Annotated in this window: 56 protein-coding genes and 1 tRNA gene (2 of these 57 only partly in view); 28 read left to right on the top strand and 29 right to left on the bottom strand. The window is 67.2% G+C overall.

What is annotated here, in order from left to right; all coding sequences use genetic code 11:
* Nucleotides 1-759 carry the 3' portion of an SPOR domain-containing protein gene (locus tag O0K41_RS01435; protein WP_088436379.1) on the top strand. It extends 141 nt beyond the left edge of the window, so the window shows 759 of its 900 coding nt (coding positions 142-900); its start codon lies beyond the left edge, outside the window; its stop codon occupies nucleotides 757-759.
* 129 nt (nucleotides 760-888) lie between these two features.
* Here the strand turns inward: O0K41_RS01435 and O0K41_RS01430 are convergent, their stop codons facing one another.
* Both O0K41_RS01430 and O0K41_RS01425 read right to left on the bottom strand, forming a co-directional pair.
* Nucleotides 889-1641 (bottom strand): SDR family NAD(P)-dependent oxidoreductase, encoded by a 753-nt coding sequence (locus O0K41_RS01430; RefSeq protein WP_164222225.1) that lies wholly within the window; start codon nucleotides 1639-1641, stop codon nucleotides 889-891.
* 99 nt (nucleotides 1642-1740) lie between these two features.
* Nucleotides 1741-2229: a hypothetical protein gene (locus O0K41_RS01425; RefSeq protein ID WP_005407755.1), complete on the bottom strand. Its 489-nt coding sequence runs from the start codon at nucleotides 2227-2229 to the stop codon at nucleotides 1741-1743.
* An 83-nt stretch (nucleotides 2230-2312) separates the two neighbouring features.
* On the opposite strand from O0K41_RS01425, the gene O0K41_RS01420 reads away from it, so the two are divergent.
* The gene (locus O0K41_RS01420) at nucleotides 2313-2780 is read left to right on the top strand and encodes a DUF1456 family protein (protein ID WP_005411992.1); all 468 of its coding nucleotides are present in this window, start codon (nucleotides 2313-2315) and stop codon (nucleotides 2778-2780) included.
* Here O0K41_RS01420 and O0K41_RS01415 read toward each other — a convergent pair.
* Nucleotides 2749-3636, bottom strand: a complete 888-nt coding sequence (locus O0K41_RS01415; protein ID WP_005407753.1) for a LysR family transcriptional regulator — start codon at nucleotides 3634-3636, stop codon at nucleotides 2749-2751. The two genes, O0K41_RS01420 and O0K41_RS01415, sit on opposite strands and share 32 nt — an antisense overlap.
* Before the next feature lie 143 nt (nucleotides 3637-3779).
* Here O0K41_RS01415 and O0K41_RS01410 point away from each other — a divergent pair, with 143 nt between their 5' ends.
* Complete coding sequence (locus O0K41_RS01410) at nucleotides 3780-4928, top strand: MFS transporter (RefSeq protein ID WP_329752979.1); 1149 nt, start codon at nucleotides 3780-3782, stop codon at nucleotides 4926-4928.
* On the opposite strand, the gene O0K41_RS01405 is transcribed toward O0K41_RS01410, so the two are convergent.
* Nucleotides 4925-5623, bottom strand: a complete 699-nt coding sequence (locus O0K41_RS01405; RefSeq protein WP_049459886.1) for a TorF family putative porin — start codon at nucleotides 5621-5623, stop codon at nucleotides 4925-4927. The two genes, O0K41_RS01410 and O0K41_RS01405, sit on opposite strands and share 4 nt — an antisense overlap.
* 177 nt (nucleotides 5624-5800) lie before the next feature.
* Here O0K41_RS01405 and O0K41_RS01400 point away from each other — a divergent pair, with 177 nt between their 5' ends.
* Nucleotides 5801-6190 carry a DUF6165 family protein gene (locus O0K41_RS01400; protein WP_080353073.1) on the top strand — a complete coding sequence of 130 codons (390 nt, stop codon included), beginning with the start codon at nucleotides 5801-5803 and terminating at the stop codon, nucleotides 6188-6190.
* Between the two features lie 6 nt (nucleotides 6191-6196).
* Here the strand turns inward: O0K41_RS01400 and O0K41_RS01395 are convergent, their stop codons facing one another.
* Nucleotides 6197-6874, bottom strand: a complete 678-nt coding sequence (locus O0K41_RS01395) for a response regulator transcription factor (protein ID WP_049449526.1) — start codon at nucleotides 6872-6874, stop codon at nucleotides 6197-6199.
* A 190-nt stretch (nucleotides 6875-7064) separates the two neighbouring features.
* A complete protein-coding gene (locus O0K41_RS01390) occupies nucleotides 7065-7649 on the bottom strand; it encodes an Ax21 family protein (protein WP_308304420.1) in 585 nt (194 codons plus the stop codon).
* 210 nt (nucleotides 7650-7859) lie between these two features.
* On the opposite strand from O0K41_RS01390, the gene O0K41_RS01385 reads away from it, so the two are divergent.
* On the top strand, nucleotides 7860-10262 hold the full coding sequence (locus O0K41_RS01385) for a DPP IV N-terminal domain-containing protein (RefSeq protein ID WP_164222227.1): 2403 nt from the start codon (nucleotides 7860-7862) through the stop codon (nucleotides 10260-10262).
* A 91-nt stretch (nucleotides 10263-10353) separates the two neighbouring features.
* Nucleotides 10354-10713, top strand: coding sequence for a DUF1428 domain-containing protein (locus tag O0K41_RS01380; RefSeq protein WP_005407745.1), 360 nt, complete (start codon nucleotides 10354-10356; stop codon nucleotides 10711-10713).
* A 15-nt stretch (nucleotides 10714-10728) separates the two neighbouring features.
* On the opposite strand, the gene O0K41_RS01375 is transcribed toward O0K41_RS01380, so the two are convergent.
* Both O0K41_RS01375 and O0K41_RS01370 read right to left on the bottom strand, forming a co-directional pair.
* Nucleotides 10729-11412 carry a hypothetical protein gene (locus O0K41_RS01375; RefSeq protein WP_043035179.1) on the bottom strand — a complete coding sequence of 228 codons (684 nt, stop codon included), beginning with the start codon at nucleotides 11410-11412 and terminating at the stop codon, nucleotides 10729-10731.
* A gap of 107 nt (nucleotides 11413-11519) precedes the next feature.
* Complete coding sequence (locus O0K41_RS01370) at nucleotides 11520-12413, bottom strand: histone (protein ID WP_149500634.1); 894 nt, start codon at nucleotides 12411-12413, stop codon at nucleotides 11520-11522.
* A 491-nt stretch (nucleotides 12414-12904) separates the two neighbouring features.
* On the opposite strand from O0K41_RS01370, the gene O0K41_RS01365 reads away from it, so the two are divergent.
* From O0K41_RS01365 to O0K41_RS01320, 10 genes are all read left to right on the top strand, one after another.
* Nucleotides 12905-14338, top strand: a complete 1434-nt coding sequence (locus O0K41_RS01365; RefSeq protein ID WP_012478904.1) for a Do family serine endopeptidase — start codon at nucleotides 12905-12907, stop codon at nucleotides 14336-14338.
* A 101-nt stretch (nucleotides 14339-14439) separates the two neighbouring features.
* The gene (locus tag O0K41_RS01360; protein WP_004153835.1) at nucleotides 14440-14805 is read left to right on the top strand and encodes a hypothetical protein; all 366 of its coding nucleotides are present in this window, start codon (nucleotides 14440-14442) and stop codon (nucleotides 14803-14805) included.
* A gap of 8 nt (nucleotides 14806-14813) precedes the next feature.
* The gene (locus tag O0K41_RS01355) at nucleotides 14814-15284 is read left to right on the top strand and encodes a phage holin family protein (RefSeq protein ID WP_005407741.1); all 471 of its coding nucleotides are present in this window, start codon (nucleotides 14814-14816) and stop codon (nucleotides 15282-15284) included.
* On the top strand, nucleotides 15281-15742 hold the full coding sequence (locus O0K41_RS01350; RefSeq protein ID WP_005411983.1) for a hypothetical protein: 462 nt from the start codon (nucleotides 15281-15283) through the stop codon (nucleotides 15740-15742). Before O0K41_RS01355 ends, O0K41_RS01350 begins: the two co-directional genes overlap by 4 nt.
* A 67-nt stretch (nucleotides 15743-15809) precedes the next feature.
* Entirely contained in the window at nucleotides 15810-16919 is a 1110-nt protein-coding gene (locus O0K41_RS01345; protein ID WP_005411982.1) for an AI-2E family transporter, read from the top strand.
* 91 nt (nucleotides 16920-17010) lie between these two features.
* A complete protein-coding gene (locus O0K41_RS01340; RefSeq protein WP_005407738.1) occupies nucleotides 17011-17478 on the top strand; it encodes a hypothetical protein in 468 nt (155 codons plus the stop codon).
* Between the two features lie 74 nt (nucleotides 17479-17552).
* Nucleotides 17553-18272 (top strand): HAD-IA family hydrolase, encoded by a 720-nt coding sequence (locus O0K41_RS01335; RefSeq protein WP_024956412.1) that lies wholly within the window; start codon nucleotides 17553-17555, stop codon nucleotides 18270-18272.
* A 3-nt stretch (nucleotides 18273-18275) separates the two neighbouring features.
* Nucleotides 18276-19643, top strand: coding sequence for a leucyl aminopeptidase family protein (locus O0K41_RS01330; protein WP_164222229.1), 1368 nt, complete (start codon nucleotides 18276-18278; stop codon nucleotides 19641-19643).
* Nucleotides 19644-19779: 136 nt separating this feature from the next.
* On the top strand, nucleotides 19780-20883 hold the full coding sequence (locus O0K41_RS01325) for a catalase family peroxidase (protein ID WP_088436372.1): 1104 nt from the start codon (nucleotides 19780-19782) through the stop codon (nucleotides 20881-20883).
* On the top strand, nucleotides 20880-21416 hold the full coding sequence (locus tag O0K41_RS01320) for a cytochrome b (RefSeq protein ID WP_088436371.1): 537 nt from the start codon (nucleotides 20880-20882) through the stop codon (nucleotides 21414-21416). Before O0K41_RS01325 ends, O0K41_RS01320 begins: the two co-directional genes overlap by 4 nt.
* A gap of 644 nt (nucleotides 21417-22060) precedes the next feature.
* On the opposite strand, the gene O0K41_RS01315 is transcribed toward O0K41_RS01320, so the two are convergent.
* From O0K41_RS01315 to O0K41_RS01300, 4 genes are read right to left on the bottom strand one after another with little or no spacing between them, the layout of a single operon-like run.
* Nucleotides 22061-22663 (bottom strand): response regulator transcription factor, encoded by a 603-nt coding sequence (locus tag O0K41_RS01315; protein WP_005407733.1) that lies wholly within the window; start codon nucleotides 22661-22663, stop codon nucleotides 22061-22063.
* On the bottom strand, nucleotides 22660-23874 hold the full coding sequence (locus O0K41_RS01310) for a sensor histidine kinase (RefSeq protein WP_049403472.1): 1215 nt from the start codon (nucleotides 23872-23874) through the stop codon (nucleotides 22660-22662). The genes O0K41_RS01315 and O0K41_RS01310 overlap by 4 nt, the downstream gene beginning before the upstream one ends.
* 6 nt (nucleotides 23875-23880) lie before the next feature.
* Complete coding sequence (locus tag O0K41_RS01305) at nucleotides 23881-24663, bottom strand: ABC transporter permease (protein WP_049449513.1); 783 nt, start codon at nucleotides 24661-24663, stop codon at nucleotides 23881-23883.
* Nucleotides 24660-25556: an ABC transporter ATP-binding protein gene (locus O0K41_RS01300; protein WP_088436369.1), complete on the bottom strand. Its 897-nt coding sequence runs from the start codon at nucleotides 25554-25556 to the stop codon at nucleotides 24660-24662. The genes O0K41_RS01305 and O0K41_RS01300 overlap by 4 nt, the downstream gene beginning before the upstream one ends.
* Before the next feature lie 202 nt (nucleotides 25557-25758).
* Between O0K41_RS01300 and O0K41_RS01295 the strand changes: the two genes are divergently transcribed.
* The 5 genes from O0K41_RS01295 to O0K41_RS01275 all read left to right on the top strand — a co-directional run bounded on the left by O0K41_RS01295 (nucleotide 25759) and on the right by O0K41_RS01275 (nucleotide 33563).
* Complete coding sequence (locus O0K41_RS01295; protein WP_024956150.1) at nucleotides 25759-27012, top strand: efflux RND transporter periplasmic adaptor subunit; 1254 nt, start codon at nucleotides 25759-25761, stop codon at nucleotides 27010-27012.
* Nucleotides 27013-27114: 102 nt separating this feature from the next.
* Nucleotides 27115-27804: an ABC transporter ATP-binding protein gene (locus O0K41_RS01290; protein WP_004137569.1), complete on the top strand. Its 690-nt coding sequence runs from the start codon at nucleotides 27115-27117 to the stop codon at nucleotides 27802-27804.
* 14 nt (nucleotides 27805-27818) lie between these two features.
* Entirely contained in the window at nucleotides 27819-28976 is a 1158-nt protein-coding gene (locus tag O0K41_RS01285; RefSeq protein ID WP_019338655.1) for an ABC transporter permease, read from the top strand.
* A 13-nt stretch (nucleotides 28977-28989) separates the two neighbouring features.
* On the top strand, nucleotides 28990-30312 hold the full coding sequence (locus O0K41_RS01280) for an ABC transporter permease (RefSeq protein ID WP_088436368.1): 1323 nt from the start codon (nucleotides 28990-28992) through the stop codon (nucleotides 30310-30312).
* A gap of 392 nt (nucleotides 30313-30704) precedes the next feature.
* Nucleotides 30705-33563, top strand: a complete 2859-nt coding sequence (locus O0K41_RS01275; protein WP_005407725.1) for a TonB-dependent receptor — start codon at nucleotides 30705-30707, stop codon at nucleotides 33561-33563.
* 207 nt (nucleotides 33564-33770) lie between these two features.
* Here the strand turns inward: O0K41_RS01275 and rarD are convergent, their stop codons facing one another.
* Complete coding sequence (rarD, locus tag O0K41_RS01270) at nucleotides 33771-34667, bottom strand: EamA family transporter RarD (RefSeq protein WP_032965507.1); 897 nt, start codon at nucleotides 34665-34667, stop codon at nucleotides 33771-33773.
* On the bottom strand, nucleotides 34664-35569 hold the full coding sequence (gene yedA / locus O0K41_RS01265) for a drug/metabolite exporter YedA (protein WP_043035189.1): 906 nt from the start codon (nucleotides 35567-35569) through the stop codon (nucleotides 34664-34666). Before yedA ends, rarD begins: the two co-directional genes overlap by 4 nt.
* Nucleotides 35570-35792: 223 nt before the next feature.
* Between yedA and O0K41_RS01260 the strand changes: the two genes are divergently transcribed.
* Together O0K41_RS01260 and O0K41_RS01255 are read left to right on the top strand one after the other, a co-directional pair.
* The gene (locus tag O0K41_RS01260) at nucleotides 35793-37127 is read left to right on the top strand and encodes an MFS transporter (RefSeq protein WP_043035190.1); all 1335 of its coding nucleotides are present in this window, start codon (nucleotides 35793-35795) and stop codon (nucleotides 37125-37127) included.
* Nucleotides 37128-37194: 67 nt separating this feature from the next.
* A complete protein-coding gene (locus O0K41_RS01255; protein WP_005407716.1) occupies nucleotides 37195-37494 on the top strand; it encodes a hypothetical protein in 300 nt (99 codons plus the stop codon).
* A gap of 163 nt (nucleotides 37495-37657) precedes the next feature.
* On the opposite strand, the gene O0K41_RS01250 is transcribed toward O0K41_RS01255, so the two are convergent.
* From O0K41_RS01250 to O0K41_RS01235, 4 genes are all read right to left on the bottom strand, one after another.
* Nucleotides 37658-39310, bottom strand: coding sequence for a M28 family metallopeptidase (locus O0K41_RS01250; RefSeq protein WP_099604912.1), 1653 nt, complete (start codon nucleotides 39308-39310; stop codon nucleotides 37658-37660).
* Nucleotides 39311-39415: 105 nt separating this feature from the next.
* The gene (locus O0K41_RS01245) at nucleotides 39416-40348 is read right to left on the bottom strand and encodes an MBL fold metallo-hydrolase (protein WP_099527610.1); all 933 of its coding nucleotides are present in this window, start codon (nucleotides 40346-40348) and stop codon (nucleotides 39416-39418) included.
* A gap of 249 nt (nucleotides 40349-40597) precedes the next feature.
* Nucleotides 40598-40894: a hypothetical protein gene (locus O0K41_RS01240; protein ID WP_043035191.1), complete on the bottom strand. Its 297-nt coding sequence runs from the start codon at nucleotides 40892-40894 to the stop codon at nucleotides 40598-40600.
* Nucleotides 40895-41061: 167 nt separating this feature from the next.
* Nucleotides 41062-42354, bottom strand: coding sequence for a tryptophan--tRNA ligase (locus tag O0K41_RS01235; protein WP_012478877.1), 1293 nt, complete (start codon nucleotides 42352-42354; stop codon nucleotides 41062-41064).
* 108 nt (nucleotides 42355-42462) lie between these two features.
* On the opposite strand from O0K41_RS01235, the gene O0K41_RS01230 reads away from it, so the two are divergent.
* Nucleotides 42463-43272 (top strand): hypothetical protein, encoded by an 810-nt coding sequence (locus tag O0K41_RS01230; protein WP_059034869.1) that lies wholly within the window; start codon nucleotides 42463-42465, stop codon nucleotides 43270-43272.
* Nucleotides 43273-43345: 73 nt separating this feature from the next.
* Here the strand turns inward: O0K41_RS01230 and O0K41_RS01225 are convergent, their stop codons facing one another.
* From O0K41_RS01225 to rocF, 3 genes are all read right to left on the bottom strand, one after another.
* Complete coding sequence (locus tag O0K41_RS01225; protein WP_004153772.1) at nucleotides 43346-43567, bottom strand: CsbD family protein; 222 nt, start codon at nucleotides 43565-43567, stop codon at nucleotides 43346-43348.
* Between the two features lie 209 nt (nucleotides 43568-43776).
* Entirely contained in the window at nucleotides 43777-43914 is a 138-nt protein-coding gene (locus O0K41_RS01220; RefSeq protein ID WP_005407710.1) for an entericidin A/B family lipoprotein, read from the bottom strand.
* Between the two features lie 160 nt (nucleotides 43915-44074).
* On the bottom strand, nucleotides 44075-44995 hold the full coding sequence (gene rocF, locus O0K41_RS01215) for an arginase (RefSeq protein ID WP_123959397.1): 921 nt from the start codon (nucleotides 44993-44995) through the stop codon (nucleotides 44075-44077).
* 130 nt (nucleotides 44996-45125) lie between these two features.
* On the opposite strand from rocF, the gene O0K41_RS01210 reads away from it, so the two are divergent.
* On the top strand, nucleotides 45126-45473 hold the full coding sequence (locus O0K41_RS01210) for a hypothetical protein (protein ID WP_123959395.1): 348 nt from the start codon (nucleotides 45126-45128) through the stop codon (nucleotides 45471-45473).
* Nucleotides 45474-45494: 21 nt separating this feature from the next.
* Here the strand turns inward: O0K41_RS01210 and O0K41_RS01205 are convergent, their stop codons facing one another.
* Nucleotides 45495-46265, bottom strand: a complete 771-nt coding sequence (locus O0K41_RS01205; RefSeq protein WP_164222231.1) for a DUF3011 domain-containing protein — start codon at nucleotides 46263-46265, stop codon at nucleotides 45495-45497.
* Between the two features lie 596 nt (nucleotides 46266-46861).
* Between O0K41_RS01205 and O0K41_RS01200 the strand changes: the two genes are divergently transcribed.
* A complete protein-coding gene (locus tag O0K41_RS01200; RefSeq protein ID WP_088436816.1) occupies nucleotides 46862-47269 on the top strand; it encodes a hypothetical protein in 408 nt (135 codons plus the stop codon).
* Nucleotides 47270-47761: 492 nt separating this feature from the next.
* On the opposite strand, the gene O0K41_RS01195 is transcribed toward O0K41_RS01200, so the two are convergent.
* From O0K41_RS01195 to birA, 6 genes are all read right to left on the bottom strand, one after another.
* Nucleotides 47762-48514: a hypothetical protein gene (locus O0K41_RS01195; protein WP_049449487.1), complete on the bottom strand. Its 753-nt coding sequence runs from the start codon at nucleotides 48512-48514 to the stop codon at nucleotides 47762-47764.
* On the bottom strand, nucleotides 48514-49443 hold the full coding sequence (locus O0K41_RS01190) for a transglutaminase family protein (RefSeq protein WP_164222233.1): 930 nt from the start codon (nucleotides 49441-49443) through the stop codon (nucleotides 48514-48516). The genes O0K41_RS01195 and O0K41_RS01190 overlap by 1 nt, the downstream gene beginning before the upstream one ends.
* Nucleotides 49444-50014: 571 nt before the next feature.
* Nucleotides 50015-50090 (bottom strand) — tRNA-Thr (locus O0K41_RS01185).
* Nucleotides 50091-50130: 40 nt separating this feature from the next.
* Nucleotides 50131-50985 carry an SPOR domain-containing protein gene (locus O0K41_RS01180; protein WP_049449482.1) on the bottom strand — a complete coding sequence of 285 codons (855 nt, stop codon included), beginning with the start codon at nucleotides 50983-50985 and terminating at the stop codon, nucleotides 50131-50133.
* 9 nt (nucleotides 50986-50994) lie between these two features.
* Nucleotides 50995-51726, bottom strand: coding sequence for a type III pantothenate kinase (locus O0K41_RS01175; protein WP_049449480.1), 732 nt, complete (start codon nucleotides 51724-51726; stop codon nucleotides 50995-50997).
* Nucleotides 51723-52691 carry a bifunctional biotin--[acetyl-CoA-carboxylase] ligase/biotin operon repressor BirA gene (gene birA / locus O0K41_RS01170; protein ID WP_049449478.1) on the bottom strand — a complete coding sequence of 323 codons (969 nt, stop codon included), beginning with the start codon at nucleotides 52689-52691 and terminating at the stop codon, nucleotides 51723-51725. Before birA ends, O0K41_RS01175 begins: the two co-directional genes overlap by 4 nt.
* 144 nt (nucleotides 52692-52835) lie before the next feature.
* On the opposite strand from birA, the gene O0K41_RS01165 reads away from it, so the two are divergent.
* Nucleotides 52836-53114, top strand: a complete 279-nt coding sequence (locus O0K41_RS01165) for a hypothetical protein (protein ID WP_005407696.1) — start codon at nucleotides 52836-52838, stop codon at nucleotides 53112-53114.
* Entirely contained in the window at nucleotides 53081-53872 is a 792-nt protein-coding gene (locus O0K41_RS01160) for a M90 family metallopeptidase (RefSeq protein WP_237398787.1), read from the top strand. Before O0K41_RS01165 ends, O0K41_RS01160 begins: the two co-directional genes overlap by 34 nt.
* 85 nt (nucleotides 53873-53957) lie before the next feature.
* Here the strand turns inward: O0K41_RS01160 and O0K41_RS01155 are convergent, their stop codons facing one another.
* A protein-coding gene (locus O0K41_RS01155) for a sensor histidine kinase (protein WP_032953760.1) crosses the window boundary here: on the bottom strand, nucleotides 53958-54985 show its 3' portion. 397 nt of this gene lie beyond the right edge of the window; the window shows 1028 of its 1425 coding nt (coding positions 398-1425); the start codon falls outside the window, past its right edge; the stop codon is at nucleotides 53958-53960.

Below are 54985 nucleotides of genomic sequence, written 5' to 3'. Positions count from 1 at the left end.
GATGGCTTCCTGCGCGCCGGTCCGCAGCCGAACCCGAACGCGCAGCCGGCCCCGGTCGCCGATGCCGACAGCGATGTCGGTACCCAGCCGGCCGCGCAGCCGGCTGCGCCGAAGCAGGCCGAACCGGAAAAGCCGGCCGCCACCCAGTACGATTTCTACACCCTGCTGCCGGGCAAGGAAGTCGAGATGTCCGACGCCGAACTGGCCGCCAGCGCGCGTGCCGAAGACCAGCGCCGGGCCAAGGCCGAAGCGCAGCGCGCGCAGGCGGCACTGGAAGGCAAGCCGGTTCCGCCGGCGACCACGACCGCACCGGCACCGGCGGCCACCGCCAGCGTGTCCAGCACCGCGCAGGTGACCGCCACCAGCCGTCCGCTGCCGGCACCGCTGAGTGAACGTCCGGCTGCGGCAACGCCGCCGGCCAGCACGGCCTCGACCAGCACCGCCGCCGCCACGCCGGCAGCGCGCGCGGAAACCGCAACGGCAACGGCGGGTACCCCGGCCACTGCCGCACCGGCGGCCGCCGACAACGCCCGCTATATCCTGCAGGCAGGCGCCTTCGGCGCCTCCGGCGATGCCGAAGCAACCAAGGCCAAGCTGGCGATGATGGGACTTGCGGCGCGCGTGGAGTCAGCACAGATCAACGGCAAGACCGTGTACCGCGTGCGCATGGGGCCGTATGGCAGCGCCGGTGAACTGTCCGAAGCCAAGCAGAAGCTGGATGGCACCGGCCTGCAGGCGATGGCGATCAAGGCGCAGTGAACCATCGGGTCTGAATGGAAAAAAGCCGGGCAATGCCCGGCTTTTTTGTTTCTGTAGAGCCGAGCCATGCTCAGCTGAATCCAGACGAAGCCGAGCGTGGGCTCGGCTCTACAGGACGCACGGCACTGGTCAGCCTTCGCGGGCGACCTGGAAACCGGCGAAGGACTGGCTGACCGGCATCAGTTCCAGGCGATTGATGTTCAGGTGCGGCGGCAGGCTGGCCACCCAGAAGATCTGTTCGGCGATGTCTTCGGCGGTCATCGGGTTGGCGCCGTTGTAGAGCTTGTCCGACGCCGCCTGGTCGCCGTGGGTACGCACCACGGTGAACTCGGTTTCGGCCATGCCTGGCTCGATCGTGGTCACGCGCACGCCGGTGCCGTGCAGGTCCGAACGCAGGCCCAGCGAGAACTGGCTGACGAAAGCCTTGGTGCCACCGTAGGCGTTGCCACCCGGGTACGGGTAGACGCCGGCCACCGACGAGATGTTGATGATCGCGCCCTTGCGCTCCACCAGCTGCGGCAGCAGGCGGTGGGTCAGGGTCACCAGCGCGGTGATGTTGGTGTCGATCATCGTGGTCCAGTCCGACAACTTGGCGGTCTGTGCCGGCGCGGTGCCCTGCGCCAGACCGGCGTTGTTGACCAGCAGATCGATGTCGCCAAAGGCGGGCGGCAGTGCCAGCAGCGCCGCTTCCATCGCAACCGGATCGCGGATGTCGAAGGCGGCGGCATGCACCACGTCCTTGCCGTAGCGATCGACCAGCGGCTGCAGGCGTTCGCCACGGCGGCCGGTGGCGATCACTTTCCAGCCGGCCTGGGCGAAGCGGTGGACGGCGGCGGCGCCGAAGCCGGACGTGGCGCCGGTAATCAGGACAGTGCGGGTCATCAGGCAACTCCAGGGGGAAAAACCGGACGCCCATTCTGGCACCGTCGGCCCGCCCTTGCGTTGTCGATGCCGGCTGACCACGCCCGAGGCGTGCGCGGCTCAGCGCACGCGGAATACCCGGGCCTTGGGCAGGTCTTCGTCGACCTGCAGGAACCAGCGCCCGGCAATTCCTGGAACAACGGCGATCTGCGGCGACTGCAGCACCTTGCGCAGCTTCATCTGCCCCTTCATCACCTGCCATTGCTGGCCGTTATCAAGGGTGAACAGCGTGCCGGGCTGCCAGCCTGCGACCTCTCCGACCACGCGTGCATTGACCGGTCCTTCTTCCAGGCCCAGATGCATTGCTGCCGGTGCCGGCACATTGGCAGGCAGCGGCGCAGCGGCGGGGGCCACCGCTGCCGTCGGCCCGGTGGCCGCGCGCTCTGCCTCGCGCAGTACCCGGTTCAGCGCCTGCAACTGCGCTGGACTGAGCCCGACCTCGGCCAGTTGGGATGCACTCAGGCGCCGCTCGACGGGTACGAAACGGTCCTGGGCGAAGGCAGCGAAGCTGCTGGCGAGCAGCAGTGCGGAAAACAGATACCGGCGCATGCAAGGGTCTCAGCGAACGAGTGCCCACGATGCTGCAGTTCGATGACACTCCGGTGACACACCAGGGGCCGGTACAATGGGCCATGATCAACAACGATGTCCTGCGCAGCGTGCGCTATTCCCTGGACCTGGGCGACCACCACGTGGTGACCCTGTGCCAGATGGCCGACCCGGCCTTCGCCGTGGATCCCGAACAGGTGAAGGCCTGGCTGCGCCGCGAGGACGAAGCCGGCTTCGAAGCGATGAGCGACAGCGCGCTGGCGCACTTCCTCGATGGCCTGATCGTGCACCTGCGCGGTCGCGACGAGAGCCAGCCGCAGCGCGCGGTGGAAACCCGCATCGACAACAACCTGGTGCTGAAGAAGCTGCGCGTGGCGTTCCAGCTGCGCGACGTCGATCTGATGGAGATCTTCGCCAGCGCCGGTTTCAACGTCTCCAAGTCGGAAGTCGGTGCGCTGTTCCGCCAGCCCGGGCACACCAACTACCGGCGTTGCCTGGACCAGATGCTGCGCAACTTCCTCAAGGGCCTGAGCCTGCGCCTGCGCGGCTGAGCACGGCCTCGACGAACGCCCGCGCCGCCGGTGTCGGCAGCCGCTGCCAGACCAGGTGCACGCGGCGGGTCGGGGTTGGCTGCAGCGGAATCCGCACCACGCCCTGGAAGCCTTCGGCGATCAGCGCCGGCACGATGCCAACCGCCAGACCATGGCGGACGAAGCGCTCCACCAGTTCCATCAGGTTGACCTCGAAACGCACCGTGTGCGGCAGGCCAGCGGCGACGAAAGCATCGTCGGTCTGCCGCCGCGCACCGGTGCCGCGCGGGAAGTCGACCAGCGCCTCGTCCTGCAATTCGGTCAATGGCAGCCGCTTGCGCCTAGCCAGCCGATGCGAGGGGGCCAGCACCGCCACCAGGTCTTCTTCCTGCAGCATCTGGTGGCAGACCCCGTCCAGGCCGGCCGAGGGCGCCAACCCCACCAGTGCAACATCCAGGTCACGCGACTGCACCTGCGCGATCAGGTCCTCGCTCTTGTCCACCCGCAACTGGAATTCCACCTGCGGGTGCGCCTGCTGGAACGCGGCCAGCATCGCCACCACATCGATATCGGTCAGCGAGGAGATCTGCCCGATCGCCAGCAGCCCGCGCACCTCGCCACTGACCGCGGCCACGTCGGCGCGCAGGTGGCGCAGGCTGACCAGCACCTGGCGTGCGTGCACCAGCAGCGCCTCACCCGCTGCCGTCGCCCGCACCTGCCGCGGCAGGCGCTCGAACAGCGGCGTGCCCAGTTCCTGCTCCAGGTAGGCAATCTGGTGGCTCAACGCGGACTGCACCACATGGCAGCGTTCGGCTGCGCGGGTGAAATTGCCCTCCTCGGCCAGGGCAACGGCAAATTCGAGCTGCTTGAGATTCATCCGACTATCTCGTTTACAGATGGCAAGGATGATGATGATTCATTTCCATCATGGCCGCAGCAGGTGGACACTGTGCCCCCCGCTTCCTGGAACACCGCGTGAGCCCGTCCCTCCCCCCTTTGCACCGCTGGCAGGTGCTGCTGATGTCGGTGGCTACCGGCGTGGCCGTGGCCAGCAACTACTATGCGCAGCCACTGCTGCACACCATCGCCGACGCCTTCGGTGTGCCGTTCGGCCAGGTCGGCATGGTCGTTACCGCCGCGCAGCTGAGCTATGCCGCCGGCTTGATCCTGCTGGTGCCGCTGGGTGACCTGTTCGAACGCCGCCGCCTGATCGTGGTGATGAGCCTGCTGTCGGCCGGCGGACTGGTGATCAGTGCCTGCGCACCGTCACTGACCTGGTTGCTGGTGGGCACCGCCATCACCGGCCTGTTCTCGGTGGTCGCCCAGGTGCTGGTGCCGTTCGCCGCTACGCTGGCCGCGCCGGAACATCGCGGTCGCGTGGTCGGCACGCTGATGAGTGGCCTGCTGCTGGGCATCCTGCTGGCGCGCACCGTGGCCGGCCTGCTTTCCAGCCTGGGCGACTGGCGCCTGGTGTATGCGATCGCCGCTGCCACCCTGGTGCTGACCGCACTGGCATTGCAGCGCGGTCTGCCGCGATTCCACCACAGCGCCGGCTTGGGCTATTTCGCATTGCTGCGCTCGATCGGCGTGCTGTTCGTGCAGGAACCGGTGCTGCGCCAGCGCACGCTGCTGGGCGCCTGCAGCTTCGCCATGTTCGCGATCTTCTGGACCCCGCTCGCGTTCCTGCTGGCACAGCCGCCGTATGCCTACAGCGACGCCACCATCGGCCTGTTCGGGCTGGTCGGCGCGGCCGGCACGCTGGCGGCCGGCCTGGCTGGCCGCATGTCCGACCGTGGCCAGACCGGGCGTGCCACCACCATTGCACTGTTGCTGTTGCTGCTGTCGTGGCTGCCGCTGGGGCTGTCCGCACACTCGCTGCTGGCATTGCTGGTGGGCGTGGTGGTACTGGACCTGGCCGCACAGCTGTTGCACGTCAGCAACCAGAACCTGATCTACGCACTGCAACCGGCGGCACGCAACCGCCTCAATGCCGGCTACATGACCGGCTATTTCATCGGTGGTTCGCTGGGTTCGCTGCTGTCTGCGCAGGTCTACCAGCGCTTCGGCTGGACCGGCGTCTGCGTGGCCGGCGCTGCCGTGGCTGCGCTGGCCCTGCTGCTGTGGCTGCCCGGCGCGCTGCGCGCGCGCCAGGCGTCGCTGCCCGACTAGAAGCTGCCCTGCAGCGCCAGCTCCCATCGCCCACCGGCGTTGCCGGGGAACAGGCGCTTGGCTGCGCTGTCCGTGTCATGCACGGTGGCGCGCAGTTCCCATGCGGGGGTCAGCGAGGCGATGGCACTGAGCTGCCCATGCAGGTAGTCCGGGCCCTGGGCGGTGGCCAGCCAGTACTGGCCCACCGCTGCTTCCAGGCGGAGGCGTTCGTGCAACGGCACACGCACACCCAGCTGGGCATAGGTACCGCGATGGCCACCGGCCAACGCATCGTTGGAATGGGCGACCTGCAGCCAGGCGCGCTGCTTCCAGGTCACCGTGGTGTTGAGCTCGGTCCAGTCCAGCGCGCGGCCGGTGCCCGGGTACACGTAACGGGTCAGGTTGGCATCCAGGCTCCAGTCCGGTGCCAGTGCGCCGGACCAGCCCGCCACCAGGTCGAACTCGCTGCGCGCGCCATTGTCCGGCTTGAACGAAACGTTGGACCCCCACACGCTGGCGTACCAGCCCGCTGGGATCGAGACCTTCGCGCCGGCCTGCACCGCCGGGTCGCCGTCGCTCTGCGAGCTGCCGCGCCATACGTAGTCACTGGTCAACGCCGCACTGCCACTGACCTGCACCTGTGCCTGCGCGCTGCCGATCCCGAGCAGCCCTGCCAGGGCGGCCACCAGCGCCGCCATCATCCCCTTGCTGTTCACTGCACTGTGTTCCTCGTCGAAGGCGGTCACGCCGCCGGGAACGCAGTGTCGAGGCGGGGGCCGTAACGAATCGAGGGTGCTGCCGGGCCCGTGGCGCAAATTCGGCGTAAATCCCGTGGACTGCGGCCAATGCCAGCAGCGCGGTATCATGGCGCCCTGTTTCCAGGAACCAACCGCGTGGACGCCATCCTGACTCCGGTATCGATCGGCGAGCTGATCGACAAGATCGCCATTCTCGAGATCAAGGCCGAGCGCATCGACGATGCCGCCAAGCTGGCCAACGTCCGCACCGAGCTGGACGGCCTGCTGCCGTTGCTGCAGCAGCTGCTGCACGCACAACCGGCACTGGCCGCGCTGAAGCAGCAGCTGAAGGTGATCAACGAGCGCATGTGGGACATCCAGGACCAGCTGCGCGACAAGGAAGCGGCCCAGGTGTTCGACGATGCCTTCATCCAGCTGGCACGCGGTGTCTATGGCACCAATGGCGAGCGCGTGCAGGTGAAGAACGAGATCAACCGCGTGGCCGGTTCGGCCCTGGTCGAAGAAAAGCAGTACCAGGGCGAGTAAGCCCGCTCATCCGCATTCGAGCAGGTGCCGGATGCGGAACAGCTCACCATCGCTGTGGATGCCCAGCTTCTCGTAGGCGGTCCGCTTCTGCGTGCTGACCGTACTGGCCGTGCGCCCGAAGCGCCGCGCCACCTCCCCGGTGGTGCAGCCCTGCAGGACCAGCCGCAGCACCTCGCGCTCGCGTCGGCTCAAGGGCGTGAGCACCGGCGCCGGTGTGCGCCGCATGCGCGATCGGCTCAACTGCGTGCGCAACTCCGGGGGCACGAAGCGACCGCCACGCGCCAGTACGTCAACTGCGCGCCGCAGCATCTCCGGCGTGGTCCCCTTGGACAGAAAGCCGCGCGCGCCGGCCTGCATCGCCATGGTCACCGTGCTGGCATTGCAGTGCGCAGACAGCACCAGCACCGGCAGCAGCGGCCAGCGCCGCGACAACAGCCGCAACAGGGCCAGGCCCTGTTCGGGTCCGCACGGCGCCAACAGGTCGATCAGCAACAGGTCGATGCCATCCGGCTGGCGCTGCAGCAGATCGAGCAGATCATCTTCGCGGGTGAAGCTGCCACAGACCTGCACGCCACCGTGCTGGCAAAGCACCACCTCCACCCCCAGGCGCAGCACGGGATGCGGCGCCAGCATTGCCAGGCGGCGGGGCCGATCGAGGGGCAGAGCGGGAACGGCAGGCGGCATCACATGGATCCGACGATACGAAGTGCCCACCGTAGGGCCGCCCCGGGAGCAGCGGAATCCAATTTATTGCAACGCAGCAGCGGCCCCGGAACATGCTCAGCTGCGGTTTCGGGTCGTCACAACGCAACAGGCCCGGCATGAGCCGGGCCTGTCGAGGCATCTTCAGCGCGCAGGCGCGCCGAGGAAGCTATTACCAGCTGAAACGCGGGCCGACGGTGTATTCCTTGTCGCCGTGGCGGTTCATCTTCAGCTCGCCATTCAGGCCCCAGTTCTGGTTCAGCTTGACCTGACCACCCAGGCGGCCGTACCACTGGCCGTCGATGTCGACGCCGTGCTTCTTGGCGTAGTCTTCGTAGCCGACCATGCCGTAGACCTCGGCGTGGGCACCGAAGGCGGTGCGGATACCGGCTTCAGCGCTGTAGCCGTTGAAGTCCAGGCCGTGCTTGCGATCGAACTTCTGGTAGGCAACGCGGGCAACGAAGTCGGTCGACGGAGCGATTTCGACGTTGTAGCCGGCACCGACCTTCCACTGGTCAACCTTGATGTTGGTGTGGTCGACTTCCTGACGGCTGTATTCACCGAACGCGTGGAAGTTCGGCAGGAAGCCGTAGGAACCCTTGACGCCCCAGCCGTCAGCCTTGATGCCATCGACGTCGGTCTTGGCGTAGTCGGCCTCAGCGTAGTTGTACGACAGGTTCTCAGCAGCCGAAGCGGTGAACGGCAGGGCAGCGGCCAGGGCAGCGGCCAGGGCCAGAGCAATCAGCGAATTCTTCATGGGGGTACACCTTTACTTTCTTATGGTGTGCAGCAGCGCCAGGGCGCCATCGCATCGGGAATGTAAATTCTCCGTTATTCGCCACAACGCTCCCTGAAAACAGTGGTCTTCGCATTGCTGAATTTTTGGGCTTGATTCAGGCTCCGTCTGGCATACGCGCGCGGCGCGCGTCCATCTGTAATCCTTCGACGATTGCAACAGGAGGTTGCCTTGCTCGTTTCCGATCCGCTGCGGACGTGTGTCCGCGCCGCTGTCTTTGCATGCGTTGCCCTCTTGTCGCCACACACCGCACATGCGCTGCAGGCGATCGAATACCAGCGCGCCGAACGCGTGCATGACAGTCATCTGCGCGGTGCGCTGCGCAATGCTTCGGTCCTGCCCCACTGGTTGGCCGATGGACGATTCTGGTATGAGCGCGAAGACACTCAGGGCCGGCGCCAGGCGGTACTGGTCGATCCGGTCCAGGCGACACGCCAGACCCTGTTCGAACCCACTGCGCTGGACGCTGCGGTTGCACCGCTCGGTGCCAGCGGGCCACGCCTGCGCCTGGCCAGCGTGCAGCAGGCGGACGATGGCCTGCGCCTGCGGTTCAGCGGAGAAGTGCCCGTCGATTGCCAATGGCCGCGCTGGCAATGCACACGTTCACCGGATGCGCGGCCGCCGGCCGATGCACTGCCTTCGCCCGTAGGCGATGCGTGGCTGCAGGTGCGCGACAACAACCTGTGGCTGCAGTCGCCTGGCACGGCGCCACGGGCACTGACCCACGGCGGAGAAGCCGGTAATGGCTATGGCGTGCTGCCGGACTTCGCCCTGCGCGGTATTCCACGCCGTCAGGGCCGGATGCCGGTGCGGCCGTTCGCGGTTGGCTGGTCTGCGGACGGGCGCTACGTGGCCGGCATCCGCTACGACGAACGCGCGCTGCAGGACTACCCCTATCTGGAAAGCAGCCCGACCCACAGCGCGCGGCCGCGCGTGCATACCGTGAAGCTGGGGGTGCTGGGCGATGCACAGCAGGTGCGCGACACCCTGTTTGTGGTGGATACCCGCAGCGGCAGGCAGCATGACATCGCGCTGCCCGAGGGCTGGAACACGCTCAGTGAGGCCGGCATCCTGGCTTGGGACGGCGATCGGTTGTATGCCGTGATCGCGCACTTCGGCACACCGCGCAGGCTGCGCCTGGTGGAGATCGATGCCAACAGCGGTGCACTGCGCACGGTTCTGGAAGAAGCCAGCGACACTCGCCTGCAGCTCAACGTGTATTCCTACAACCGGCCAGCGGTGGCCATCCTGCCCGGGCAGGACACCGCCGTGTGGTTCTCGCAGCGCGATGGTTGGGGCCATCTGTACCGGGTGCGCCTGTCCGATGGCAAAGTGGTGCGCCAGCTCACCCGCGGCCACTGGGCGGTGCGCGACCTGCTGGGTGTGGACGCTGTCGGTGGCTGGGCGTACTTCAGCGCCGGTGGCGTCGACGATGGCGACCCCTACGTGCGCGGCCTGTACCGGGTATCGCTGCAGGGAGGGCCGATCCAACGCTTGGCCGCCGATGGCTACGACCACATGGCCGATGCCGGTACCGGCGCGCTGTTCGGCGGGCGCGCACCCCAGGCGCTGTCGCCCAGCGGTGGCTATCTGGTGGACACCATTTCCCGTCTCGACCAGCCACCACGCACCGTGCTGCGGGCCAGCGATGACGGTCGCGAGCTGCTGGTGCTGGAAGCGGCGGACAACCGGGCAGTGCTTGCTGCGGGGTGGCGCCCACCGCGGCGCGAACGTCTGCTGGCCGCCGACGGGCGCACGCCGATCTTCGCCACCGTCTACCTGCCCCGCGACTATCGCGATGACGGCAGCTTCCCGGTGATCGATGCGATGTACGGCGGCGCCTTCATCAGCAATGCCCCGGTGACCTACGCCGAGGCGGTGTCCGCGCTGAATCCGGTGTCACGCGCCAGCCTGGCCGAGCTTGGCTTCGTGGTGGTCAGCATCGATGCGCGCGGCACCGGCGGCCGCGACAAGGCCTTCCATGACAGCAGCTTCCTGCACGGCGCCGATGTGCAGCTGGATGACCATGTGGCCGCGCTGCGCCAGCTGGGCGAACGCTACCCGGGCATCGACCTGCAGCGGGTCGGCATCTACGGGCATTCGTTCGGCGGTTACAGCGCGGCGCGGGCATTGCTGCGCTACCCGGCGTTCTACAAGGTTGGCGTGGCCTCGGCCGGCAGTCACAATTTCCAGGGCATGTACGGCGGCGCCCTGCACGGCATGGACCGGCTGTTCGGTGGCGTGCTGCCAGCCACGGCCATGACCGATGGCGTGCCGGCGCCCTTTGCCGGGCTCGACAACGCAGCGCTGGCCGACAACCTGCGCGGGCATCTGATGCTGGTCTATGGCGAGCTGGACGAAAACGCACCGCCGGCGCTGACCCTGCAGCTGGCCGCCGCCCTGAACAAGGCCCAGCGCAGCTACGACCTGCTGTACCTGGCCCGGCAGGACCACGAGCTGTTCCGCAACGACGCCACCTACACGCACCGCATGTGGGACTACTTCGTACGCCACCTGGCCGGCCAGCAGCCACCGGATACGGTGCTGGCACCGCTGCCCGGTGGCCCGGGCTGAACGGGCGCCCAGAGGATGTCGATCCCCGACGCTCTGGTTCGTCGTGTACTTGAAGGCCGTGCATGCGGCACGGTCCATCCGGAGGCAGGCAATGAGCTACATCGATGGTTTCGTCCTGGCGGTGCCCACCGCCAACAAAGAGAAGTTCCTCGCCCATGCACGCACAGGGGATCCCGTTTTCATCGAGTACGGCGCGCTGCGCGTGGTCGAGTGCTGGGGTGACGACGTACCGCACGGCAAGACCACCGACTTTTTCGGCGCGGTGAAAGCCACGCCGGACGAGACGGTGGTGTTTTCCTGGATCGAATGGCCGGACAAGCCGACCCGCGACGCGGGCATGAAGAAGATGATGGAAGACCCAAGGTTTGATCCGGCGACGAATCCGATGCCGTTCGACGGCGCGCGGATGATCTACGGTGGCTTCGTGCCGATCTACGAACTGACCCGCTGAACCGGGCGGACGTGCTCAGCGCGCGTCCGTTTCATCGCTGGCGGAGGCATGGCCGGCGCCCAGTGCGGCGCCGGCGCCGAGGCCCACACCGCCCATGCCGGCCCCCATTCCGCCACCGCCGCCTCCGCCCGCACGACCGCCCTTGGCATCGCCGTCGTTGCGGCCCTTGCCACTGGCACTGCCCGGCCGGGTCGGCCCCTGCGGCGGTATCTGCAGGTCGGCCGGAATCGGCGCCAGGTCCAGCGCTTCGCGCACGAAGTCGCGCAGCGAGACCACCAGTTCGTGGGTATGCACCGGTCGCCCCTGTGCAAGATCGTTGGCAGCGCGCGCAGCCAACCGCACCTGTTCGTCGGTGCCCAGCAGCAGGATGTCCGACAGCGCCGCTTCAACGGCATCGCGGATGCGGCGCGCGCGATCCGAGCGGGGTTCGGCGATGCCTTCGGCATCTTCGCGCTGGCGCAGGTCGCGGCGATGGCTGGGATCCACGCCCAGTTCGCCGGTGAACGAACCGCCCAGGGTCTTGTAGGCCGCCATCAGCGTGCGCAGCCGTTCGTTGATCTGCCGGTTCTCGCGCTCGCGGCGCTGTTGCAGGGTCTGCATCACCAGCAGGCGGATGCCCACGCCCAGCAGGGTGATCAGGACCAGGCCGGCCAAGGTGGACAGCACGCCCTGCCAGGAACTGAAGTCGATACCGCGCATGCCCGGGGCTCCAGCGGAAAGAACCTGCATCTTGCCCCGGACAGTGTCCCGGAAACGCGAAAGGCCCCACCACCCGGTGGGTGGCAGGGCCTTTGGTCACGGCGCGATTACTTGCGCTTGGCGGCCTTGCGCACGGCCTTCTTGGCCGGAGCCTTCTTGGCGGCGACCTTCTTCAGCGGGGCAGCCTTCTTGGCAACCGTCTTGCGGGTAGCGGCAACCTTCTTGCCAACTGCCTTCTTGGCAACGGCGGTCTTCTTGCCGACAACCTTCCTGGCAGCAGCGGTCTTCTTGCCGACGGCCTTCTTGGCGACGGCAGCCTTCTTGCCGACAACCTTCTTGGCGGCGGCGGTCTTCTTGGTGGCGACCTTCCTGGTGGCGGCAACCTTCTTGCCGACAACCTTCTTCGCAGCCACGGCCTTCTTGCCAGCGACCTTCTTGGCGGCGACGGTCTTCTTGGCCACAGCCTTCTTGGCCGTGGCGACCTTCTTGCCGACCACCTTCTTGGTGGCTGCGGTCTTCTTGGCAACGGTCTTCTTGGCGACGGCGGCCTTCTTGGTGGCAGCCTTCTTCACGGTGGCGACCTTCTTGCCGGCAGCCTTGGTGGCGGCCTTGGTGGTCTTCTTGGCAGCGGCGGCCTTCTTGGTCACAGCCTTGCCTGCAGCGGCCTTCTTCTTGGCCACTTCCTTCTTCAGGGCAGCGGCTTCGGCCTTGGCGTTCTTCCTGGCCGCTTCCAGCTTCTTCTTGGCGTTGGCAACAGTCTTGCCGACCGACTTGGCAGCCTTTTCGGCCTTCTTGGCAACGGTCTTCTCGACCTTGGCCACGGCCTTCTTGGCCTTGGCAACGCGGGTACCGGCAGCCTTGGTGGCGCGCTTGACGGTCTTCTTGACCGACTTCACTGCGTCTTCGGCAGCGTGGGCGATGGTCTCGCCAACGTTGGTGGCGGTTTCTTTGACGTTCTCGACAGCGTCGGTCACGACCGACACACCATTACCGTTGCTCATGTTGCCCTCCTGGGGGCCTTAAGTATCAAAACGGGGCGATGCTATACCGACATTGACGATCGTGGAACGGGGCATGCGCCACCAATCGCATCTGCTGCGACGGCGATGGTGTAGTCGACCATCCCTGCAGGCACACCGTGTTTACAGGAAACCCCTTTTTTTCAGTGCTGCGCCGCATGATCCGCGTCGTGACAGGCATTGGTTGTGTGCACCCGCCCGGATGCCGCGGAAGGCATGCAATATGGCGCGTCGCGGCACCGGGATGCGCAGAACTGCGCAAGTATCGTCCTGTATCCGCACGACCTGCGGCTGACGTCCGTACACTGCCGCGCGCCGCCGCCGCTGTCGTCACCGGCCCAGCGCCGGTCGTCGCGATCCGCGTTCCCGGCGCGCGGTTTTCATGGCGCATTTATCCAGATCGCGACACACTCATTCAGCTTGTTTTACCGTAGAGCCGAACCGCCCCCATTCCCGCCAGCGAACCGACTCCCATGCGACCGCTACCTACCCTGCTCACGCTCGCAATCGCCGCCGCCTTCGGTGGCTTCGTTGCCACCGGCATCAACGCCCACCTGGACAACCGTGCCGATGCCGCTCCGCTTCCAGCGGTGGTGCCGACCATGGCGGCACTGCCAGCCGCAGTGGCCGGGCAGCAGGTTCCGTCACTGGCACCGATGCTGGAGAAGGCGATGCCGGCCGTGGTCAGCGTCAACACCAAGCAGGTGGTGCGCGTACGCAATCCCTTCTTCAACGACCCGTTCTTCCGCCGCCTGTTCCCGGACATCCCGCAGGAACGCATCAACGAATCGCTGGGCTCGGGCGTGATCATCGACGCCAGGGAGGGCCTGGTGCTGACCAACCACCATGTCATCGACAACGCCGATGACGTACAGGTGACACTGGCCGACGGGCGCACGGTCAAGGCCGAATTCCTCGGCTCGGACCGCGATACCGACATCGCGCTGATCCGCATTCCGGCGCAGAACCTGACCGACATCAAGCTCGGCAACAGCGACCAGCTGCGGGTGGGCGACTTCGTGGTAGCCATCGGCAATCCGTTCGGCTTCAGCCAGACGGTCACTTCGGGCATCGTCTCGGCGGTGGGCCGCAGCGGCATCCGCGGGCTGGGCTACCAGAACTTCATCCAGACCGACGCGTCGATCAACCCGGGCAACTCGGGTGGCGCGCTGGTCGACCTGCAGGGCCAGCTGGTCGGCATCAACACTGCCAGCTTCAACCCGCAGGGCAGCATGGCCGGCAACATCGGCCTGGGCCTGGCGATTCCCTCGAACCTGGCGCGCAGCGTGGTCGACCAGCTGGTCAAGCACGGCGTGGTGGTGCGCGGCACGCTGGGCGTGGAAAGCCAGAACCTGACCGCGCAGATCGCGCAGGGCCTGGGCCTGGGCGAAACCCGCGGTGCGCTGATCACCCGCGTGCTGGCCGGTTCGGCGGCCGCCGCCGCCGGCCTGAAGCCGGGCGACGTGGTGGTGTCGGCCAATGGCCAGCGCGTGGACAGCGCCGAAGCCCTGCACAACGTGGAAGGCCTGGCGGCGGTCGGCAGCCCGATGACGCTGGACGTACGCCGCGAAGGCAAGCCGCTGCAGATCAAGGCGACGCTGAAGGAACAGGCACGCGCGGTCACCGGCGACAGCCTGGACCCGCGCCTGGGCGGGGCCACCTTCGTTGACCTGCCCGAGTCGCTGCGCCAGTCTGGCGCCAGCGGCGTGCTGGTCAGCGAGGTCAAGCGCGGCAGCCGCGCCGCCAGCAACGGCCTGCAGCAGGGCGACATCATCACCGATGCCACCGTCGGTGAATTCGCCGACCTGGCCAGCTGGCGCGCCAACTTCCAGCAGCGCCCGCCGACGCTGGTGCTGCGCGTGCTGCGCAACAATGGCCAGCAGCAGGGCCAGCTCGTGATGCGCTGATCGCCCTGCCGTAACACCCCCTATACCCCGGCAATGCTATTGCTGTCAGTCCAGGTCGGCACCGCCGACTCCCGTTCCCCCATCGCAACAGGAGTGATTCGATGAGCCCCACCAATACCGAGAACCTGAAGGAACACCTGGGTGAAGCCGGTTCCCACCTGAAGCAGGCCGCTACGGCCGCCGGCGGTGCGATCAAGGGTGCAACCGGTGCAGCGACCGACGAGCTTCGCATCGGCAAGGCCAACGTCAAGGCTGAATTGTCCGACAGTGCGCTGTCCGGCCTGGCCGCCGCCGAGTTCGGCGGTGCCGCCGCCAAGGAACAGGTCGATGCGCTGATGGACAAGGGCAAGGACCTGATCGACAGCGCCGCCGAACTGATCCGCGAACGTCCGCTGGCCTCGTTCGGCGTCGCCTTCGCAGCCGGCTGGATCATCGCCAAGCTGGCCCGCGGCAGCAGCGACAAGTAAGCCGCAGCGTGAGCGAAGACAACACGCAAGCGCCTGATCCGGCGGCCACCCCGCCGCTGGATGAGAGCATCCGCCAGGTCGGCGCGGCCGGTCGTGCCGCTGCCGATTCGGCCAAGCACACGCTGCGTTCACTGCGCCGGCTGGCCTCGGCCGACTTCGCGCTGGCGCGCAGCGCATTCGGTCGCGCGCTGGCCTGGGCCGGCGTGGCGATCGTGTTTGGTGCATCGGCGTGGCTGCTGATGGCCGCCACCCTCATCGCGCTGCTGCAGAGCTGGGGCCTGAGTTGGCTGCAGGCCCTGCTGATCACCTCGCTGCTGAGCCTGGCCGTCACCGGCTATGCGATCTGGCGGGTGTCCTACTTCTTCCACCACACCGGCATGCACGCCACCCGGCGTCAGCTGTCACGCCTGGGCCTGTTTGACGAACCCAGCGAAGACGACCCTGATGCCGGCGTGCAGCTGCCGGAGGGCAAGCCATGAAGTTCGGCGCGCTGCAGCGGCGGGTAAAACGCTGCGAACAGGTGGTGACCGTGCGCCTGGGCGAGACACAGGACCACTGGTCCACCCTCGGCCAGGTATGGCGACAGGGCTGGTCGCCGTTGCGCATCGTGGTGGTCGGCCTGGCCGGTGGCTTCATCGCCGGCAAGCTGGAGGTGCCGGGCAAGGTCAACGGTGCCCGCTGGCTGCAGATGGTCGGTTCGGTCTCGAACCTGTTCGCCAGTGCGCAGGCGGCGTTCGCCACGGCGATGGCGGCGCAGGCTGCGGCCACCGCCGACGATGCGGCCGAAGAAGCCGACGATGCCAGCGAGCAGGCACAGGCAGCGGCCTCCGCTGCCGGAGCACGGCCGGCACCGGCACCACGCTCCGTGCCGGAGCCAGAACCGGACCTGCGCGGACCGCGTCCGGCCGAAGCGGCCACCGAGCTGTCCGAACGTTGATCCATGGAATCCGCCGCGCCGATCGCGGCCGGCGGATAATGCGCTCCCCTTTCCGGTTGATGCGTCGATGAGCGAGTCCCTCCTGTCCCCGCCACCGGCCGGCCCCGACGAGCCAGAGGCAGCGCTGCCACCACCGTCGCGCCCGCGCGGGCCGATGTCGCTGGTGGTGCTGGCGACCCTGGCGGTGGGCTACACGCTGTGGGCCGCGCAGGACATCATCCTGCCGGTGCTGCTGGCGATGTTCTTCGCCCTGGTCGGCAACCCGATCCTGCGCCTGCTGCAGAAGCTGTGGATTCCGCGCGCGCTGGGCGCACTGTTGATCCTCGGCGCCGGCCTGGGCGTGACCGGTTCGCTCGCCGTGCAGCTGATCGGCCCGGCGATGGAATGGGCGCAGGAAGCCCCACAGCAGCTGCGCAAGGTCGCCCGCCAGGTGCAGGACCTGACCAAGCCGGTGCAGCAGGCCAACCAGGCGGCGGAGAACTTCGCCCGTGTGGCCGGCGGTGACAGCAACCACAAGGTGCAGGTGATCCGCACCCAGCTGGACGACCCGTACCGCATGCTGACCCGTGCACCGCGGCTGGCTGCCTCGGTGTTGGCCGTGGTGCTGCTGACGCTGTTCTTCATGATCTACGGGCAGAGCCTGCAGCGCGCGGCGATCGCCCTGTTCCCCAACCGCCAGCAGCAGCGCTTCACCACGGACATCCTGCGTTCGATCGAACGCGAGGTCTCGCGTTACGTGCTGACCATCAGCGTCATCAACACTCTGGTCGGGCTGGTGTTCGCCGGCGTGCTGATGCTGCTCGGTATCGGCCTGCAGGAAGCGCTGCTGTGGGGCACGGTGGCCGCGCTGCTGAATTTTGCGCCGTATGTGGGTCCGTTGATCGGCGTGGCGCTGATGCTGTTGATGGGCTTCGTCGAGTTCCGCGACCCGCTGCAGGCCCTGCTGCCAGCGGCCGCCTACCTGGGCCTGCACACACTGGAAGGGCAGATGGTGACCCCGATCGTGCTGGGCCGTCGGATGAAGCTGTCGCCGCTGGTGCTGATCCTGGCGCTGATGGTGTTCGGCTGGGCCTGGGGCATGATCGGGCTGCTGCTGGCGGTGCCGCTGCTGGTGTGCATCAAGCTGGTGCTGGCACGCCTGGACGGCATGCAGGGCTGGGCACGCCTGCTGGAGTGACGGCATCAACAACGGATGGACGCAGGTGGCGGAACCAGAAACAGGGACGAAGTGGCAGACTATGGCGCCCTACCCGGATGGATCCGCTCGGATGAACTCTCTCGCCACGCGTTGCCTTGCCTTGGCCTGCATTGCCGCTCCCGCGTTCGCCGCGACACCGCCGACTGCCGATCAGGCGCGCACCCAGCTTGCTGAGGCGGTTACCTGCAAGCGGCACCTCACGCCCATACAGTTCGACGCCATGGCCCGGATGCTGACACCGGCCCCGGCAAGGGTGCAGGACGGCGAATCCAGCGGCGAGTTCCGGCTGACCACGCCCTTGATGGTGCTGGGCCAGCCCGTGAACCGGCTGCAGTCCTATGACGGCGACAGCGGCGAGGATGGCATCGACAGTTTCACCGCGTACTTCAGCTCGGCCAGTGTGGAACAGGTCGCGGCACTGGCGAAGATGTCCGACCCGGTAGCAGGCACCTACACGAAGGAAGTTGGGCGGCACAACCTGGACGTGCAGCAGTTCGACGGCCAGACCACCATCGCCTGCTCGTACAACCTGCGCTGACCCGGCCCAGCCACAGTGCCCACCCGCCCGCCGCGTCGCATGAAAGCCCGCGCGGGCAGGGGTAGAATGGCGGGGTGAATTTCCCCGTCCAAGCCATCACCCTCGACCTTGACGACACGCTGTGGCCGTTCGCTCCGATCGGCGCCCGCATCGAACAGGTTCTGCACGCCTGGATGTGCGAACACAGCCCCGCTACCGCCGCGATGTATCCGGTGGAGGCGATGCGCGAACTGCGCGAGCGGCTGTACCACGCCCATCCGCACCTCCACCACGACCTGAGTGCGCTGCGCCGGCTGACCCTGCACGAAGCACTGCACACCAGCGGTGCCAGCCTCGATCTGCTGGAGCCTGCGTATGAAGTGTTCTACGCCGCGCGCAACCAGGTGGAGTGCTATCCCGATGCGATCGACGCGCTGGCGCGCATTGCCGCACGGGTACCGGTGGCGGCGCTGAGCAACGGCAACGCCGACCTGGAGCGGATCGGCCTGGCCCATCATTTCGCCTTCCAGCTGGGTTCGCGCGAACACGGCGCGGCCAAGCCCGAAGCCAGCATTTTCCATGCCGCGTGCACCCGCCTGGGTGCGGCACCGGCACAGGTGCTACACGTCGGCGATCATGTCGACATGGACGTGGCCGGGGCGATTGCCGCCGGCCTGCGCGGCTGCTGGATCAACCGCGACGCAGCCACCTGGACCCATCCGCAGCTGCAGCCGGACCTGCAGTTCGACACCCTTACCGGCCTGGCCGACTGGTTGGATGCCAACCTCGACGCCGCCGCACCCCGGAGTACCTGACGCATGAGCGAGATCACTGGTTTCACCGCCGACACCGCTGCGGCGCTGCCGTTGTACGTGCTGGACCGCGAGCAGTTCGCCGCCTGGAAGGACAGCCAGCCGGCTGCCACGCAGGCGTGGCTGGCATCGCAGGGCTTCAACGCCGGCGCCCACAGCGTGGCACTGCTGCCGGGCGCCGACGGCCTGGCCGGTGCCGTGATGGGCGTGGGTGATCGTGCCGATGCCTACAGCTATGCGCATGCGCCGCACGCGCTGCCGGAAGGCAGCGTCTGGCAGCTGGCCAATGAACTGCCGGCCGCCGAACTGGCGCTGCTGCAGCTGGGCTGGGGCCTGGGCAGCTACCGCTTTGACCGCTATCGCAGGCGCAACCGCGCACCGGCGCAGCTGGTGGCCTCGCCGACCGGTGAAGTGGCCGACCTGATCGCCGCCAGCCTGCGCGTGCGCGACTGGGTCAACACCCCGACCGAAGACATGGGCCCGCAGCAGCTGGAAGACGCCGCGCGCGCGCTGGCCGATGCACATGGTGCGCAGGTCGAGGCGATTACCGGCGACGAACTGCTGAAGCAGAATTTCCCGGCCATCCACGCCGTGGGCCGCGCTTCGCATCGTGCGCCGCGCCTGGTCGTGCTGCGCTGGGGCAGGGAGACCGACCCGGCACTGGTGCTGGTGGGCAAGGGCGTGTGCTTCGATACCGGCGGGCTGGACATCAAGCCGGCCGACGGCATGCGCAACATGAAGAAGGACATGGGCGGCGCCGCGCACGCACTGGCCCTGGCCGGCCTGGTGATGGCGCGCGGGCTGCCGGTGCGCCTGACCCTGCTGGTGCCCGCTGTGGAAAACGCGATCGGCCCCGATGCGTTCCGTCCGGGCGAGGTCATCGCCACCCGCAAGGGCCTGAGCGTGGAGATCGACAACACCGACGCCGAGGGCCGCGTGATCCTGTGCGACGCATTGACCTTCGCCGGTGAGCAGAAACCGGACCTGGTGCTGGACTTCGCCACCCTCACCGGTGCCGCGCGCATCGCCCTGGGCCCGGACCTGCCGGCACTGTTCAGCAACGACGACACGGTGGCCCAGCAGTGGCTGCAGGCCGGTGACGCGACCCGCGACCCGGTCTGGCGCATGCCGCTGTGGCGCCCCTACCTGCGCTACCTGAGCAGCGGCATCGCCGACCTGGCCAACGCCGGTTCGCGCATGGCCGGCTCGGTTACCGCCGCGCTGTACCTGGAACGCTTCCTGGAAGACGGCCAGCGCTGGGCGCATCTGGACGTGTATGCCTGGAACGACGGCGAGCGCCCGGGCCGTCCGGCCGGTGGCGAAGCGCTGGCGCTGCGCTCGGCGTGGGCGATGCTGAAGCAGCGCTACAGCTGATCGGGTGGGTGCCGACCGTTGGTCGGCACGCCGTCCCCGGAAATTCTGACGAAAAATTGAATTTCGGCCCCGGCCGGGTTCTGCGAGGATGTGTGGGTCGACCACCCACACGCTCCGTGAAGGCAGGACTCCGACCATGTCGCTCTTCCGCTACACCCGCGCTGGCCAGACGCCGGGCGCGCCACGCAAGCATTCCCCCCTGCTCTGGATCGCACTGATCGCACTCATTCTGGGTGCCGTCGCGCTGGCCTTCGCCTGGCTGGCCGGCTGGATTGGCGACCGCCTGACCGCGCAGCGCTTCACCGACACCATCGAAGCCACCGGCCCGGCACATCCCGGGTTCCGCCGGGCGCACAGCAAGGGCATCTGCGTGAGCGGCTGGTTCGAACCCAGTGCACAGGCCCCTACCCTGTCCAGTGCACGGGTGTTCTCGCAGCGCCGCGTGCCGGTGATGGGCCGCCTGTCGATCGGCGGCGGTGATCCCTACGGCGCCGACAACACCGCGCGCGTACGCAGCCTGGCGGTGCAGATGGTCGGCGATGACGGCCAGGAATGGCGGATGGCAATGAACAGCTTCCCGTTCTTCGCGGTGCCCGATGCCGAGGCGTTCTACGAGCAGACGCGCGCCTCCATTCCCGACCCGGCCACCGGCAAGCCCGACCCGCAGAAGATGGCCGCGGTGCTGGCGAAATACCCCAGTGCACAGGCGTTCCAGCAGTGGGCCAGGACGGCACCGTGGACCAGCAGCTGGGCCGACACCACCTTCAACAGCGTCAACAGCTTCTGGTTCACCAACGCGCAGGGCCAGAAGCGCGCGGTGCGCTGGCGCTGGCAGCCGCAGGCGCCGGTGGTGGAGATGGATGCGGAAACGCGCAAGCAGGCCAGCGTCGATTTCCTCAGCCAGGAACTGCAACAACGCCTGGCCAGCGGCCCGGTGCGCTGGAACCTGGTCGTGACCACCGCCGAGCCTCGCGATGCCATCGATGATCCGTCGGTACCGTGGCCCGAATCGCGTGATCAGGTGGTGGCCGGCGTACTCAGCCTGGACCGCATGCAGTCGCAGGAGGAAGGCGCCTGCGGCCAGATCAACTTCGATCCGCTGATCCTGCCCAGTGGCGTGCGCGGCAGTGATGATCCGATCCTGGCCGCACGCTCTGCGGTGTACTCGCAATCCTTCAACCGCCGCGAGCGCGAGCGCGCCAGCGGCAACGTCGAGCAACCGAAGGAGGCCGCACGATGAGCACCGGCAACGGCCACTTCAACCTGCTGGCGCGGGTGCTGCACTGGACCATGGCGCTGATGATCATCGCCATGCTGTTCATCGGCGTGACCATGGTCGCCTCGCTGCACCTGCGGCCGATGCTGATCGACCTGCACCGACCACTGGGCATCGCGATCCTGCTGCTGGTGCTGCTGCGCCTGTACAACCGCCTGCGCCACCGCCCGCCGCCGCTGCCGGCCGACCTGCCGGTGTGGCAGGTGATGGCGGCCAAGGCCTCGCACTGGATGCTGTATGCGCTGATGCTGGCGATGCCGTTGATCGGCTGGGCGATGCTGTCGGCCGGCGGTTACCCGATCGTGCTGTGGGGCGGCCTGCACCTGCCGCCGATCGTGCCGCACACCCCGGCGTTGTATGCCGCGCTGCGTAATGCGCACAGCTTGTTGGCGTATGTGTTGTTCGCCACGGTGCTGATGCATGTGGGGGCGGCGCTGTTCCATTTGTGGGTGCGGCGGGATGGCGTGTTCCAGGCGATGGCGCGCGGGAAGGATTGATGGGGTTCGCCGGGTGTTCCCGGCGGATTGTTTTCCGCGACTGCGGGGGGGTGTCACTTTTCTTTTCGCGCGAAAAGAAAAGTAACCAAAAGAAACGCGCCGCCAGAGCGCGAGCCGGTGCTGCGCACCGGTGCCCTGTGCTTCTCGGTGAATCAGGGGACGGCGCCGAACTCGCTACGCTCAAACACCGGCGCCTCTTCGCCCCTGATTCCCCTGCGATGCTCGGCTCGCTCAAGGCGGACCCAACATCAAGAGCGACAGCTGCGCCCAGTAGATCCACGCCATGCGTGGATGCTGTTGATCTTGACCTTCCAGTCCGCCTTGAGCGAGCCGAGCACCGCAGGTCCGGCGAGGGCGAAGAGGTGCGGGTGTCTGAGCGCAGCGAGTTCCCGCGCCGTCCCTCGACGGACCGAGGAGCGCAGGGCACCGGCGTGCAAAGCACGCCGGCTCGCGGCCGGCGGAGCGTTTCTTTGGTTACTTTCTTGATGGCGCACATCCATGTGCGCCACCCTACGGGCCGGCTACGCCGTTCCACGCTGCTCCTGCAGCGTGGTGCACGCGCAAAGAAAGTGACACCCCCTCCGCGGTCGCGGAAATGATCCGCCGGGCAGCGCCCGGCGCTACCAGTGCGTCGGCGCACGCCCCTACAACCATCCCTTCTGCCGCGCCAGCCGGTACGCCTCGATCCGGTTGGCCACCCCCAGCTTGCCGATGCACTCGGACAGGTAATTGCGCACCGTGCCATGCGACAACCCCAGCTGCTCGGCAATCTCGCTGGCGGTACGGCCCTCGCCCGCCAGCCGCAGCACGCGGCGCTCGCGATCGGTCAGCGGGTCGGCCTGCGACCACGCATCCAGTGCCAGCTGCGGGTCGATCGCGCGGATGCCCTGCTTCACCTTGCGCAGGGCATCGGCCAGGTTCTCGGCCGGTGCGTCCTTCAGCAGGTAGCCCAGCACGCCCGCTTCCAGCGCGCGGCGCAGGAAACCGGCACGGGCGAAGGTGGTCACGATCACGACCTTGATCGGCAACTCGTGGCGGGCGATGCGCTGGGCCAGTTCCAGCCCGGACAGGCCAGGCATTTCGATGTCAGTGACCAGAATGTCCGGCTGCAGCTGCTGCAGCATGCGCCACGCCGCCTCGCCGTCAGCAGCGCTGCCCAGCACCTCGATGTCCGGCTCCAGGCCCAGCAGCGCCGACAATGCACCGCGCACCATCGCCTGGTCTTCGGCAAGCAGGATGCGGATCATGCGGCACCATCCCGTGCCAATGATGCTGACGACAGCGGCGTGGTCGCGGCCACCAGTGGCACGCGCACGGTCACTAGGGTGCCTTCGCCGCGCGGCGACTGCAGTGACAACTGGCCGCCCAGCGCCATCGCCCGTTCGCGCATGCCACACAATCCGTTGCCCTCGGCCTGTACGCCACCGCGGCCGTCATCGCGTATCTGCATCACCAACTGTCGTTCCTCAAGCATGAAATCCACCTGCACCCGGGTCGCCTGTGCGTGGCGCACGATGTTGGTCGCAGCCTCGCGCAGCACCAGCGCCAGCCCACGTTCCACGTCGACCGGCATCGGCGGCGGCGGTGTGTACTGCAGGTGTACCTGCTGGCATTCCAGCAGCAGGCGCGCCGAGGCCAGCTCGCCAGCCAGGTCGCTGGCGCGGATGCCGGTCACCGCACTGCGCACCTGGGCCAGCGCCTCGCGGGCGATCGCCTCGGCTTCGCCGATCTCCTGCCGCGCGCGCGCGTCATCACGGTCGTACAGCTTGCGCGCCAGTTCCAGCTTCAGCGTGATCAGCGACAGCGTGTGGCCCAGCAGGTCATGCAGATCGCGGCCGATACGCTCGCGCTCGGCGGTGGTGGCCAGCCGCCGCACCTCGTCCTGGGACAGCTGCAGCGCAACGTCCCGTTGATGGCTCAAGGCCTCCACGTTCACCACCAGGCCGACGATGAACGACACGGCCGGCATCCACACCATGGCTTGCCACGGATAACCGACGTAGAGTGCAGCGCCGCAGAACAACAGGTTCAGGCCGGTGAGCTGCAACAGGTACACCCACCAGCCGCCACGGCTGCTCATGCGGATCATCACGCAACCGAACACGAAGTAGCTCAGTCCCGACGGATACCACGGCAGCAGCACCAGGGCCATCAGGATCATGCCCAGCGCATAGCGCCATGCGTGGTGCCGTGGCGCCAGCATCACCTTCGCATAGAGCAGCAGGAACAGCGGATAGCTGGCCACGGTCAGCAGCAGCCAGCGCACCGTGAAGCCATTGCCGAGCACCGGGGTGAGGAAGATCCAGACCGACCACAGCAGGTGGATCGCACCGCTCCAGGGCGACTTGCCACGCCGCAGCAGGTCGGCCACCGCCGAGTCCGGCGCGGGGCGCAGCAGGGACGCAAGCCAGCTCGACGACACGGAAGAATCCAGGCGGGAATGATCGCTGCCGATCATGCCAGTTCAGCCGATCCGGCGCAGGCGGCGGCGCGCCAGCAGCAGCGCCACCACCGTGACCGCCAGCAGCACCAGCAGGTGGCCAGCCATGCTGCCCACCGACGGCAGCCCGACCACCGGCAGCGCCAGCTGCGCCAGATGCCAGGTTGGCCACAGCGGTGCCATCATCGAGAACACCTTGGGCAGCGCCGACAACGGCAGCCACAGGCCCGACAGCAGGGCCAGCGGCAGGTAGACCAGGTTGACCATCGCCGGCGCCGCGCTGGCACTGACATGACTGCCGATCAGCAGGCCGATCGCCCCCAGCGGCAGCGCTGCCAGGCCCGCCACCGCCAGCAGCTGCAGCATCTGCACTGCCTGCAGCTGCACGCCACCCAGCGCGCGCGCCACCCCGATCAACAGGGCGGCTACCAGCAACGCGAACATCACGGCCATCGCCAGTCGCGCCAGCAACGGTGCCGCCGCCGGCATCGGCAGCGCTCGCTTGAGGGTCAGCAGGCCGCTTTCTCGGTCCAGCGCCAGCTGCACGCCGAAGCCGAACAGGGCCGGGGCCATCGCACCGAACACGCAGTAGGTGGCCAGCAGGTAGAGCGGTGCATGGCCGCGGCCCAACAGCACGCCGAACAACAGGTAGAACAGCACCGGGAACAGCAGCGAAGGCACCGCGAAGGCGGGTGTACGCCAGGCGCGGCGCAGCTCGGCCACCAGTTCAGCGCCGTACGGGCGCAAGGCCTGGCGCCACGCCGATACCGGCGCGGGTGTGGTGCCGGTACGGGTCATCGTGTTCATGCGGCCTCCCGGGTCATGTCGAGGAAAGCGTCGGCCAGTGCCGCGCCCTGTACTTCCAGCTCACGCAGCTGTGCATCGGCGGCCAGCAGGCGCGCCACCACCGGCTCGGCCGGGCTCGCCAGCAACTGCAGGTGCTCGCCATCACGCTGCACCTGCTGCACGCCCGGCCACTGCTGTACCTCTTCAACAGTCAACACGCTGCGGCAGCGGATGCGGCGCGGCCGATCGGCCAGGCGCAGCTCGCTCAACGGTGCATCGGCCAGCACCCTGCCCTGCTCCAGCACCAGCACCTGCTGCGCCAGCGCTTCGGCCTCTTCCAGATAGTGGGTGGTCAGCAGCACGCCGCAGCCTTCGGCCACCAGCTGCCGGATCGCCTGCCACATCGCCTGCCGCGCCTGGATGTCCAGACCGGTGGTGGGCTCGTCCAGGAACAGCACGCGCGGGCGGCCACACAGCGCGATGGCGAACTGCACCGCGCGCTGCTGGCCACCGGACAGCTGACCGTAGCGACGGCCTGCCAGTGCCTGCAGGCCTGCGCGCTGCAGCACCTCCTGCAGCGGCATCGGGTCCGGATAGCAGGCGCTGGCCTGCGCCACCAGTTCGTCCACCTGCAGCATCGGCGGCAGGCTGGTGCTCTGCAGCATCACGCCCAGACCGAGGCGGCTGCTGCGCTGCTGCGGGTCGCCACCGAGCAGCTCGACCTGGCCGGCATCGGCGCGGCGCAGGCCCAACAGCACGCTGATCGCGGTACTCTTGCCGGCACCGTTGCGGCCCAGCAATGCCAGCACCTGGCCAGCGCGGACCTGCAGGTCGATGCCCTGCAGGGCGGTATGGTCGCGGTAGCGCACCTGCACCTGCTGCAGGCGGGCCAGCGACGGGGCGATCGGATCCATGGGCGGTACCGGTAGCGGGGACGTTGCCATCCTGTGCCGCCGTGGTCACATTTCGCAGTTGCCGCCGTCAGTGTCATCGGATGACAGCTGTCACTGCCGTCATCGCTGTGCCTGCCTTCATGCTGTGCCGCACGCTCCACCGCCGGAACCGCCGCCGTCCGCGCTTCCGGCCACACCCGCCCGAACGCCTGTGATGGAACGAATGAACGCTTCTGCCGAGCTGTTGAAGGAACTCCGTATCGACCGCAAGTCGCCGCCGCCCGCCTCCGGTGGTGGCAGCAATGGCGGTAGCCGTCGTTGGCTGTGGATCGCGATCATCGTGGTCGTGCTGCTGATCGCCGCTGCCGTGGCCTTCCTGTTCGGCCGCGCGCCGGCCGTGGAAGTGGAAACCGCGCCCGCAGTGGCCATCCAGCAGGGCAGCGCCAGCAGTTCGGTGCTCGATGCCAGTGGCTACGTGGTCGCCCGGCGCATGGCCACGGTCTCGGCCAAGATCACCGGCAAGGTGCGCGAGGTGATGATCGAGGAAGGCATGCGGGTCGAAGCCGGCCAGGTGATGGCCACCTTGGATCCGATCGATGCCGATGCGCAGCGCAGCCTGTATGCCTCGCAGTTGCAGGCCGCGCGCAGCCAGGTGGCCGGGCTGGAGGCACAGCAGAAGCAGGCCGCCGCCGAAGCCAGCCGCCTGCAGGCGCTGGTCGGCCAGCAACTGGTGTCACGTTCGCAGTACGACCAGGCCGTGGCCCAGCGTGACAGCCTGCGTGCGCAGCTGGAAACGGCCCAGCGCAACGTCAAGGTCGCCAACGACCAGCTGGCCATTGCCGATCTGGGCGTGGACAACAACATCGTGCGCGCGCCGTTCTCCGGCGTGGTCACCGCCAAGGCCGCGCAGCCGGGCGAAATCGTTTCGCCGCTGTCGGCGGGCGGTGGTTTCACCCGTACCGGCATCGGCACCATCGTCGACATGGACTCGCTGGAGATCGAAGTCGAGGTCGGCGAGGCCTTCATCGGCCGCGTGCAACCGAAGATGCCGGTGGAAGCCACGCTCAACGCTTATCCGGAGTGGAAGATTCCGGGCGAGGTCATCGCCATCATCCCCACTGCCGACCGCGGCAAGGCCACGGTGAAGGTGCGCGTGGCGCTGAAGGTGAAGGACCCGCGCATCGTGCCGGAGATGGGCGTGCGGGTCAGCTTCCTGGAGCAGGCGCAGCCGCAGGCGGCCGCCAAACCGCAGGGCGTGCGCGTGCCGGCTGGCGCGGTGATCCAGCGCGAGGGCGCCTCGGTGACCTTCGTACTGGGCGACCAGAGCCGCGTGCAGCAGCGCACGGTCGAGGCCGGCCAGGCGATGGGCAAGGACCGCCAGATCCTCAAGGGCGTCAGCGCGGGTGAGTCGGTGGTGGTGAACCCGCCGGACACCCTGCGCGATGGCGCCAAGGTGCAACAGAAACAAGCGCAGTAACGGCCTGGCGCCCATGGGCGCCGCCGGCAACACCGCTCGACGCACGCCTGCGGCCACCGCAGGTGCGCTTCCCCGTTTCCCGCCTTCCGTGGAGAACCACCCATGTCGACCCTGGTTTCACTGCGCAACATCACCAAGACCTACCAGCGTGGCCCCGAGAAAGTGCAGGTGCTGCACGGCATCGACCTGGACATCGCCAGCGGCGACTTCGTCGCGCTGATGGGCCCGTCCGGCTCGGGCAAGACCACCCTGCTCAACCTGATCGGCGGCCTGGACAACCCCAGCGGCGGCGAGATCAGCATCGAAGGCGAGCGCATCGACCAGATGAGCGGCGGCCAGCTGTCGACCTGGCGCAGCCACCACGTCGGCTTCGTGTTCCAGTTCTACAACCTGATGCCGATGCTGACCGCGCAGAAGAACGTGGAGCTGCCGCTGCTGCTGACCCACCTCAATGCCGCGCAGCGCCGCCGCAATGCCGAGATCGCGCTGACCCTGGTCGGCCTGGCCGACCGCCGCAGCCATCGCCCCAATGAACTGTCCGGCGGCCAGCAGCAGCGCGTGGCGATCGCGCGGGCGATCGTCTCCGACCCGACCTTCCTGATCTGCGACGAACCCACCGGCGACCTCGACCGCCAGTCCGCCGAGGAGATCCTCGGCCTGCTGCAGCAGCTCAACCGCGAACACGGCAAGACCATCATCATGGTCACCCATGACCCGAAGGCCGCCGAGTACGCCACGCACACGGTGCACCTGGACAAGGGCGAGCTGGCCGACGCGCCGCTGGCCCACTGACGGAGGCCACGGCGATGAAATACTTCTCGTTGGTGTGGGCGCAGCTGTTCCGCAGCCGCACGCGCACCCTGTTGACCCTGCTGTCGGTGGTGGCCGCGTTCCTGCTGTTCGGCATGCTCGACTCGGTGCGCGTGGCGTTCTCGTCCGGCGGCAGCGTGGAAGGCGCCAATCGCCTGGTGGTGGCCTCGCGGCTGTCGATCACCCAGTCGCTGCCGATCCGCCTGGAAACCCAGATCCGCCAGGTGGCCGGCGTGCGCGACGTGGCCTACGGCATGTGGTTCGGCGGCATCTACCAGGATCCAAAGAACTTCTTCCCGAACTTCTCGGTGTCGCCCAACTACTTCGATGTCTACCGCGAACTGCAGATCGATCCGGCACAGCTGGAGGACTGGAAGCAGACCCGCACCGGCGCCATCGTCGGCGAGACCCTGGCCAAGCAGTTCGGCTGGAAGATCGGCGACACCATCCCGTTGCAGGCCACGATCTTCCCGCGCGGCGGCAGCAACGACTGGCCGCTGGAACTGAAGGGCATCTACCGTTCCAAGGACCGAGCGCTGGCGGCCAACGAAGAACGCCAGTTGATGATGAACTGGAAGTACTTCGATGAATCCAACGACTACATCAAGAACCAGGTGAGCTGGTACACGGTGACGCTGGACAACCCGGATCATTCCTCGCGGGTAGCGCAGGCCATTGATGCAATCTCGGCCAACTCCGACCACGAGACCAAGACCCAGACCGAGTCGGCGTTCCAGCAGGCCTTCGTCAAGCAGTTCGCCGACATCGGCATGATCGTCACTTCAATCATGGGCGCGGTGTTCTTCACCCTGCTGCTGCTGACCGGCAACACCATGGCGCAGGCGGTGCGCGAACGCGTGCCGGAGCTGGCCACGCTGAAGACGCTGGGCTTCAAGGACAGCACCGTGCTGACCCTGGTGATGGTGGAGTCGGTGCTGCTGATCGGCCTGGGCGGCCTGATCGGCATGGGCCTGGCCGCACTGATCCTGCCGGCGATCGGCCCGAAGAGCATGGGCATGCTGCCGCCACACGTACCGACGCCGACCTGGCTGATGGGGCTGGGCCTGATCGTGGTGATCGGCATCATCGTCGGGTTGTTGCCGGCGCTGCGTGCCAAGCGCCTGAAGATCGTCGACGCACTGGCCGGCCGCTGAGGAGGACACCGACATGTTCAAGAGCAAACTCAAGAAATGGCTGGGCAACGGCCTGACGGTGCTGCTGCTGGTGATCGGCCTGGTGCTGTGGATCAGCCTGCCGTGGGTCGGCGTGCTGGCCGTGGCCGTGCTGGTGGCACTGTGGCTGCTGCTGACCCGTGGCGGACGGTTGGCGCTGGCCGCCACCCGCATCGGCGTGGCCAGCCTGCCGCAGCGCTGGGGCGCGTCCTCGGTGATCGTGGTCGGCATCGCCGGCGTGGTCGGCGTGCTGGTGGCGATGCTGGCGATGGGCGAAGGCTTCCAGGCCACGCTCAACAACACCGGCGACGACACCACCGCCATCGTGCTGCGCGGCGGCTCGCAGGCCGAGACCAACTCGGTCATCACCCGCGAGCAGGTGCCGACGTTGTCCACCCTGCCCGGCATCAGCCGCGATGGCGAAGGCCGGCCGCTGCTGTCGCCGGAGCTGTCGCAGGTGGTCAACCTGGTGTCGAAGTCCGACGGCACCGACGTCAACGCGCAGTTCCGCGGCGTTGGTCCGCAGGCCTGGGCCGTGCATGACAAGGTCAAGATCATCGAAGGCCGCAAGTTCGCAGCCGGCCTGCGCGAGATCGTGGTCGGCCAGGGTGCCAAGGGCCAGTTCCGCGACATGGACGTGGGCAGGACGCTGACCCTGGGCAACCAGACCTGGACCGTGGTCGGTGTGTTCGCCACCGGCGATGCGCACGATTCGGAGCTGTGGACCGACGCCGATACGCTGGCCACCACCTACCAGCGCAGCGCCTGGCAGTCGATCAGCGTGCGTACCGATGGCAAGGCCGGCTTCGAGCAGTTCAAGGCAGCGGTCGCCGCCGACCCGCGCCTGAAACTGGACGTGGAAACCACCCGTGTCTACTACAGCAAGCAGGGCGGCGGGCTGACCAAGCTGATCGACATCCTCGGCAAGGTGATCGGCACGATCATGGCGGTGGGTGCAGTGTTCGGCGCACTCAACACCATGTACGCGGCCGTGGCCACCCGTGCGCGCGAGATCGCCACCATGCGCGCGATCGGCTTCCGCGGCCTGCCGGTGGTGACGGCGGTGATGCTGGAGACCATGCTGCTGGCGTTGCTGGGTGGCCTTCTGGGGTGTGCGGTGGCGTGGCTGCTGTTCAATGGCTACAGCGTGTCCACCATCGGCAGCAACTTCAGCGCGGTGGTGTTCAAGTTCCATGTGTCGCCGGAACTGCTGTGGACCGGACTGAAATGGGCGCTGGGCATCGGCCTGGTCGGCGGCCTGTTCCCGGCGCTGCGCGCGGCCCGTTTGCCGATCACCACGGCGTTGCGCGAAACCTGAGCATCACACAGCGGTGGACTGCGCATCACGCAGGGGACGGAGCGACGGCTCCGTCCCTTTTCTTTTGCGCGTCATCCACGCTTGGTGGTGAGCCAGGACGTCCAGTAGATCCACGCCGTGCGTGGATGGATGCCGGCGCACGCGCACGGCTACAGATTGCGGGAAATACGCCGCTATCGATGCCTCTGCCCATCGAAAGCGCAACGCGCGTGACGTTGCGCACATCCCATCTGTGGATTGTTGGTTGCGATTCATTTTCGCGCACATCCGCGGCGCAGAGGCAAACAGTTACGAATGGAAACATTCTAGAATCGCCCCCCCACGTTGGTTTGCAGCACCCCACGCGTCCATAGAACGGGCGCTTGTTTTTCCTGAAACACGAGATTTCACGGATGTCCCTGAAAACCAATCCGCTGCGCAACGCGATCGTCATCGCGCTGGCCGCCAGCTGCACCACCCCCGCCTTCGCACAGAGCGCCGGCGATACCCCGACCAACCTCGATCGCATCGAAATCACCGGCTCGCGCATCCGCCAGGCCAGTGTCGAGACCGCACAGCCGGTCGTCGCGCTCAGCCGCGCCGAGATCGAGAAGAAGGGTTACATCAACGTCGCCGACATCCTGCAGGACGTCACCGCCGCCGGCGCACCGAGCCTGAGCCGCTCGTCGTCGCTGAGTTCTTCGCGCGACTTCGGCGGCACGTACGTCAGCCTGCGCAACCTCGGCCCGGAGCGCAGCCTGGTGCTGATCGACGGCCGCCGCATGGGCGTCAGCGCCGGTGGCTACTCCGACCTGGCTTCGATTCCCTCGGCGATTGTCGAGCGCGTGGAAGTGCTCACCGATGGCGCGTCCGCGCTGTACGGCTCGGACGCCATCGCCGGTGTGGTCAACATCATCACCCGCAAGAACTTCGACGGTGGCGAAGCCAGCGTCTACGTCGGCCAGTACGGTGAAGGTGACGGCCAGAAGCGCTCCTACAGCGCCACCTTCGGCAAGACCTTCGACCGCGGCTGGTTCAGCGTCGGCGCCGAGCGCACCAAGGAAGACGAGATCCTCGGCAGCGAGCGCGAGTTCAGCCGTTACCCGGGTGGCCCGCGCCATCCCGACGACGTCAAGGCACTGAACCAGACCACGCAGTGGGGCAGCGTCACCGTCGACGGCAAGTCGCTGACCGTGGGCCCGGGCGGCGACCCGAGCCAGAAGGGCAATTTCCACACGCCCAATCCGGCCGATGGTGCCAACACCAAGACCAACATGAGCCTGCTGAGCGGCCTGGAGCGCACTTCGGTGTTCGCCAACGGTGGCTTCTCGATCACCGATGACCTGCGCATCGTGGCCGACGCGCTGTACAGCAAGCGCGAGTCGACCAAGCACCTGGCCGGCTACCCCTACTCGGTGTCCACCGCACAGGCGCGCAACGGTTCCCGTGCTGCCCTGTCCAAGGACAGTGCGTTCAACCACTGGGGCCAGGACGTGCTGTTCTCGCACCGCACCGAAGAAATGCCGCGTGCGACCGAGAACAACCTGGACACCAAGCGCGCCAGCATCGGCCTGGAAGGCAGCTTCGAAACCGGTTCGCGTTACTGGGACTGGAACGTCAGCTACATGTACAACCGCAATGAAGGCGAGCGCATCGGTACCGGCAGCATGTACCAGCCGCACGTCGACCTGGCGGTCGGCCCATCCTTCATGGATGGCACCGTGGCACGCTGCGGCAGCCCGGGCGCCGTGATCGCCGGCTGCGTGCCGTGGAACCCGGCCGCGCCGATGGGCTATGCGGGCCCGGGCTCGCTGAGCAACCAGGACGTGCAGGACTACCTGTTCACCCGCTTCGTCGACAAGATGAAGAGCACCACCAAGGTCGCCAGCGCCAACATCTCCGGTTCGGTGTTCACCCTGCCGGCCGGCGACGTGATGGCCGCGATGGGCTTTGAGCACCGCAACGAAGAAGCCAGCTACACCCCGGACCTGATGGTGCAGAAGGGCCAGATTGCCGGCACCACCGGCCAGCCGACCCGTGGCGACTACTCGCTCAACGAGGTCTACCTGGAGCTGCAGGTACCGCTGCTGGCCGACATGCCGTTCGCGCGTGAACTGTCGCTGGACCTGGCCGGCCGCTACACCGACTACAACACCTTCGGTTCGACCACCAACAGCAAGTTCGGCCTGAAGTGGAAGCCGATCGACAGCCTGCTGGTGCGCGCGACCTACGGCACCGGCTTCCGTGCGCCGACCGTGGACGACCTGTACGGCGGTGCGGTGAAGAGCCGTGATTCGTTCACCGATCCGTGCGATACCTCGTTCGGCATCGCTGCCAGCAGCGCGACCGTGGCCGCACGCTGCCAGGCGCTGAAGGTGCCGGCGGACTTCCGCCAGCAGACCGCGTCGGAAGGCAACGTCGCCAACCGTCCGGGCCAGCAGGGCATCGCCGATTTCGACTCCGGTTCCAATGCGAACCTGAAGCCGGAAACCGCCAAGACCTGGACCGTGGGCCTGGTGTACAGCCCCGAGTTCGTGCCGGGCCTGGACGTCAGCCTGGACTGGTGGAAGATCCGCATCGACAACGCGATCGTGGGTGAGTCGGCCACCGACATCCTCAACCAGTGCTACGTGCAGGGCGTGGATTCGGCGTGCGGCCGCTTCACCCGTTCCACCAGCGCCAAGACGCTGGGTCAGGTGACGTCGCTGGACCGCTCGCTGGTCAATGCGGGCTACCGCGAAACCGCCGGCTACGACTTCAGCCTGCGTTACCGCCTGCCGGAAACCGCGTTCGGCCGCTTTGCCGCAACCTGGAACACCACCTACACCGACTACCTGGAGCAGCGCAACGACAGCGCCGCCACCACGCCGGTGGAGCAGAAGACCGGCTGGCAGGGCAACTTCCGCGTGCGTTCGACCTTCAACCTGGATTGGCAGTACGGCGACCTGGGCATCGGCTGGACCGCCCGCTACTACTCGGGCATGAAGGAAGCCTGCTCGTATGACCTGGCCGGTGGCCCGGACTGCAACATGGCCGGCTTCGTCTCGCCGTACACCGATGCGCAGCCGAGCCGCAAGGTGGGCTCCAACACCTTCCACGACCTGCAGGTGCGTTACAGCCTGCCGTGGGACGGCACCGTGTCGCTGGGCGTGAACAACGTCTTCGACCACCAGGGTCCGATCATGTACAGCCAGCCGAACAGCAGCTTCACCTACTACGGTGGCTTCGACATCGGTCGTTTCATGTACATGAAGTACCAGCAGCGCTTCTAAGCCTGCAACCGCGTTCCCGCCACCGCCATCTCTCTCTCCTGGCGGTGGATGGAAGCAGAACGGCGCCCTTCGGGGCGCCGTTCTTTTTTTCGGGAAGCGGGGTCGGATCCCTTCGCCCTGCGAAGGGCTCTGACCCCACGCGACGGATAGAACAGGGTCAGAGCCCTCCGCGTTGCGGAGGGATCCGCCCCCGCAGCCCCGCCGGCGCTAGCGCTTGGCGCGCATCGTGCGGATGTTGTCACCGACGAACAGGATCAGGCCGGCCCAGATCGCGGCGAAGCCGATCGCCTTGGCAGTATCGAACGCTTCGTGGAAGAAGAACACGCCCAGCAGCAGCTGCAGGCTCGGCGCGATGTACTGCAGGATGCCGACCAGCGACAGCGGGATGCGCTTCACGCCGTAGGCGAAACCGATCAGCGGCACTGCGGTCACTGCGCCACCGAAGATCAGCAGCAGGTCATTGCGCCAGCCCCAGCCGTGGAAGAACGCGCCGCCATGGCCGTTTTCCGCCCAGATCGCGAAGGCCAGCGCCGGCAGGAACAGGTACATGCTCTCCACGCCCAGGCCGGCCACCGGATCGACCGAGACCAGCTTGCGCAGCAGGCCATACAGGCCGAACGAACAGGCCAGGCCCAGCGCGATCCACGGCGGCGTACCCGCGTCGATGGTCAGCCAAGCCACGCCCACCGCCGCCATCGCCACCGCCACCCACTGCAGGCGCCGCAGCCGCTCCTTCAGCACCAGCACGCCCAGCAGCACGTTCACCAGCGGGTTGATGAAGTAGCCCAGGCTGGTCTCGATCACATGGCCGGCGTTGACCGCCCAGATGTACAGGCCCCAGTTGAACGCGATGGTCAGGCTCGACACCAGCAGGATCGGCAGCGCGCGCGGCTGCGCGGCGATCTTCTGCCACCAGCCCAGGCGCGAGCTGATCAAGAGCCAGCCCAGCACCATCACGGTGCTCCAGATGATGCGGTGGGCGATGATCTGGAACGAGGGTACCTCGTTGAGCAGGTGCCAATAGACCGGCACCAGGCCCCAGATCACGAAGGTGGATGCGGTGACCAGCAGGCCCCGGCGTTGTTCTTTCTCGTCCATGCTCACTTCTTTCTCGTCCTTGCCATTGTCAGCACCACCACACCCAGGAGAATCACCGCCATCGCCAGCAGGTCGCGCCAGCCGAAGCGCTCGCCGTTGAGCAGCGCGCCCAGCAGCACCGCGATCACCGGATTGACGTACGCATAGCTGCCGGCCAGCGCCGGCCGCACGTTCTGCAGCAGCCAGACGTAGGCGGTGAAGGCAACGATGGAACCGAACACGCACAGGTAGGCCATCGCCAGCAGGCCACCGGTATCGGGCAGCGTGGTCGGGCGCTCGCCGACCGCCAGGCCGATCAGCACCAGCAGCACGCCACCGCAGATCATCTGCCCGGCGGCGGTCATGAACGGGCCCGGCAGGTCCAGGCCGCGCGCCCACACCGAACCGAAGGCCCAGCCGATCGGCGCGATCAGCAGCAGCACCAGCCCGGTCGGCGAGGCCGTCAGGCTGCTGCCGGCGTTGAGCCAGACTACGCCGAGGAAGCCGATGGCGATGCCCAGCCACTCACCGCGGCTGGCATGCTGCCCGCGCAGCGCCGAGAACAGCGCCATCCACAGCGGCACCGAGGCCACTGCTGTCGCGGCCAGGCCCGAGGACACCTCACGCTCGGCCAGCACCACCATGCCGTTGCCCAGCACCAGCATGGTCACGCCCATCACCACCAGGTTGCGCCACTGCCGCAGGGTCGGGTTCGGCATCTTCCAGAACAGACGCAAGGCCAGGAACATCAGGCCACCGGCAATGATGAACCGGCTGCCGGAAACCATCGTCAGCGGCAGCGCGCCGCCGTGCAGGGCCTTGGCGATGCCCAGGTAGGTCGAGCCCCAGACCACGTAGACCAGCAGCAATGCCAGCGCGACAAGGCCACCCCGGGGGGCAGCCGCAGACGAAGAGGGGGGAACCGACATGACACACCAGGGAGCCGGGGGAAGGCGGATTCTAGGACGTTTTGAGTATGGTCCGGCACCCCGGACGGTGGCACGCTGTCATCCATCCATGCACCCTGCTCTGGTCTGCTACCCCGTGTTGACGGCCGATGCAGTACCAAGAGGGCTGCCCGGCCGCGCCGCCCCAAGGCCGGGCGCCGTTTTCCCTGCGCACGGACGCGCCGCATCGAGGATTCCCACCCAGATGAGCACCACGTCCCAACCTGCCGTACCCGCGAACGACCGCGCTGCCCTGCGCAGGTCGATCTCCAACACCCTCAAAGGCTCCGCCGGCAACCTGGTGGAGTGGTATGACGTCTACGTGTACTCGGTGTTCGCCGTGTACTTCGAATCGCAGTTCTTCTCGCCGGACGACAAGAACTCCACGATGTACGTGTGGGCGATCTTCGCCGCCACGTTCCTGATGCGCCCGATCGGTGCCTGGTTCTTCGGCCGCTTCGCCGACCGCCACGGCCGCCGGTTGGCGCTGACTGTCTCGGTCACGCTGATGGCGCTGTGCTCGTTCCTGATCGCCATCACCCCCACCGCCGCCAGCATCGGCATCTGGGCCGCAGTCATCCTGTTGTTCGCGCGCCTGCTGCAGGGCTTCGCCACCGGCGGCGAGTACGGCGCCAGCGCCACCTACATGTCAGAGGCCGCCATTCCCGGCCGTCGCGGCTTCCTGTCCTCCTTCCACTACGTCACCCTGGTCGGCGGCCATGTGCTGGCCCAGCTGACCCTGCTGCTGATGCTGACCTTCTGGGGCAAGCCGGAGATCTCGGAGTGGGGCTGGCGCATCGCCTTCGGCATCGGTGGCATCGCCGCGGTGGTGGTGTTCTGGCTGCGCCGCGGCATGGACGAATCGCTGTCGGAGTCGTCGATCGAAGCTGCGCGCGAGGGCAAGGCGCAGAAATCCGGCTCGATGTACGAGCTGTTCGTGCACCAGTGGCGGCCGCTGCTGCTGTGCTTCCTGATCACCGCCGGTGGCACCGTGGCCTTCTACACCTACTCGGTGAACGGCCCGAAAATGATCCAGAGCGCATTCGCGGGCAACGACCCGATGACCGGCACCCTGATCAACCTGGGCGTGCTGGCGTTCCTGATGGTGCTGCAGCCGGTCGGCGGCTGGCTGTCGGACATCATCGGCCGCAAGACCCTGCTGGTGTTCTTCGGTGTCGGCGGCGTGCTGTACAGCTGGTACCTGATCACCCAGCTGCCGCACCAGCACGACGCCACGCTGGCGTTCCTGACCCTGGCACTGGCCTTCGTCATCCTCACCGGCTACACCTCGATCAATGCCGTGGTAAAGGCCGAGCTGTTCCCCACCCACGTGCGTGCGCTGGGCGTAGGCCTGGGTTACGCGCTGGCCAACTCGCTGTTCGGCGGCACCGCCCCGCTGCTGTACCAGGGCGCGCTGAAGACCGGCCACGTCGACTGGTTCGCCATCTACGTGACCGCAACGATCGCGGTATCGTTGGTGGTCTATGTGTTCTTCCTCACCAACAAGGGCCCGAACTGGCTCGACGGCACCCGCAAGTAAGCGCGTTGCCGTGATCGCGGCCACCGGTGCACTGCCGGTGGCCGCTGCATCTCCCGCCACGCCACTGATGTGGATCGCGGCGGCGCTGGCCGCAGCCACGGCACTGGCCTGGCTGCTGCGCCGCCCCAACGCACAGGCCGCGTGGCCACGCACCGGGTTCGGGGTCGCCCTGCTGGTGTTCTGCTCCGCGCTGGCGCTGCAGCTGGCGGTGGACCTGGGCAGCGGCCACAGCTCGCTGCAACTGCGCCTGCATCGCGGCATCAATGCAGGGTCGCCGGTTGGCCTGCGCACGATGGTGGCGTGCTATCTGGCAGCGCTCGCTGCCGCCGGCTGGGGCGCATGGACGCTGCTGCGCCGGCGCAGGTAGTGCCGGCCGCTGGCCGGCAATCGGCAATCGGCAATCGGTAGAGTCGACTGTTGGTCGACTGCTCTCTCTGTCGGCACCGAAAAACCCGCGCTGCGCGCGATAGTCGACTGGCAGTCGACTCTACCCCCGGCGAAATGACATGACACCCCGCCGGTCCCGAGCCTCAGCGGCGGGCCGCTTCGCTCTTGTCGCGCGCGCCGCGGAACTCCGATTCCTTCTCCCACGTCGGCCAGCGGCGGCTGTTGGCCAGCTCGGCACCCAGGTCGTAGACCAGCAGAGTGTCAGCCGCGTGGCCGCTCGGATCCCAGCTCGGGGTCCAGGCATCGCAGGCTTGGTGGTAGCAGTCGGCGAAATACTTCTCGCGCAGCGCGCGGCCGGCTTCAACACCGCCGTCCAGCTTGTCCAGGCCCGGGCCGATGGTGATCGCCGGCACGCCCAGGCGGGCAAAGGCGAAGTGGTCGGCGCGGTAGAAGAAGCCGGCCTCCAGATTCGGGTCCGGGCTGTAGCTGCGACCGCGGGCCTTGGCCACGCGTTCCAGGTCGCCTTCCAGCGACACCCGGCCCTTGCCCCACGAAGCGATGTCGCGGGTCGCGCCATCCGGGCTGAACATCTCGATGTTCAGCACTGCGGCGGTCTTGTCCAGCGGCGCCAGCGGGTGCGCGGCGTAGTAGCTGGCGCCCAGCAGGCCCTTCTCTTCGGCGGTGAGGGCCACGAAGTACAGGGTGCGCTGCGGCTGCGGGCCGGCAGCGAACACGCGGCCCAGCTCCAGCACGGTGGCCACGCCGGTGGCATTGTCGATCGCACCACGGCGGATGCGGTCGCCCTTGGCGTCGGTCTGGCCGATACCGAAGGCATCCCAGTGCGCGGAGAAGATCACGGCCTCGTCGGCGTGTTCACCACCGGGCAGCTTGGCCACCACGTTGCGGGTCACCACCTGCTCGCGCTTGAGCGCGAAATCCACGCTCAGCTTCGCGTTGTCCAGTGCCACCGGGCGGAAGTCTGCACGCATCGCGTTGCGCTTCTCGGCATCGAAGTCGAGGCCGGCGTCGGCGAAGATCGCCTCGGCGAGCTCGCGCTGCATCCAGCCCCGCAGCGGCGTGTGCTGCGCCATCGCCTCGGCTTGGCCGCGCTCGATGTCGAACAGCGGCGAGGTGCCCGAGCTCTTCACCGTGGCCCAGCCATAGGCGGCCGGCGCGGTCTCGTGCACGATCAGCACGCCTTCGGCGCCACGGCGTGCGGCTTCCTCGAACTTGTAGGTCCAGCGACCGTAGTAGGTCACCGCCTTGCCGTCGAACGCGCCCGGTGCATCAGCCTCGAAATCGGCGTCGTTGATCAGCACCACGGCGATCTTGCCGTGCAGGTCCACGTCCTTGTAGTCGTTCCAGTGGCGTTCCGGTGCGTCGATGCCGTAGCCGACGAACACCAACGGTGCATCCTTGATCTGCACGCGCTTGCGCGGCTGCAGGCTCTGCAGGGTCACGTCCACGCCATTGGCCAGCGCACGCTTGCCCTGCTTCAGCGACAGGCTGGCCTTGGCCTCACCCTCCAGCTGCGCGCGCACCAGCGGCACCGGCTGCACCCAGCTGCCGTCCACGCCGCCCGGCTGCAGGCCGTAGCTGCGGAACTGCTCGATCAGGTACTGCACGGTGCGCTCTTCGCCTTCGGTGGCCGGCGCGCGGCCCTCGAACTCGTCCGACGCCAGCACCCGCACGTGACGCGACAGCGCCTGCGGATCGATGCCGCCACCCGGTAGATCGTTGGCCGCATGGGCCAGGCCCCCGACAAACAGGCAGGACGACAGCAGCAACACGCGCATCGGATTCACGGCAGTACCACGGCTAGCTTGGAAGTCACCAGAGTGTAACGTGGTCGTGACATCACGGCTCGGCTTGGGGCGGCGTCACCCGCGCATGGCGTGGATCTACCTGCTGATGCGATCCAGCCAGCAGGCCAGGCCCTGCGCGTTGAGTTCGATGTCCATCGCCAGAACAGCGGTCACCGCCGCATCGTCCAGCGCACAGCCATGCAGCTGTGCACGTTCCAGGTACAGCGCCTGCAGCGCGGCCAGCAGGCAGCGGTGGCGGTCGGGGCGGCCATCGCACTGGCGGCCGATGGTGGCCATCGCATCGATCTGTTCGAACAGGTCGTTGGCCAGTTTCTGCACCTGCTCCACGCGGCCGTAGTGGGTCAGGTACATCGCCTGCGGGCCATAGCCCAGCATGCGCTGGATCGAGGCCTTCATCGCCTCCGGATCGAACTGCACCGGCGACGAGGTCGGGAAGATGAAGGCCCCCTGCGCACTGTCCAGCTCGCGGTAGGAAATGCCGAAGGTATCGCCGGTGAACCAGCTGCGGCTGCGCGCATCCCACACGCAGTAATGGTGCAGTGCGTGGCCCGGGGTGTGCAGCAGCACCAGCTCGCGGCCGGCCAGGTCGATACGGTGGCCGTCCTCGGCCACCACCACACGATGTTCGGGAATGGCCTCGATACGACCATAGCTGCGCGCGATTTCCTCGGCACCGTACACCGCCGTGGCACCGGCAATCAGCCGGGTCGGGTCGATCATGTGCGGCGCACCGCGCGGGTGCAGCACTGCCTTTGCGTTGGGTAGCCGCTGCATCAGCAGGCCGGCGCCGCCGGCGTGGTCCAGGTGCACGTGCGTGAGCAGCAGCCAGTCCACCGCATCAACGGCCAGACCCGCGTTGGCCAGCGCCTGCAGCATCGCCGGCACCGACAGGCCGGTGCCACAGTCGACGAACGCGGCGCGGTCGTTTTCAACGATCAGATAGGCCGCATCGAAGTCGGGACGCTGGAAGCCGGTATCGATGGTGTGGATGCTGGGGTCGGCGATCATCGGCACGCACCTGGCAGGATCGGGAACAGACGCCCATGGTAGGCGCGCGGGCGGTCCGGGTTCGATGCGGCTTTGGTCGGGTAGTGCCGGGTTGTGGCCGGGTAGAGTCGACTGTCAGTCGACTGTCGCGCGCAGCGCGGGCTTCCAGAAGAGCGGTCGACTCACAGTCGACTCTACCAAGGGCAAGCGCAGGCAAGGGCAAGCGCAGGCCAACCAACCGCAGGTCCATCGGGTGCGCAAGGGCCAGGTTCAGCGCAATGCGAACCGCGGCCGCAGCAGCAGGGCCAGCACCAGCACCGCCAGGAATGCGCCGTAGGCGTACAGCACCGCCAGTACCTGCGGCCAGATCGGGCCGGCGCCGGGCTGTGCCATGCCAAGTCGATACCCCCACAGCATCGAGGCGATGCTCAGGGCGAAGGCCAGCAGCAGGGTGGTGCCATCGAACAGGCGCCGCCGCGGCGTGCGCGGCTGGCGCGGGAACAGCCAGTACAGGCTGCCCAGCAGCAGGAACCAGGGCAGGAACAGCAGCAGCGACAACCAGGCCATCGCAGACTCCATGTCATCGCGCCGGAGGCGCGCGGACATCATGCCATGACCTTCGTTCGCGGGTAGGGCCGGCCGCTGGCCGGCGTTTTCCTATGCGGTTGCCGTGGTAGTGCCGGCCGCTGGCCGGCATTTCCTATGCAGTTGCCGGCCAGCGGCCGGCACTACCCTTACGCTTCGCGCAGCATGGCCAGGGCCGCCAGCACGGCGTCCACTTCGGCTTCCAGCTTGAACAGTTCGCTCTGCAGCTGGTCACCCTGCTCCGCCTGCTTGATCACGGCAATCAACTGCCCCGCATCGCGCGGCGAATCGAAGCCTTCGCTCTGGATCAGCAGCGTGCCGTCACCGGCGGTCAGCTTGAAGTAGAAGCGGCCGTCCTTCTCGCGGTACTGCTTGAACAGTGGCGGTGCCACGCGGGCCACGCCGGCGTCCTCGCTGGCGATATCGCCTGCGGTGGACAGGTCACGCAGGCCCACGGCGTGGCGCAGCTCGTCCAGCAGCGGTGCCGCCAGCTGCTCGCGCAGCTGCTGGCCACGGCGCTTGAGCAGCGCCTCGATCTTCTCCGGCTCGGCCATCAGCGCGTTGTAGCGTTCGCGCAACGGCGACAGCTCGCTGTCGATGCGCTCGAACAGCTGCTGCTTGGCGTCACCCCAGCTGATGCCGGCGGCGAACGCCCTGGCGAATTCGGCGGTCTGTTCCGGGGTGGCGAAGGCCTGGTACATCTGGAACAGCGCAGAGCCCTCGGTGTCCTTCGGCTCGCCAGGTGCGCGCGAGTCGGTCAGGATCGAGAACACCAGCTTCTTCAGCTCCTCGCGCGGCACGAACAGCGGAATGGTGTTGTGGTAGCTCTTGCTCATCTTGCGGCCATCCAGGCCCGCCAGCGTCGCCACCTGCTCGTCGATCACCACGTCCGGCAGCGGGAAGTACTCCTTGCCATACACGTGGTTGAAGCGCTGGGCGAAGTCGCGCGCCATCTCGATGTGCTGGATCTGGTCACGGCCCACCGGTACCTGGTTGGCCTTGAAGATCAGAATGTCGGCGGCCATCAGCACCGGGTACATGAACAGGCCGGCGCTGACGCCTGCGTCCTCGTCCACGCCTTCCTCGCGGTTCTTGTCCACCGCCGCCTTGTAGGCGTGCGCGCGGTTGAGGATGCCCTTGCTGGCGATGGCGGTCAGGAACCACATCAGCTCGGTGGTCTCGCGGATGTCGCTCTGGCGGTAGAACCACACGTGTTCCGGGTCCAGGCCACAGGCCAGCCAGCTGGCCGCGATCTCCAGGGTCGCGCGCTGGGTGCGCTGCGGGTCCTGGGACTTGATCAGGCTGTGCAGGTCGGCCAGGAAGAAGAAGCTCTCGATCCCCGGCGCGCGGCTGGCCGCGATGGCCGGACGGATGGCGCCAACGTAGTTGCCCAGGTGGGGCGTGCCGGAGGGGGTGATGCCGGTAAGGACTCGGGTGGTCATGACTGCGTGGGGTAACCTTCGATGAACGGGGCCAGTTTACCTTGCACGCCACCAACCCCGTCAGGGCCTGCGGCGCGTTCATTCACGCAACCCCGCTGGAGACGCCCGATGAAACGCCTGCTGCCCCTGCTGTTGATCCTGCCCCTGGCCGGCTTCCGCCCCGCCCCGGTGCCGCCGCCGGCCTACGAGGGCGGCCCCGTGCGCATGTCTCTGGTCGACCGCGACCGCGGCACCGAATTGCGCAGCTACCCCGCCGAGGGCCAGCGCTGGGTGGCCGGCGAGCGCGGCCACCGCTACGCCGTGCGCCTGTACAACGACAGCCCGCGCCGGGTGCTGGTGGTGCTGTCGGTAGACGGCGTCAACGCCATCTCCGGCGAGGATGCCGATCCGTCGCAGACCGGCTACGTGCTCAACCCCGGCCAGCGCGCCGACATCACCGGCTGGCGCAAGAGCCAGGATGAAGTGGCGCAGTTCGTGTTCAGCAGCCCCAGCGGCAGCTATGCCAGCCGCACCGGTCGCCCGGACAACGTCGGCGTGGTCGGCGTGGCGGTGTTCGAGGAAGCGCGCCGCTGGCGTCCGGATCCGATCCTGCGCCGCAGCCTGCCGCTGCCGGCACCGGCCCCGACGGCCGAAGCGGCGGCCGATGCCAGCGCCAGCAACAGCCGCATCGAGGGCTATGCCAGCAAGTCACAGGCCCCTGCGCTGGGCACCGGCCACGGCGCACGCGAGCAGTCGTCGGTACGCGATACCGACTTCGAACGCGCCAGCCGCAGCCCCGCGCAGGTTCTGCAGCTGCGCTACGACAGCGCCCGCAATCTGCGCGCGCGCGGCATCCTGGTCGATACACCGCCGTCGCGCCTGCCGCGCGAACCGCAGGCGTTCCCCAACCGCTATGTGCCGGACCCGCCGGCGCGTTGATCGGCCGCCCAGACAGCACAACGCCCGCAACCTCTCGGTGCGGGCGTTGTGCCGTGGGGGAAAACCGTAGCGCTTACTTGTAGTCCGGGTAGTCCTTGCTCACGGCATCCTGGAACTCACGGACTTCCTTCTCAGCGCGATCCTTGGCCCAGCCATAACGTTCCTGCAGGCGGCCGGCCAGATACTCGGCATTGCCTTCAGCCACATCGAAGTCGTCGTTGGTCAGATCGCCCCACTTGGCCTGGGCCTTGCCCTTCAGCTGCGACCACTTGCCGGAAATGATGTCTTTGTTCATTGCTGGGAGTCCTTGGTTGCAACGGCGTTCTTACCGTGGCTACAGCTTCGCGCAGCGGCTGTTGAGTGCCGGTCAACCGACCATGAAAGCACTGCTCACCTGCTTGAATGGTTCACTACGCTTCGACACGTACGCTGCAGAAAAAACGCGCAAGAAAAAAGGCCGGGGAGGTCCCCCCGGCCTTTTCTGCTTTCCGTTCCACTTCAGGCTCAACGGCCCTTGGCGGCATCCTCAACCTTTTCGCCAGCCTTCTGCACGTCCTTGCCGGCACCGGCAACGGTGTTGCAACCGGCCAGCAGGGCCACCGAGAACATCGACAACAGCATCAGGGCAACTACGCGCTTCATGGGCTTCTCCTTGGGTTCGCCGCTATACCGCTTCATTCGCGGATGGGGTTCGGTCGCTCGGCGGAAGGAGCCAATGCCACTGCCGCCGCGTGATGTGCAATCTGGCGGCAGGGGCGTGGAGCGCGTGTGAACGGATCATCGATCCGTTCAGGCGGAGAGCTCAGTCGCGCATCAGGGTGGACTTGCCGAACAGGCTTTCGACCAGGTCCACGGCCAGTTCGGCGGTAGCATTCTGCTTGTCCAGCAAGGGGTTGAGCTCGACGATGTCCAGCGAACCCATGCGCCCGGTGTCGGCAATCATCTCCATCACCAGCTGCGCCTCGCGGTAGTTCACCCCGCCCGGCACGGTGGTGCCGACGCCCGGTGCGATGCTCGGGTCGAGGAAATCCACATCGAAGCTGACATGCAGGTGGGTGTTCTCGTCGATGCCCGCCAGTGCTGCTTCGACCGCGCGCTTCATGCCGTTCTCGTCGATGTAGCGCATGTCATAGACATCCACCTTGTGGGTCTTGATCAGGCGCTTCTCTTCCGGGTCCACCGAACGGATGCCGATCTGGTGCATCTGCGCCGGGGTGATCGCCGGTGCGCTGCCGCCCAGGCGGGTCAGCGCGTCCGGGCCGAGGCCGCACAGACAGGCCACCGGCATGCCGTGGATGTTGCCCGAGGGGGTGACATCACTGGTGTTGAAATCCGAGTGCGCATCCAGCCACAGCACACGCAGGGTCTTGCCCTGCTCGCGGCACCAGCGTGCGACGGCGGTGATCGAACCGATGCCCAGGCAATGGTCGCCGCCGAGCATGATCGGCATGCGCCCGGCCTGCAGCTCGGCGTAGCTGGCTTCCATCAGCGCGTGGTTCCACGCCACCACTTCATCCAGGTGGCGGTAGCCTTCCACCGGCGCGGTCCACGGGTTGCGCGGGCCATCCAGGTTGCCCACGTCGCGCACGTCCACGCCGCGCGCTTCCAGCGCCTCCGGCAGCCCAGCCACGCGCAGCGCTTCCGGGCCAAGCCGTGCACCGCGATGGCCGGCACCCACGTCTGTGGGAACGCCAATCAGGGATACGGAGATGGGATGGGCCATGGGTGCCTCCTGCGGGGGAAAAAGAAGCACAGTCTAGCCAGAGCTGTGTGACACCACTCGCGGCGGTGCAGCAGTGACTTTGCATGGCATGATGCCGCGCGGACCTGCCCCCGCTTCATGGAAGATTGCGATGTCGCCCTTCATCAACACCGCCTGGCCTCGCTTCTTCATGGGCGCGCTGCCCATCGCCGTTTTTGCCGTTCTGTTGAGCAGCTCGATCGATGCGTCGCCGAACGGCTGGCTGATGCAGGCGATGCTGCTGCTGACGCCATTCTCGTCTCTGGTGTTCCTCGGGTTGGGTTGGCAGCGTCTGCGCAACGCACACGCTGAATATCCGATCCTGAAGAGCGAGCCGCAGCGGATGCTGACGGCGTTGATCGGCAACGTGAAGGTGGCCGCGCTGTGGTTCGGCCTGACCATCGTCGGCATGTTCGCCCTGATCCTGGCGTGGGTGCTGCTGTACAGGTCCGGCGGCTGACGCCGGATCTGCCCCTCGCGCTCAGCGTCCGCGGCGGCGCACCGGCGTCACGCCCTGCACCTGGCCGTTGTTGCGCATCATGCACAGGAAGCGGCCATCGGGGTAATCAATGATCAGTTCCTGGTAATCGCTGCCCACCGGCATCTGGGTGACCAGAGCGCCCTGCGCGACCTTGCGCATGTTGCAGGCGCCCAACGCGGTATCGCCTGCCGGCGCGGGGGTAGTCACCGAGGACACATTGCGGAACACCGCGCGGCAGCCGCCATTGACCCACACAGAGTGCCGCGACAGGCCCCAGTTCTTGCCTTCCTCGCAGCGGGTGCGGCTGAGCTGGCGCACGATTTCCACATTGCCACGGGTATTCAGATCGCACGACACCTGTTGCTGGCCGGTGGATTCGCAAGTGACTTCGCGCGGCAGCGCGGCATCCCCGGCGGCAGCGTCGCCAGGGCGGGCGCTGTTTGTGGCGGGCGCGGGCGCACCGCTGCTACTGACCTGGCAGATGCCATTGGCGCCGCCTCGGCCGGTGTAGCTGACCTGCGGCGAGCCGTCATCATTGCGGCTGATCGACAGGGTGATGCCGCTGTTGACATCGCGTGCTTCGAAATAGCGGTCGTTGAAACGTTTCAACGCCGTCTCGCGGCCCTGCACGTAGACCGGCCCGCCTTCATCAGCGTGCACATCGATACCGCCCGGGCAGCTGGCGTTGAAGAACGGCACGGCGGCCATGGCCGGGGCTGCGAACGCGGCGGACAACAATGCGACGGTGAGCGGCAGGGCGTGGCGACGCATGTGCGGATCCTGAAGGGGCCCAGGATGGGCGTGTGGCGGCAGTATGCGGTGGAGCGCTGCGGGCTGTCCGTGAGGAATATCAAGATCCGGGTGGCACGCGTGGGGATTCATGTCTGGTAGGGTGTTCTGGAAGCCTTGCCGGGGAAGTTAAGCCAGCTTTACTTCCGGGGCCATGAAATGCCGTGCGAGAGCAATGACGCATCAGGATTCATCGTTGGTTGCAGCCCCGCGCGATATGTCGCTTCTGGCATTGCACTGCTCGAATCAGGCCAAACGCGATAATTCATTTTTCCTTTCAGATCACCCGATGCCATCGAAACAAACGACTGGCAGGCGGGGATTTCGCGTGCGCATGATGAATCGCCACCTGCAAAGGTGGTCGGGACTTCCAAGCCCGTTTAATCGAAGCTGTATACGCTTGCCAGCCGGCGCCGTCTTCCCAAAAGCGGCGTCGGCTGGCAATCCGTTCGCCAATCGACGGCGGGCGGTGCGTGGGGGCCCTGTGCCCACCGGCTCATCGATTTCCGGTCTTGGAAGCCACGCATCGCCCGCCACCCTCTTCGGGTGGCACCTCTGTTGCCGACGAGGACGCCCGCATGCCCAAGACCCATCACCCGTACCTGACCGCCACCCTGGGCGAGGCCGCGCTGCGCCTGCCGCCCGAACTGGCGCAGCCGTTGGAAGCCGCTTTCGCCGCCGCCAACGAGGCGCCCGCGCCGATCAACCTGCCCGGCTGCCTGCAGCGCATCCAGGCCGGTGACGCCGCCGATGGACAGCCGTGGACGGGGCCGGCAGGCACACCTGGTGAAGCGGTGGCTGCCGCTCGCAGGGATCGCGCCGCAGTGGGCCTGGTGTCGTTGCTGGAGCTGTACCACGCCGCCGAGCGCGTGCGCGTGGATGGGGAAGAGAAAGACGATATCGGCGACGGTGCGCGCGAAGGGCTGATGCTGGCCTGCCGGGGGCTGGCCGAGTATGTGGCGTTGCAGGTGCGTGGGGCTCGGTAGTGCGGAACATTGGGGCCATCAGCGCGAAGCTTCACGACGTCGCAAGCCCCGCTCTCAGCCGGAACTACCGTGCACAGTAGTAGGGATAAACGGGAAACGAGAGCGAGCGAACCGGGTCAACTGCGATGACCTCGGCATCACCGAATGCGGCGTAGGCAACGCTTGCCCGCAAGGTCTGGCCTGGCTCCAAGCGAACTTCACCACATCCTCCGGGGCAGTAGGTGGTCATAGCTGCCTTCGGATGTAGAGGTCCCGTGGTTGTGGTCAAGACAGCGCCTTCGTACCCCATCGGAAATGTACCGTCTTCGGCAGGCCAGCCTTCTTTCGAAAGGCACAAGGGCGCGCCAACGGCAGACGCCAAGGCTACGTCGTATCGTTTCTTCGCCGGGTTATCCACCACCGAAACCCTGAAATCCTGAGGTTCCGCGCGTCGAAATGGGCTGGCGCAGGCAGCTATCGCCACGCATAGCAAGGTGACTGCCAGAATCCTGCTCATCGAGCGTGGTCCATGATGTGGTCAGGATTGATAAGGCGCTGCTGGCTGGGCAGCGTCTTGAAGATTTTCTGTTGCAGGGGGGATCCGAACTTGTAGGCCACGTCGCCATTGAAGAACTGGTCCTTGTACCCCAGCACGGCATGCCCGACTTCGTGACCCGCGCCCCAAGCCAACCTCGACGGATCATTGAAACTGGCGTGCGTGGTGTTGACGATGACCATTTTCGGCCCGGTGGAAGGCACGCCCCCCAACGTATCTGCACCAACCCCATAAGCCGCATTGATTTGCGCACCCGTCATGCCATTGGCTGGAATGGCGCCCGCACTGGTATCCCGCAATGCCGCAGCCATTGAGCTCATATCTGAGGCAGCTTTCGCCATGTTCTCTGGAGTGGCTGAGCCAGCACCGAAGTTGCGTTGGAAAGACTTCTCCGCACGCTGGAGTGCTTTGCCCCCTTCGGCCAGTGCACCGTTGATCTTGCCCGCCGCTTTCTCCAAGCTGCCAGCGGCGCTCTGCTGGGCGCGGTCGAACTGATTCCATTGCCTGTCCGTCCAGCCGGTACCACGGGACAGGCGCCCGTCCGGGTCGGTAAAGCTATAGGGATTGTTGTTCCCATACCAGTAGCGGTTGTAGTTGGCGCCCGTATTTGGATCGGCTTGTACGGGATCGGCTGAAACGAACCGGGCCGACGCACTGGAAGCGATGGCGCACAGCGCCACGGTCAACAGCCCTGGAATGGCAATGCGCATCACAGTCCTCTTCTCGCGCGTTCGCGCTGGATGGATTGTAGGTAGCTGGCTTCCTGCTCCGGCGTTTTCTGCGTCCAACCAAGTGATTCGGCCTTGGCAAGCCATGCCAGATTCTCGCGAGTCAAACGGTGAAATTCCCCGTGCAACTCAGGTGGCAGATCTTCCGCATTCGAATACCTGGAGCGGATGCGTTGCTGGGTCTGGATGTAGTAGGCATTCGCCTTCCATATCATCGCTACCGGGTCCTTCGGATTGGCGGCCAGCGCCAGATCGGCCACGGCCATGAGCGCATCGGCGTCCTTCTTCGCCCCGTAGTGCTCCATCAGTGTGCTGGCGATGGCGCCTATCCCTTCGTGCGGCAGCAGCGGGCGCAAGTAAAGTCCATTGTCCAATGACGCCTCGGTGATCCCCGTTTCATGCTGGTAGCTGCCGTCGTATTTGAAGCCGCCCGCAGTGGCTTCAACGTTCAACCACATCTGCTGCTCGTCGTCGGCGAACTTCACCAGCAGGTGATTGGGCGCCGTAGCAAGCGCGACAGTCAGCCCCAGCCGCTGGCCCAGGATGACAAAGAGAATGGGCATTGAGACGCAGTTGCCCTTGCGCGTGGCCAAGTAGGTAGCTAGCTGCTTGTTCTTCGGATTCTTACCCAGTGGGTCCGACAGGTCGTAGGTAAAAGGCTTCCCCTGGTTCCACTCGCCCGGCATGTAAAGCGTCTTGAGCAAAGCGTCGAGGACCTGTCGCGCCGTCGGGTTGCCAGGCACATTGCCGCGTACAGCGTGCTCCCACTGATCGACTTGCCGACGCACTGCCACAGTGTCATTGGACGGATCAATGATGCTATCCACTACCAGCTTGGCGGCGACATAGTCGACACGATCGTCAGGCAGTTGAAACTGGGCATGCAAGGGCGAAGGGTCATCAGCGGCCAAGGCAAGCGGGGCCAGAGCAAACAAACACGCGCCCCAAGCCCGTTCGATCCATCGGCGGCTTGCCTGTCTCCCCATGGCATTCCCTTCCCTTGCCCTCTAATGATCCTATGCGCTGTCAACGGCCACTGTCCAATTGCCACCCTCGACCTGCAGGCAGACGCCCGACTCTTCAACGGCGAAGTTATCCCCCAAAGGATGACGCTCTTGTCGCCCGACATGAAGCCCAGGGGGCCGATGTACCCGCCACACTCATTCTTGGCGTTGGCCCGGCCACAGGCGACGATGCCGAACTCCTCAGTGAAGTTGGCGCACACGTCCCGGACCTGCACGGCGTCCGGGTCCCAAGGGGGCCCGTGAACGGGCCGGCGTGTCGCAGGTCGATCTGGCCGAACGGCTGGGCAACACGCAGACGCTCGTGTCGAAATGCGAGCGCGGGGACGTCGGATAGAGGCCGGGAGCGGATCAAGTTCTCCGAAGCGCTCGGCCTGCTGGGCGAGTACCTCGAGCAGCGCGCTGCCAGACTCCAGCCGAAGTCCAGAAAGAGCAAAGCAAAGGGGCGCTGACTGTACGATGGTGCCGCTTATCCGAATCGAACGGATGACCTACTGTTTACAAGACAGTTGCTCTACCAACTGAGCTAAAGCGGCATGGGGGATGCACCGGCGGCAGCGCCGCGGTCAGGGGATTCTAGCGCAACCTTGCGCATTCCAGCGACCGGCTCTGTGCCGCCCCGCTGCGCTGCTGGGCCTGGGCCGGCTGCGTGCCTGCCGCCAGCTGCCCTTCCAGCCACCACTGGCCGGCGTCGCCGCTGGCGACAAGGCGCGGCTGGAAGCCGGCGGCCTGCACCGCCGCCATGCGCCGCTCGGCGCCTTCGCGGTTGCGGTACTGGCCCAGCGCCACGGCGTTGGCCTCCTCGCCTTGGCTGATGATGTAGTAGTCGCTCAGGCCAGCGGCGACGATGCGTTTCACGGTGGCCTGGGCTTCTTCGCGGTTGGCGGCGGCCGGCAGCATCACCCGGTAACGGGCACTGCCGCTGGCAGCGGGCTGTTCGCGTAGGCGCACCTGGCTGAGCAGCGTGCTGGCCTTGCCCTGCGCACTGGTAGCGGCGGCGCGGTCGGCGAACGGGCCCAGCGCAACGCAGCGCGGCGGCTCGGCGGCCGCGGGCGGGGTTGCGGGCTTTTCCGGCGCCGGGGTCGGGGTCGGTGCAGGCGGTGTTGCCGGTTTGGCAGCGGCCGCAACCGGCGTAGCCTCAGCTACCTGCGGCTTGGGAATTTCCGGCTTGGCCGGCACAGCCGGCGCCGGCGTCGCAGCCACTGCGGTCTTCTCCGCCGGTTCGCGCTCCATCAACGGCGCGGTCGGCGCGGCGGCCGTGGCTTCGGCGGCCGCAGCGGCATCCACGCCACCGGGCACCCAGCGCAGCTCGGCCACGCCGGCCGGTTGCGGCGGCGGCGCAGGCTTCTGCGGCGCATCGCGCAGCAGCCACCAGCAGGCGACGCCAAGATTGAGGATGGCCAGTACGACGATCAGGGCACGGGTCAGCATGCGCGGATACTAGCCTGCGGGCTGGTGCACCGCCCAGCGGGCGAGGCCATCCAGCACCAGCGAGGGGTGGTAATCCGCGCCGGGCAGCAACGGCATCAGCGCCGGTGCGCCGCCACCATGCACCAGCAGCGACGGTGCCACGCCCAGCAGCGTGTGCGCCTGCTGTGCGCTGCGTTCGATCAGTGCCACGGCCGCACCATCGCAGCCGGAGGCGAGCGCGTCGGCGGTGTCATTGGCGAATTCGCTGTAGTCACCGCCGGTAGCCGGCAGCTGCACCGCGCGGGCATGCAGTGCTTCGCGCATGGTGGTGGGCGATGCGGAAATGCGGCCACCGTGGTGCTGGCCGTTGGCGTCGAGCAGATCGATCGTCAGTGCGGTGCCCACCCCGACCACCAGCACCGGGCGCTGCGCCTTGGCCGCAGCCAGCAGGGCCAGGAAGCGGTCCACACCGAATTTTTCGGGCTTGGCATAGGCAATGCGCACACCGGCGCATTCGGCGCTGGTACGCACCACGTGCACGTGCTCGAAGCGACGCTGCAGCTGGTCCAGCATGGCGCTGGTCAGCGACGGTGCGGCCACGCTGGCCACGAACGCGGTGGTGCCGCTGGGCAGGCTGTGCGGCGGCTGTCCGGCCATGCCTTCGGCGCCATGCGCCCAGGCCTGCACGTCACCGGCACGGTCGCCCTGCAACGGCGCGAACTTGAAGCGCGAGTTGCCGAGGTCGAACAACCAATCGCTCATGCCGCCCTCACGCTGACTTCGCCGGCGTGCAGCAGGCGCTCGCGGCCATCGATGCGCACGCGCAGTGCGCCGTCATCGGCGAGGCCAAGCGCGGTACCGTGCTGCCACTGCCCTTCCAGTTCCACCCGTACTTCGCGACCGGCCAGCATGTCGAACGCGGCGTAGCGCGGCAGGAACGGAGCGAGGCCTTCGCGATCGAATTCTTCCAGTGCCGGCAGCAGGCGTGCCAGCACGGCAGCAACCACCGCGTTGCGGTCCACCGGCTTGCCGGCCAGCGTGTCCAGGTCCACCCACGGCTGGGTGATCTGCTCGGCGAAGGACGGCGGCATGTGCGTGTTGATGCCGATGCCGATCACCGCGCGCGCCGGGCCGGCGTATTCGCCACCGCCTTCTGCGAGCAGGCCGACCAGCTTGCGCTTGCCATCGACAATCAGGTCGTTCGGCCACTTCAGCTGCGCCTGGGTGTAGCCCAGGTCGTGCAGCGCTTCGGCCACGGCGATGCCGGCCACCAGGCTCAGCCCGGCCAGGCGACCGAGGCCACCGGAGAACAGCCGCAGCACCGACAGGTAGATATGCGCGGCCAGCGGCGACGCCCACGTACGGCCGCGACGGCCGCGGCCGCCGGTCTGGCGCTCGGCCAGCAGGACGCTCACCCCGCGCTGGGGCGCGCTGCAACGCAGCAATTCGGCGTTGGTCGAGTCCACTGTCCAAGCGACCTGCAGGTCGTGCAGCAGGGCTTGGACGCCGGCAGGCAAGCCGGCACGGATCGCATCAGGGTCCAGCAGGTCGACCGGGCGGGTCAGGCCATAGCCCTCCCCTGCACGGCCCTCGATGTCCACACCGGCGGCTCTAAGTCCTTGAATACGCTTCCAAATGGCCGCCCGGGTCTGGCCCAGCTCACGGGCCAGGGCGTCGCCGGAGAGGCGACCGGCAGCGAGTTTGGCCAGCAGTTGGCGGTCGTCCACGGCAGCTTCCACGAAGTCAGGAAGGAATTATGCGGGAAAGCCGCCAGCGGCGCCCGCCACGCTGGGTTCCGCGGGGGCTTCCAACGGGGCGCCGGGTTCGGGCTAGAATCGGGAACTCACCTTCCCTTAACGTGGATGTCGTCAATGCGCCGTTATGCCCATTGCCTGATCCTGCTGACGATGCCCTTCGCGGCGTCTGCGACGGCAGCGCTGGACGACAGCCGCGGCGCCTGCGTGTCCTCCAACGGCGATGCCGCTTCGCAGCGTGCACCGACCGCGACCGCTTCGGCCGCCACCACCAAGCCGGCACCGGTCCGCCCGGCAGCCAGCACCAGCACGGGCGGCGGTGGCAGCGACGACGACGTGCTGCAGCGCATCCGCGCACCGAAGTGGCACAGCTACCTACCGGGAATGTTCCGCTGATCAAGTCGTTGCTGCAGTGGCTGCGGCCTGCACCGCGGCCGATCGACGATGTACTGTGGAATGAGGCCTGCCGCCGCGCCGCCTGGCTGCACGGTCTGGACGACGATCGCCGCGCGCGATTGCGCCTGCTGGCCACGCGCTTCCTGCACGAGAAGACCATTACCCCGATCGGCGAGCTGCAGCTGGAGGCCGGCGATGGCGTGCTGCTGGCGGCGCTGTGCTGCCTGCCGCTGCTGGAGTTCGGCGAGGTGGGTCTGGAAGGCTGGTCACAGCTGATCGTCTACCCCGATGCATTCCGCGTACATCGCCGCCACATGGATGCGGCCGGCGTACTGCATGAGTGGGATGACGAACTGATTGGCGAGTCGTGGGACAGCGGTCCGTTGATCCTGTCGTGGGCCGATGTGCAGGCCGACCTGGCGACGCCGCACGAGGGCTACTGCGTGGCGGTGCACGAGATGGTGCACAAGCTGGATGCGCTGGATGGTGCGATGGACGGCACGCCGCCACTGCCGCGCGAGTGGCAGCGCGAGTGGGCAGCCACCTTCCAGCGTTCCTACGATGCCTTCTGCGCGCAGGTGGATGCCGGCGAGGAAACGTTGATCGACCCGTACGCGGCCGAGGCGCCGGAAGAGTTCTTCGCGGTGGCCAGCGAGTATCACTTCTCGGCACCGGATCTGCTGCAGCAGGCGTTGCCGGAGGTCGCCGCGCAGCTGCAGCGGTTCTATGGCGAGCCGCCGAAGATCGAAACACGGTAGTGCCGGCCGCTGGCCGGCAACCTCATGATCTTCGATGGCATTGCTTGGTTGCCGGCCAGCGGCCGGCACTACCGATCAACGAGGTTTACGGCCCCGGCGGCAAACGCACTTCGAAACGGGCGCCGCCCAGTTCGCTGGAACGGCCGACGGCCAGTTCGCCGCGGTAATCCTTGATCAGGTCCTGCACGATCGACAGGCCGATGCCGTGGCCCTGCACGCGCTCGTCGCCACGCACACCACGCTGCAGCACCTTGCCGATGTCGTCCGGGGCGATACCCGGGCCATCGTCGTCCACCGCCAGCAGCAGGCCTGCGCGGCGCGCGTTCGGTGCCGGCAGCGGCTGCGCGGTCAGCAGCACGCGGCGGTTGGCCCACTTGAAGGCGTTTTCCAGCAGGTTGCCGAGCAGTTCCTGCAGGTCGCCCGGTTCGCCGTGGAAGCGCGCGGCCGGATCGATGTCGAACTCGCACAGCACGCCCTTGGAGGCGTAGACCTTCTCCAGGCCACGTACGATTTCCTCGGCGTTGGACTCGATCGGCAGCGGCGCGGAGAACAGCTTGTGGCCCGACGACGCAGCACGTGCCAGCTGGTACGAAACCAGGTTGTTCATGCGCTGCAGCTGCACGTCCAGCTCTTCGCGCAGCGCGCCATCGCCCGCGCCGCTGTCCATCTGCGTGCGCAGCACCGCAATGGGCGTCTTCAGGCTGTGTGCCAGGTCGGCCAGGGTGTTGCGCTGGCGCTCGAGGTTCTCGCGCTCGCTTTCAATGAAGGCGTTGATGCTGTCGGTCAGCGGTTCCAGCTCGCGCGGGTGGCGCTCGCTCATGCGCTCGGTCTCGCCGCGCTGCACCTTGGTCAGCTCGGTGATCACCCGGCGCAGCGGACGCAGGCTCCACTGCAGGATGACGGTCTGCAGCAGCAGCAGGATCAGGCCGATGCCGCCCAGGTAGAACCAGACACGGCCACGGAACACGCGCAGCTGCGCACCCAACGCGCGCGAGTCTTCCATCACATAGATGGTGTACGGGAATTCGGTGGCCGGGTCGGCGTCGGCGTCCCACACCAGGCCCAGGCCATAGCGGTACACCGAACCCTGGCTGCCGTCGATCTGGATCATCG

This window comes from Stenotrophomonas sp. Sm2128 (genome assembly GCF_030985535.1).
In the GTDB taxonomy this organism is placed as follows: domain Bacteria; phylum Pseudomonadota; class Gammaproteobacteria; order Xanthomonadales; family Xanthomonadaceae; genus Stenotrophomonas; species Stenotrophomonas maltophilia.
This window is presented reverse-complemented; position numbering and strand designations above follow the sequence as displayed.

Bases quoted from the DNA above. Each gene is read 5' to 3' on its own strand.
- O0K41_RS01415 (WP_005407753.1), bottom strand. From the start codon at position 3,636: ATGAATCTCAAGCAGCTCGAATTTGCCGTTGCCCTGGCCGAGGAGGGC.
- O0K41_RS01200 (WP_088436816.1), top strand. From the start codon at position 46,862: ATGCCCAAGACCCATCACCCGTACCTGACCGCCACCCTGGGCGAGGCC.
- O0K41_RS01425 (WP_005407755.1), bottom strand. From the start codon at position 2,229: ATGCGCCGGTATCTGTTTTCCGCACTGCTGCTCGCCAGCAGCTTCGCT.
- O0K41_RS01285 (WP_019338655.1), top strand. From the start codon at position 27,819: ATGAAATACTTCTCGTTGGTGTGGGCGCAGCTGTTCCGCAGCCGCACG.
- O0K41_RS01260 (WP_043035190.1), top strand. From the start codon at position 35,793: ATGAGCACCACGTCCCAACCTGCCGTACCCGCGAACGACCGCGCTGCC.
- O0K41_RS01275 (WP_005407725.1), top strand. From the start codon at position 30,705: ATGTCCCTGAAAACCAATCCGCTGCGCAACGCGATCGTCATCGCGCTG.
- O0K41_RS01380 (WP_005407745.1), top strand. From the start codon at position 10,354: ATGAGCTACATCGATGGTTTCGTCCTGGCGGTGCCCACCGCCAACAAA.
- O0K41_RS01330 (WP_164222229.1), top strand. From the start codon at position 18,276: ATGAGCGAGATCACTGGTTTCACCGCCGACACCGCTGCGGCGCTGCCG.
- O0K41_RS01360 (WP_004153835.1), top strand. From the start codon at position 14,440: ATGAGCCCCACCAATACCGAGAACCTGAAGGAACACCTGGGTGAAGCC.
- O0K41_RS01280 (WP_088436368.1), top strand. From the start codon at position 28,990: ATGTTCAAGAGCAAACTCAAGAAATGGCTGGGCAACGGCCTGACGGTG.
- O0K41_RS01240 (WP_043035191.1), bottom strand. From the start codon at position 40,894: ATGGCCTGGTTGTCGCTGCTGCTGTTCCTGCCCTGGTTCCTGCTGCTG.
- O0K41_RS01300 (WP_088436369.1), bottom strand. From the start codon at position 25,556: ATGGATCCGATCGCCCCGTCGCTGGCCCGCCTGCAGCAGGTGCAGGTG.
- O0K41_RS01315 (WP_005407733.1), bottom strand. From the start codon at position 22,663: ATGATCCGCATCCTGCTTGCCGAAGACCAGGCGATGGTGCGCGGTGCA.
- O0K41_RS01370 (WP_149500634.1), bottom strand. From the start codon at position 12,413: ATGAGCAACGGTAATGGTGTGTCGGTCGTGACCGACGCTGTCGAGAAC.
- O0K41_RS01345 (WP_005411982.1), top strand. From the start codon at position 15,810: ATGAGCGAGTCCCTCCTGTCCCCGCCACCGGCCGGCCCCGACGAGCCA.
- O0K41_RS01390 (WP_308304420.1), bottom strand. From the start codon at position 7,649: ATGAAGAATTCGCTGATTGCTCTGGCCCTGGCCGCTGCCCTGGCCGCT.
- O0K41_RS01320 (WP_088436371.1), top strand. From the start codon at position 20,880: ATGAGCACCGGCAACGGCCACTTCAACCTGCTGGCGCGGGTGCTGCAC.
- O0K41_RS01220 (WP_005407710.1), bottom strand. From the start codon at position 43,914: ATGAAGCGCGTAGTTGCCCTGATGCTGTTGTCGATGTTCTCGGTGGCC.
- O0K41_RS01365 (WP_012478904.1), top strand. From the start codon at position 12,905: ATGCGACCGCTACCTACCCTGCTCACGCTCGCAATCGCCGCCGCCTTC.
- O0K41_RS01430 (WP_164222225.1), bottom strand. From the start codon at position 1,641: ATGACCCGCACTGTCCTGATTACCGGCGCCACGTCCGGCTTCGGCGCC.
- O0K41_RS01180 (WP_049449482.1), bottom strand. From the start codon at position 50,985: ATGCTGACCCGTGCCCTGATCGTCGTACTGGCCATCCTCAATCTTGGC.
- yedA (WP_043035189.1), bottom strand. From the start codon at position 35,569: ATGTCGGTTCCCCCCTCTTCGTCTGCGGCTGCCCCCCGGGGTGGCCTT.
- O0K41_RS01210 (WP_123959395.1), top strand. From the start codon at position 45,126: ATGTCGCCCTTCATCAACACCGCCTGGCCTCGCTTCTTCATGGGCGCG.
- O0K41_RS01255 (WP_005407716.1), top strand. From the start codon at position 37,195: ATGTGGATCGCGGCGGCGCTGGCCGCAGCCACGGCACTGGCCTGGCTG.
- O0K41_RS01245 (WP_099527610.1), bottom strand. From the start codon at position 40,348: ATGATCGCCGACCCCAGCATCCACACCATCGATACCGGCTTCCAGCGT.
- O0K41_RS01305 (WP_049449513.1), bottom strand. From the start codon at position 24,663: ATGAACACGATGACCCGTACCGGCACCACACCCGCGCCGGTATCGGCG.
- O0K41_RS01310 (WP_049403472.1), bottom strand. From the start codon at position 23,874: ATGATCGGCAGCGATCATTCCCGCCTGGATTCTTCCGTGTCGTCGAGC.
- O0K41_RS01225 (WP_004153772.1), bottom strand. From the start codon at position 43,567: ATGAACAAAGACATCATTTCCGGCAAGTGGTCGCAGCTGAAGGGCAAG.
- O0K41_RS01235 (WP_012478877.1), bottom strand. From the start codon at position 42,354: ATGACCACCCGAGTCCTTACCGGCATCACCCCCTCCGGCACGCCCCAC.
- O0K41_RS01250 (WP_099604912.1), bottom strand. From the start codon at position 39,310: ATGCGCGTGTTGCTGCTGTCGTCCTGCCTGTTTGTCGGGGGCCTGGCC.
- O0K41_RS01205 (WP_164222231.1), bottom strand. From the start codon at position 46,265: ATGCGTCGCCACGCCCTGCCGCTCACCGTCGCATTGTTGTCCGCCGCG.
- O0K41_RS01375 (WP_043035179.1), bottom strand. From the start codon at position 11,412: ATGCGCGGTATCGACTTCAGTTCCTGGCAGGGCGTGCTGTCCACCTTG.
- O0K41_RS01195 (WP_049449487.1), bottom strand. From the start codon at position 48,514: ATGCGCATTGCCATTCCAGGGCTGTTGACCGTGGCGCTGTGCGCCATC.
- O0K41_RS01290 (WP_004137569.1), top strand. From the start codon at position 27,115: ATGTCGACCCTGGTTTCACTGCGCAACATCACCAAGACCTACCAGCGT.
- O0K41_RS01295 (WP_024956150.1), top strand. From the start codon at position 25,759: ATGAACGCTTCTGCCGAGCTGTTGAAGGAACTCCGTATCGACCGCAAG.
- O0K41_RS01350 (WP_005411983.1), top strand. From the start codon at position 15,281: ATGAAGTTCGGCGCGCTGCAGCGGCGGGTAAAACGCTGCGAACAGGTG.
- O0K41_RS01230 (WP_059034869.1), top strand. From the start codon at position 42,463: ATGAAACGCCTGCTGCCCCTGCTGTTGATCCTGCCCCTGGCCGGCTTC.
- O0K41_RS01325 (WP_088436372.1), top strand. From the start codon at position 19,780: ATGTCGCTCTTCCGCTACACCCGCGCTGGCCAGACGCCGGGCGCGCCA.
- rocF (WP_123959397.1), bottom strand. From the start codon at position 44,995: ATGGCCCATCCCATCTCCGTATCCCTGATTGGCGTTCCCACAGACGTG.
- O0K41_RS01165 (WP_005407696.1), top strand. From the start codon at position 52,836: ATGCGCCGTTATGCCCATTGCCTGATCCTGCTGACGATGCCCTTCGCG.
- O0K41_RS01340 (WP_005407738.1), top strand. From the start codon at position 17,011: ATGAACTCTCTCGCCACGCGTTGCCTTGCCTTGGCCTGCATTGCCGCT.
- O0K41_RS01395 (WP_049449526.1), bottom strand. From the start codon at position 6,874: ATGCCGCCTGCCGTTCCCGCTCTGCCCCTCGATCGGCCCCGCCGCCTG.
- O0K41_RS01410 (WP_329752979.1), top strand. From the start codon at position 3,780: ATGTCGGTGGCTACCGGCGTGGCCGTGGCCAGCAACTACTATGCGCAG.
- O0K41_RS01175 (WP_049449480.1), bottom strand. From the start codon at position 51,726: ATGAGCGATTGGTTGTTCGACCTCGGCAACTCGCGCTTCAAGTTCGCG.
- O0K41_RS01420 (WP_005411992.1), top strand. From the start codon at position 2,313: ATGATCAACAACGATGTCCTGCGCAGCGTGCGCTATTCCCTGGACCTG.